Source organism: Parasphingorhabdus sp. SCSIO 66989 (assembly GCF_032852305.1).
Taxonomy (GTDB): domain Bacteria; phylum Pseudomonadota; class Alphaproteobacteria; order Sphingomonadales; family Sphingomonadaceae; genus Alterisphingorhabdus; species Alterisphingorhabdus coralli.
On sequence record NZ_CP136594.1, the window covers coordinates 171,641 to 227,644 of the forward strand.

The window sequence follows — 56,004 nt, forward strand, 5'->3', positions numbered from 1 at the left end:
TCTCGGCAGAAGATGATCTGTCCGCTTTTGACTGTGGCGACCTGGCACTTAACCAGTGGCTCAGGCAAAAGGCGCTAAAGAATGAAAGCCGTTTCTCGCGCACCTATATTGTGTGTTCGGAGAGGCGTGTTGTCGGCTATTATGCCGTAGCGGCAGGATCGGTGCAGCGCGAGGCAGCGCCCTCGCGGTTGAAGCGCAATGCGCCCGACCCGATACCCGTTGCCATCCTGGGGCGACTGGCGGTTGACCAGTCATTTCAGGGGCAGGGATTGGGCAAAGATATGCTGGCCGATGGGCTGCGCCGCATGGCTCTGGCCTCGCGCAGCATTGGCATCGCCGCCATATTGGTGCAGGCCAAAGACGATGCAGCGCGCGACTTCTATCTCTCCTGCGCAGAATTTCTTTCGATGCCGGGCCAAGAACGCACTTTATTTCTGCCGATGGAAACCATAGTCGCAAGCCTATGACTCCTTTCACCCTCGCCTTCACGGCCCAATCGCAACACATTGACGAGCTTGGCCATGTCAACAACGCCGTGTGGGTACAGTGGATTCAGGATATCGCCACCGCGCATTGGGGCAGCATTGCGCCAGAAGAGATGCACCAGCGCTATATCTGGATGGTGACGCGGCACGAGATTGATTATCGCGGCAATATCGCGCTCGGCGAAAGCGTCACCGGGCGGACATGGATATCCGAACCACCACGCGGCGCGCGGTTCAACCGCAATGTCGCCTTTGACAATGCGCAAGGCAAGACCATCGTCCAAGCGGTCACCAGCTGGGCCTTGCTTGATCGGCAGACACAAAAACTGCTGCGTGTGCGTGAGGATATTACCGGGCTGTTCGGGGTGAACGCCTGATGAAAATATGTGCAAACAGCACTTGCCTATCGCTTTATTAACCATGTTTTGCGATTGGCCGTCATATGACCGCCATTGCCTATAGACCGGAGATAGATGGCCTGCGCGCGCTGGCTGTCTTACCGGTCATGCTGTTTCATGCCGGTTTTGCAGCCTTTTCCGGCGGCTATGTCGGGGTCGACATCTTCTTCGTCATCTCCGGCTATCTGATCACCTCGATCATCATCAACGAGGCGGAGCAGGGCCAGTTCTCGCTGCTGCGCTTCTATGAGCGGCGCGCGCGGCGGATTTTGCCGGCCTTGCTGCTGGTCATCGTCGCGACTTTGCCGCCATCCTATTTCTGGATGCTCGGCAGCCAATGGGATAATTATTCGGAAAGCCTGGTCGCGGTCGCATTATTTGCCAGCAATATATTGTTCTGGCTGCAGGATGGCTATTTTGCCGGACTATCCGAAGAAAAGCCGCTGCTGCACACATGGTCTTTGGCGGTGGAAGAGCAATATTATATTCTCTTCCCGCTTTTGTTGTTGCTGGTGCTGCGCTTTCGCCGTGACTGGCTGTTACCACTGATAATCGTGATTGCCGGTGCCAGCCTGGGTTGGGCCGAATATGCTGCGCGGGTCTGGCCCACTGCCAATTTCTATTTACTGCCCAGCCGTATCTGGGAACTCGCAGCGGGAGTCATATGCGCGCTGTGGCTGCGACAGGGTGGCAGAGAAAAGATAGCCCAAAAGAGCAGGACAGTGATCAACGCCGCCGCGATAGCCGGACTCGGCCTGATCGCGGCTTCCATTTTCCTGTTTACCGCCGCAACGCCCATTCCTTCGCTTCTGGCGCTAATGCCGGTGGGCGGCACCGCACTGATCATTGTGTTTGCCACGCGGCAAAGCTGGGTTGGCAAGGGGCTCAGTTTTCGCCCATTAGTGGCCATAGGGCTGATCAGCTATGGGGCCTATCTCTGGCACCAGCCGATCCTGGCCTATTACCGCATCAAAAGCTTTCACCACGACACAGTCACACTCTGCCTGTTGCTGCTGCTGTCCCTGGTCCTCGCGTGGATCAGCTATTATCTGGTTGAAAGGCCAATGCGTCACACGCTGCTCAAGGGCCGCTCACCCTTGCCTTTTCTCGGCCTTTCGTTGGCTGCTCTGGCCCTGCTTATCGCGATAGGCCTATGGGGCCGCTATATGCCACCTCAGCTGCCGCATGAAAGCCGCTATGGTGTCGCCACCAGTGCAGGCAATGGCAATGATTGGCGCATGCATTATGCAGCATCTGAAAATGAAGATCGCGAGGCGGGCATCATTCTCTATGGTGACAGCCAGGCGCAACAATATGCAGCGGCACTATTGACCAGGGCCAGAGACAGGCAGGCAAGTTTTGATTATCTCGGAGCGCCAAGCTGTATTGGCTTTGGCGACCTCTTCAGCCTCGTGCGCGGGACTATAGCCCGGCAATGCCGGGATAATCATCGTGCGATGAGGACCGCTTTGGAGAAGCATCCAGACCGCGTCTTGGTCATCGCGCAGGACTGGACCGCACCGCTGGCCGACAGCAAAGGCACACGACTAGGAAGCTCTGGGGCGGGTAAGGATGCCATGGCTGCTTCAGAACTGCGTAAACGGTTCACGGATTTCATAGAGGATCTGCCGGAAAGCCGAAAAGTCATTATCATCGGGCAGGTTCCGACAGCACGCGCGGCGCTTGAGACAATGGAACATGGCCCAGCGCGCTGCCAACAATATGTCGATGCCGAGTGCCCGGACCACTATCCTCGCCGCCATGGGCTTATGCGGGATTTCAATAGCGCTATGGCCAAGCTGGCAGCCAAGCACAGCAATATCATATTTATCGATCCCTATGCTGTTCTATGCGACTCAACCCACTGCTTCATCCGGCGCGACGGGGCTTTTATCTATTATGATGACCAGCATCTGACACCTTATGCCGCCCGGAATATCGCAGAACTGATCGATATGGCCATCGATACAGTGCGATAGAATCGGGTCAGGGGTTGACAGTACGCAGCAACAATGACAGATATTTCTGTCATGACAGAAATTACAGAGATCGCACCACAGAATGATTCGCCGCAGCAAGACAGCCTGCCGCCTGCGGTGCGGCAGTTTGTGCTGCATTGGGGCGAGATGGGTGGCCAATGGGGCGTCAACCGTACCGTGGCACAGATCCATGCTCTGCTCTATCTCGCCGAGCGGCCAATGCACGCCGAAGAGATTAGCGATCAGCTTGCTATCGCCCGCAGCAATGCTTCCAATTCGCTCAAGGAACTGATGGGCTGGAAGCTGATCCGCCGGGTGCCGATAATGGGTGACAGGCGCGACCATTTCACCGCCGAGCTGGATCTGTGGCAGATGATGACTCGCATTGCCGAGGGCCGCAAGCAGCGCGAGATTGACCCCGCTGTCGCCGCGCTCAGCATCTGTCGTGAAGAAGCCGCCAATGATCCGCGTATTTCGGCTGCCGCGCGTGAGCGGATTGAATCGATGCATGATTTTGTGACCACCATGGATGGCTGGTATTCGGAAATGATCACCATCCCCACCGGCACACTGGCACGGCTTATTAAAATGGGTCGCAAGGTGCTGAAATTCATCCCGAAAGGCAAAAAGGCGGACTGAGAAGGGCGCTTATCGGCGCAAAAAAATTTGACTAGTTATTTCTCTCTATACGGAAATATCAGGATTAACGATTATGGCTGGAAATATCGCAATAAAAGACAAGCATAGTGTTTCGGCACCGCAAAGCAAAGAGGCCGAAGCGCGATTCAACACCCCGACGCCCTGCCCCGATTTCGCCCAGCTCTTGCCGCGCGGCAAATGGCTCGGTCTGCCCGCCGCCATCCGTCGCCGCTTCTCGCGCAGTGCAGCGGGCAACAGCGTGATCAGCTATCACGGCATGGTGGTGGAGCAGAAGGCCAATGCCGCGGGCTGGCTGATCACCCAAGCGGCGCGGCTGATCGGCGCGCCTCTGCCCTTTTCAGTCTGCGGTCCGGCAGCGGTGACCATCACCAGCCTGCCTGCCCATGGCAGTGCCCCTGCCGGTCAGATCTGGTCGCGCCAATATGGCCGCCAAGCCGGTTTCCCCCAGGTCATCCATTCGGTGAAGCGCTTTGCCGGACCGACGGGCCTAGAGGAATATCTCGGCATGGGCATCGGCATTGCCCTGCGGCTGGAGGCGGATGCGCAGAGCCTCGACTTTATCAGCGACCATTATTTCCTGATGCTGTTCGGCACGCGATTGCGCCTGCCGCGCTGGCTCAGCCCCGGCGATTTGCGCATCGGTCATATCGCAAAAGGCGAGCATCGCTTCGCCTTCACCCTGAAGCTCTCGCACCGCTTGTTCGGCGTGATGATCGAGCAAGTCTGCCTGTTTGAAGATGAGGAGAAAGCACCATGCTGAATGATCCGATCTTGATCGCCCTGTTGCTTTTGCAGATATTCATGGGCGCGTTTGATACGCTGTTTCATCATGAGATGACGCAGCGACTGGGCTGGTCCAAAGGCCAGCAATTCGAATTGCGACTGCATGGCGTACGCAACCTGATCTATGCCGCTGTCTTTCTGATGCTCGGCCTGACCGCCCCTGCTGGTGCCTGGGCGATCGCCCTGATGGCATTACTGGTGATTGAGCTGGGCATCACCTTGGTGGACTTTGTCGAAGAAGACCGGGTGCGGCTGCTGCCCGCCAGCGAGCGGGTTACCCATACGCTGCTGACGCTCAACTATGGCGTGGTGCTGGCGCTGTTGCTGCCCAAGCTGTTTGCCGCCGCGCAGCTGCCGAGCGCTCTGCCTTTCGTCTGGCAGGGATGGCTGGCAACCTTTCTCGCGCTCTCGGCGCTGTCGGTGATCATCTTCGGCCTGCGCGATCTGTTCGCCGCGCGGCGTCTTGATGCCATGGCCGAACTGGGCGACGACCCGGCGGCACTGGCCAGCGCATTGCCGCCACAGCAGCGCGTTCTGGTGGCGGGCGGCACCGGCTTTGTCGGCAGCCGTCTGGTCGAAGCGCTGGTCGATGCCGGGCATGAGGTCAGTGTATTGACCCGCAGCATCTCCAGCGCCCGCCATCTGCGCCATCCGGTCAAGCTGATGAACAGTCTCGACTGGATCGCCGATGAGCATCCCGATGGCCGCCCCTATTTTGATGCCATCATCAATCTTGCCGGCGCTTCGGTCGCAGGCGGGCTGTGGACCGCCAAGCGCAAGCAACTCATCTTAGACAGCCGCGCCGAGGTGGCGCAGCAACTGCACGACTTTTGCCGTCGTCAGATCAGCCGCCCGCCTGTCTATATCGCTGCCAGCGCGGTCGGCTATTATGGCGATAGCGGCGAGGCAGTGATCGATGAGGGCAGCACTTCCGGTCAGGGGTTTGCGGCGGAGAGCTGCCGCGAGGTCGAGGCATTGGCGGACCGCTTCGCGCTGTTCGGCATGCGTATCGTCAAGCTGCGCATTGGCATGGTGCTGGCGCATCAAGGTGGGCTTGTGGCGCAATTACTGCTGCCCTTCGAATTTGGCGCAGGCGGCCCGATTGGTAATGGGCGGCAGTGGATGAGCTGGATCCATCGCGATGATCTGGTGCGCGCCATCGTCTTCTGCATGGCGCGCAAAGAGGTCAGCGGCGCGGTCAATGCGGTTGCGCCCAATCCGGTGCGGCAACGCGACTTTGCTCGCGCCTTTGGCCGCATATTGCAGCGTCCGGCCTTTATGCCGCTGCCAACATGGCTGCTGAAACCGCTGCTTGGCGAGATGGCGGACGACCTGTTCCTCGCCAGCCAGAAGGCGCTGCCGGTCAAGCTGCTGTTTAACGGCTTCCGCTTCCGCCATGGCGATATCGACAGCGCTTTGCCTGCGGCTTTGGGGATTGCACCGCCAAAGGCAAAGCGATCCGTTGCCGCGCAGTCGCGTCAGTGGAAGGAAGCGAGGTTGCTGAGTTAGCACAAGGCCAAACTTGAATTGTTCGTCATTGCGAGGAGCGAAGCGACGCGGCAATCCAGAGCAACGCGAGACGCCCTGGATTGCTTCGCTACGCTCGCAATGACGTTTGAAGGTAAAACGACATAGACCCTTCGAAGGACTCAGGGCTAACGGTGAGAATAAGCAAAGAAAAAGGCGGGCCGCCCAGTGGATGCCCGCCTTTTTGCGTATCGATAAAGCCTGCGAAATTAACGCTTGGAGAACTGGAAGCTCCGGCGTGCTTTGGCGCGGCCATATTTCTTACGCTCGACCACACGGCTATCGCGGGTCAGGAAGCCTGCGGCCTTCACCGTGGAGCGCAAAGCCGGCTCATATTTGGTGATCGCCTGGCTGATGCCGTGCTTCACCGCACCGGCTTGCCCCGAGAGACCACCACCTTTGACGGTAGCGACAATGTCATACTGACCGGCACGATCGGTGATCGCGAACGGCTGGTTGATCACCAGACGCAATGTCGGGCGGGCGAAATAGGTTGTCTGATCACGGCCATTGACGGTGATCTTGCCGGTACCGGGCTTCAGCCAGACACGGGCAACCGCATCCTTACGGCGGCCAGTGGCATAGGCGCGGCCATATTGATCCAGCTCCTGCTCACGCAGCGGCATGGTCGGGGCTTCAGGTTCGGCTGTTACAGTTTCACCAGCTTCGGCAGCAGCGGCATTTTCAGCCACCGCATCACCGGCGATTTCCTTGATGTCGGAAAGGGACTGACGGGTATCGGACATTATGCACCCACCTTATTCTTGCGGTTCATGGAAGCAACATCGATCACCTCGGGCTTCTGGCCCTCATGCGGGTGGTCGGTGCCATTATAGAGATGCAGCGCGCGCATCTGGTCGCGGCCCAGCGGACCACGCGGGATCATGCGCTCAACCGCCTTTTCAAGAACGCGCTCGGGGAAACGGCCTTCCAAGATACGCTCAGGAGAGGTTTCCTTGATACCACCGGGATAACCGGTGTGCTTGTAATAGCGCTTGTCCTTGGTCTTGTTGCCGGTGAACTTCACCTTGTCGGCATTGATGACGATGACATGGTCACCGCAATCGACATGCGGGGTATAGCTCGGCTTGTGCTTGCCGCGCAGGATATTAGCGATGATCACCGCAACGCGGCCAACCACCAGATTTTCGGCATCAATGATATGCCATTTCTTTTCAACCTCTGCCGGAAGCGCCGGCTTGGTCATTTTGGTAAGCGCCTTCATGGCCCATAAACCTCCAATGATGGCCAGACCCAAGCGGCCTGACCCGTGCGAAAAACTGTCGCTTATGCTAAAGCGGCACGCGATTCAGGGCCTGCCTGCATCGCGGGAAGCGCGCTAATGCATCGCAGAGCGGTGTGAGTCAAGCATTTCCATGGCTTTTGGGACGGGTAAAATAATACCGTGCGACAATATCCCCCTCCTCCTTTAGGGGAGGTGCAGCGAGACTTGGCGCCGTAGCTTTAGCGAAGGCAGTTAGTCGCAGCGGGGTGGAGGTTCACCACTTGCACCACGCTTATGTACCGCCACGTACGCGACCGCGCAGAACCTAGTCGCACGCGGAGACACGGAGGCGCGGAGATATTCCAACCAAAAGTGACACAAGGTGACAGGGTGTCACCCTGTGATTTTGAGGCATTTTTGGGCGTAGTACGGCTATTTTCCTGTTGCAAGGCAATGGCTTAGGCCAAAAGCTTGCGTCCAGCCAGACAGGGTGACACATTGGCCCGTAAACGGCGAAAATGGTCGTGGGAGATCAACGGATAGAAAGAGCCTACGCCAGAATAGCAGCGATGGCGCTTGTAGGACATTTGTTTAGCCATAAGTCTGCCGCAAATGTCGTGCACCGAGCCTAAAGGCTCTCCATGTCGAAACGGGATAGCGCAACAGGCCAAGGATCATCAAAAAGCCGCACAGCATTCTCGCCCTGATATCCGGATAGCAACCGCTCCCTATCTCCCAGGCTGCAACCAGCAATTCACCCTTGGCACTGGTATCATAGCCTGAGATCAGATGATTCCGATCATGCTGCTCCAATATATCACGGCGCCAGCGGAAATTCGGCAGCGGCAGGGCATAGGGGCCAAGCGTTGCCATCCAGACCGATGACTTTTCATCATCAGGCTCAAACCCATTTTGCTGGCGAAATTGCGCGACATCCTTTGCGGGCATGGTTGTCACTCTGCCGGGTTAGGGCCAAGGGTTTTGCATAGTTCCGCCTGTCCCGGCGCGGCAATAGATAAAGCGCGGTCGGTTACCGGGGAGATGCCCGGGCGGGGCGGCAGGTTTTCCGGCAGCTTGATGTCCCAGGCCAGACCGAGTTTTTCCAGCAGGCGGATAAACTGAAAGCCCAGATCAATCTGCCCCGGATAAAGACCATGTGCCGCAGACCTCGGGAAAGCATGATGGTTACAGTGCCAGCTCTCCCCCATTGTCGGGATAGCAAGAATGGGGACATTGTGAGCCTGCAAAGCCGCATCATCGAGATGCCAGTCCTGCGGTCCACGGCTATGCGCGAAATAGGATATGCACCAGTGCATCATGATGCAGGCCGAAACCCGCACGACCACGCCCCAGACAACAAAGGGCAGTCCGCCGATAAGATATAATATGGCCGCTATAGGCAGCTGATGCAGCATCCATGTCTTTTGCAGAAAGCGATAAAACGGGTCTTCGGCAATCTCCTTGCCCGGATCGAAGCCCGGAGGATTGGTCAGTTTGAGCTTGAAATTGAGATAGTAAAAACCCTCCTGCACAATCGGCTTGCCATGGCGCAGGAACCAGTGACAGTCTTCCTCCCTTTGCGCCCAATCGCGCATATCATGCAGGCCGATGGTCCATATCGGCCCACCCATGCCGACCAGAGTGCCGAAATACACCATGGTGCGCTCCAGCCATTTGGGGCATTCAAAGCTGCGGTGAATCAGTCGGCGATGGAAACCCACCGAATGGCCAACGCAAAGAGTCGCGCCAGACAGAATGAGGAAAACCAGAAAAGCAGGCCAGGTGAAATAAAGCGGCCCCAATATCAGCGATCCGATCAGGAAGCCCATATTCCAGATCGATCGCGGCGCATCCCAGTGCACGGTGCCCTTGCCCGGGTCAGCCTGATCCAGCCCGGTAAGCGAGTTGACCTTGAAGGCGGGACTCCCGGTCTGCAGATCACGTCCCATCTTTCACCTCCTTCACCGCATGCCGAAAGATTATATCCTGTAAGAACTGTTTCGCGCTTTGCTTCGCGGCAAATTGCTGCATCGGCCCGAAATACCATACAGGGTCCAGTGACCGGGTATAGCGAACCGTAAGGGCTACTCTCGTGCCACCATCAGGCTTTGGAGAGAAGCGAATGTCGGTGCCGTCAATCTCCATATAATTGGCGAGATAGCTGTCATTGCGAATAACCTTGGTCCGCACATGATCCGGTGCCACTCTAGCGATTTTGAGATGGATTTCACCCTGATGGATATTGGTGAAAAACCAGCGTCTATAGGTGAAGTGGACCTTGTGAATATCACCTTCGCCCAGACTTCCTGCATCCACCCGGTCAGGCATCGGGAAAAGCTGCATAAACCAGTGCCGCTCGCTATCGAAGGCTATGGGCTGCGCCATATTGTTCTGCAGCGCGGCCACCGACAAGGGACTATCAGCGACAAAGGTTGCGGTGTTGTCGCGTTCAAAGGTTGTCTCGGGAAACAGTCCTTCACTGACCAGGACCAGCACTAATAATGGGATAACAGCTACACGAAGCTTGCTGCGCTCTTGCTCCTCGTCATTTTCATCCTTCTTGTCCTCCATCAATGCGGCGAAGATGAAGCCTATTGTTACGAACACATAATATATCGGCATGAACATCAATACGCATATAAAGCCTTCCATCAAGAAAGCGGATGTTGCCAGAAACACGATTGTCGAAATTCTCAGATTGTTGACATAACGCGCGGCAACTGAGGTTCGTTCAGTATTTCTGGTGAAAAATGCAATCAGCAACGAAAGCACAAACGGCACCAGAATATAGAGCAGAGTGCTTTGCCCAAAATCGCTATCCAACAGCAATCGTATGACGATTGCCGCCGCCCCGGCCAGCAATAAGACAATTTTCCAGGAAATCGACGCCATATCCCATCATCTTTTCAGGGAAGTTGAACAGAAATTGTACAGCCTTTGTGCACTATTTCCAGCCTGCCAATACGGAATTTACACAGAACCAAGTCCTATAAACGCAATGGACTATGCGGTGGCTTAATCGCTCTTCGCGGCTTTTGTGATCTTCGCGGGCGTAGTTTTTCCTGAGCATCAGTCTTGCAGGCAGCCGAAGGGCTTGAAACAAGTACGCTCAGTCCAATGCACAAAGCCGCTGCACCTCAGCCGGATCCTCCACCCGCTCCCAGCTATCATAATTGACCCGCTCGGTACCCAGAACATCAACCCGAATGGTACGCTGCACGCTGTGCAACAGGCCGTCTGGGCCGATAATCAGCGTGCCTTCGCTCTGGCTGGAGATCGAAGACTCCGGCGTCGATGGCGGCACCGAGCTTAGCGCAAAGCGTGCCTTATCGCCTTCCCCAGCGATCAGCCTCGCTGTCTCGCCGGTTGCGGGGTAGGTCCATTTGCCGTCGACCATAGCGGCATCGGCAAAGCCCAATATCGGCCGCACCGCGCTGGCAAAATAGGCTTGGCGCTGATTTTCCGGCATGGTGATGATAGTATCGAGCAATTGGGTCGCGGCAACACGGGCTATCGGGCTGGTCGCCCGCTGGTCCAGCGAAGCGCGCAGGATCTTGGCAGCGTCGGCGAGGCGCTGCCATGACGCATTCATGTCCTGCACGGCGATAATCGCGCCGGTCGGGCCGAGATCAAGGATCAGCGACTCTTCGCGCTTGATCGCGCCGCCTATAGCCAGCAGTTCGAGCAGCTTATCCGGGCCGCTGTCGCGCACATCGGCCACCCGTGCATCGAGGCGATAGCCACGGCCAAACCTGCGAAAAACGGCGCAGCGGGTCACCACCGAGCGCATCATCTGATCCCCCGCCGGGCGCTCGATTATGTGTTTATAGGCCAGCATCTGCTCCAGCGGCGGCGAAAAGCGCGGCGGTGCCGGAGCGGTTGCGGATTGTGCCAAGACGGGCGCAGACAACAAGGCGCAAAGAGCAGCGCACAACATCACCCTTATGGCCTTGAAGCGGCGCGCGCTGCTGTGCTTGCTTGGCATTTATGCCTAGGGCTGACCGCCGGTCTGGTCGATAATCCAGTCGGCAAAGGCCTCTTCGCTATCCTCGGCGCGCCAGACGGTGATGCCGGGCAGATCATAGCTGTGCATCGCAATGATCCGCGTCTTGAGTGCGGGCAGCGCGGCGACGCGGGTTTTGAACAGCACCGCGACCTCGCCATCCTCTTTCAATTCGCCATGCCAGCGATAAATCGCGCGGGTTTCGCCTAGCACATTGGCGCAGGCGGCGAGCTCTTCCTGCACGATCTTGCGTGCGGTGCTGCGCGCTTCTTCCATATCGCCAAAGCTGCAATAGACGGTGACGATGCGGTTACCGTCAAAATCGGTGGGACTCATTTATATCTTCTCCACTTGGCTTTCCCTTGCCCGTGAATCCCCTGCCATTAAACTCTGATCTGCTGGCCAGCCGATGCGGTGCACTGCCCAGACGGTTGCCAGCACCAGCAAGGCGCCCACCGCCTGATGCAGCACCGCCATGGTGATATTTACCTGTGTCAGCACCGTCGCAATCCCGAGCAGCACCTGAATGCCAAAAGTGCTGAACAGCGCAATCGAGACGCGCCGGTCCAGCGGGCGGACCTTTCGCCCGAGCAAGGTCAGCGCCGCCACCGCGATCCAGGCCCACCAGCGATGGATGAAATGGATCATCGTCGGATCATTCACCAGCAACTGGCCAAGGCCGATATCCCAGTTGAGCGCGGGGACCAAAGACCCCTCCATAAGCGGCCATGTATCAGAGACCAGCCCTGCATTGAGCCCGGCGACCCATGCACCGAAGAGGAGCTGGACGAAGAGAATGGCGATCACGCCAAGGCCAAGACCGGTCATCCGCGCCGGGCGGGTGAGGCCTTTGGCATGGCGGTGCAGATCGAGCGCGGTCCAGGCGAGGCCGCCCAAGATAAACAGCGCATTGAGCAGATGCACGGCGAGGCGGAAATGGCTGACATCGGTGCGCTCGCTCAGGCCGGATTCGACCATCCACCAGCCGATCGTGCCCTGCAGCGCGCCCAGAGCCAGCAGCGCCAGCAAGCGGCCCTTATAGCCCTGTGGAATGGCATTCTTCACCCAGAACCAGAGCAGCGGCAGGACAAAGGCAACGCCGACCAGTCGCCCCAGCAGACGATGCACCCATTCCCAGAAATAGATGAATTTGAAATCCGCCAGCGTCATCCCCGCCGGGCCATTAATCTCGATATATTCGGGGATTTGCTGATATTTGCTAAACTCCTCCGCCCAAGCGGCATCGCTCAGCGGCGGCAGCGCGCCGGTGACCGGCTTCCATTCAGTGATGGAGAGGCCGGACTCTGTAAGCCGGGTAATGCCGCCGACCACCACCATGGCAAACACCAGCAACGCCACCGCCCATAACCAATTGGCTATCGCCGCGGGGCGAGCGGCGTTCTTGGCAATGTCGGGCACGCTGGCTATGGATGTCGATGCACTCGTCATGCGCCCCATTTGCGCTCTCTATTGACGCGATACAAGGGCTTATCGGGCAGCATCAGGCGCATTTGTCGGATCGGCGGCGGTTCTGGCAGAATATTGCTCTTGGTGCATCCAAGACAGCGGCACGGGGTTGCGTAATGAGATACCGTCACCTAGATGCCTGGCATGGCATCCGCTCCGCGCCCCCAATCCGCAACCGTCACCGCTCCGCTTTCTGAGGGCACAAAGGCTATGCAGCTAATGGCAAGCGGCGGGGGGCTGGACAAGCTCGCCATCGCCCTGTCGGGCCTTTGCGCAGTGCATTGCCTGGTCAGCGCCATCCTCCTTGCGCTTCTGGCGTCGGCAGGGGGCGTGTTTTTCGACCATATCGTGCATGAAATTGGTCTTGGCGTGGCGTCCATTCTTGCCGCCATTGCCTTTGTCAGCGGCTTTATGCGCCACCGGCTGATTGCCCCGCTCACGCTTGGCGGTATCGGTATTGCCGTAATGGCCGGTGCCTTGCAGTTGCATGATCATGGCGGCGAGATTATCGGCACCCTGATCGGTGTGACTATCCTCTCGCTGGGCCATTATTTGAACCGCCGTGCGGTTGCATAGGCTGGGCGAACATCGCTACAACGGCTTTATGAGCGGCACGACCATCAGCATCACTATCAATGGCGAGGCGCGGCAGCTTGCCGCTGGCACCAGCCTCACGGATCTGTGCGCCAGCCTGGAGATTGACCCGGCAAAGATTGCGATTGAGCATAATCGCGAGATCGCGCCGCGCGGGCAATATGGAGCGATCATATTGTCCGATGGCGATGAACTGGAAATAGTGCATTTTGTCGGCGGCGGGTGATGGTGTTTCGCAGCGGAGCATCCTATAGCATCAGCCATGAACGACATGACTCCCCAAAGCACCACCGCTGAAGATAGCTGGACCGTCGCCGGGCGGACCTTCACCTCGCGCCTGATTATCGGCACCGGTAAATATAAGGACTTTGCCGAAAATGCCGCCGCGCTGGAGGCGTCGGGGGCGGAGATCGTCACCGTGGCGGTGCGGCGGGTGAATGTTTCTGACCCCAAGGCACCGATGCTGACCGACTTTATCGATCCCAAGAAAACCACCTATCTGCCCAACACCGCCGGCTGCTTTACCGCCGATGACGCTATCCGCACCTTGCGGCTGGCGCGCGAGGCGGGCGGCTGGGATCTGGTCAAGCTGGAAGTCTTGGGCGAGGCCAAGACGCTTTACCCTGATATGCGCGAGACGTTGCGCGCCACCGAAGTGCTGGCGAAAGAGGGCTTTCTGCCTATGGTCTATTGCGTCGATGATCCGATTGCCACGAAGCAATTGGAAGAGGCCGGCGCTGTCGCCATCATGCCGCTGGGCGCACCGATTGGGTCGGGCCTTGGCATCCAGAATCAGGTCACGATCCGGCTGATCGTCGAAGGCGCCAATGTGCCGGTGCTGGTCGATGCCGGTGTCGGCACCGCATCCGATGCCGCCGTCGCCATGGAGCTGGGCTGTGACGGCGTGCTGATGAACACCGCTATTGCCGAGGCCAAAGACCCGGTGATGATGGCGCGAGCTATGAAACATTCGGTCGAGGCTGGCCGTCTCGCCTATCGCGCCGGGCGGATGGGCCGACGCAAATATGCCGACCCCTCCAGTCCGCTTGCCGGGTTGATCTAGTATCGAGGCTGTGTGCCCAACCCTCTGAAGCAGTGAAAGCTGAACCTCAGATAAACAGTTTACACAAATCTCATCCTGTATACGCTGCTGATTCGCAGGGTTTTTTGTCGTTCGTCGGTCATAAAACTGTCTCACGTTTACATTTGTCGACGATAATGCGTCATTCGTCTTCGACCAACGCCTAGTAACGCGCATTCATGGCATTCTATCGAAGGCGTAACGATCCCGGGGCACAACAGCCGTATAACCAGAATTGCGAGAGGGACATAACGCTCCCCAAGCCAGTCTCTTCTCGTAAATTGGAAAACGGGGACGGTGTTTTGCTACCCTTTTGACGCCGTCCCCTATTTCCCGAGTTTCATGGTCACTCCCCGATGGCCTGAACCTTGTGAATGTGAGAAAGGAACTGAAAATGCGTGTATCTGCCCCTGCCAAACTGGCCCGTCGCTTCGCTGCTTCGGCCATTGTCGCCAGCCTTGCTATTGCCCCGATGGCGGCTCAAGCGGGCCAACATTATGACAACAACCGGGTATACCGTTCTACGACGGTGTCCTATGGTGACCTGAACCTCAACAGCGAAGCTGGACAACAAACGCTTGAGCGCCGCGTCAAATCAGCAGCGCGCAAGGTATGCGGGCCACGTCCTCGCCTGAACCTCAGCGAGCGTATGGACTATGGTCGCTGCATGGATGAAGCTTTGGACAGCGGTGAACAGGCAATGATCCAGATCATTGCCGCAGCGGATAAAGGCGAAAAGCTGGCTGCGAACGGTTTGCTTACAATCGGCAACTAACCAATCATATGGCTGTTATCAGCCGAACCCAGCAACAATCGAAATGGCCCCGTTTTTCGGGGCCATTTTCTTGCTGTGCAAGACCTCTTGAATATCACTTAGACCGCCCCATCTTCCCCATCACAATGCGATCATTTCGCAAAGTATGGCGAAATTAAATTTCGTTTCAATGTAACCAACATCGTCACTCATGCGAAATGATCATCGAGCCGCACATTGCGGTAACAGATGAAAGGAAAGAGCTATGGCTATAGCAAATAAAGCGCTTTTCGCGCTGATCGCCGCCACCGTTTCGCTGGCGTCGATCCAGACACTGATCTTCTGATCTTTGCCAGCTTAAGGTCTGGGCCTCGCTGGCCTGTCGTCGCAAAAAATGGGCGGCAGGTCAGCGTCCGGCCAGCTTCTTGACCTGGGTCAGATAAGTCCTGCCGATGCGCAATTCCGTGCCATCATCCAACAGTGTCAACCAGACGCCCCCGCCCTCATGGCGCAGGCCCTTGATATAATCCTTGCGAATGATGTGCGATCTGTGGGTGCGGACAAATTGCGTCGGATTAAGCCGGGATTCCAATACCTTGATCGTCTCGTGTAGCAAGTAGCTCCGCGTGCCGACATGCAGACGCATATAGTCGCGCTCCGCCTCAATGCGGTCAATCCGTCCCACATCAATGCGCTTGAGTTCGGAGCGATGCGGCACCCAGAATTCGCGGGCCCAGTCGCCCGAACCAGAGTCCGGATCAGACATGGCGCCAGCGCCATTAGGCGCAGTTATCGCCGCCTCATCCAAAGCGGGTAGCCGTTCGCGTAGCCGCGTTATCGCCCGCTGCAACCGATCCAGCGCCACGGGTTTGAGCAGATAGTCAACAGCGGCCAGATCAAAGGCCTCAACCGCAAAGCGGTCATAGGCGGTGACAAAGATGATCGCGGGCGGTTTGCCCTGTGCCGCCAATGCCTTGGCAAGGCCAATGCCATCCATGCGCGGCATATTGATATCTACCAATAGCAATTGCGGATGCAGGCCCTCGGCCATGCGCAGCGCAGAAACGCCATCATGCGCGGTGCCGACCAGCTCCAGCCCTTCCACCTGATCGCAAAGCAGTTGTAATCGTTCGACAGCCAATGGCTCGTCGTCGACGATCATGGTTCGTATCATATCCACCCTTTGTCCCTCGCCCCCGGTTGTTGTTTTATATCAGATCATCGCTGTCACTTTTGCGCGAAATGGGCAAGGTCAGGCGGGCACAATAGCCGCCGCCAGCATGGGCCTCGGTCTGCAATGCACCGGATTCACCGAAGCGGGTCTCCAGCCGGTCTCGCACATTGGCAAGGCCGATGCCATTGCTCTCGCTGCTGTCGATATCGACCATGACCGGGTCACCGTCGTCACAAACGGTTAGCGTCAGCAGATCGCCGCGACTTTCAGCACTTATCGAAACCGTTACCGGACGCGATGTGCGTGACACACCATATTTGATCGCATTCTCGACCAGCGGTTGCAGGATCAGTCCGGGCACACACACATCCATAAGGTCATCAGGAATGGAGATATCGACCTTCAGCCGCTCCGGGAAACGTACCTGCTCGATATCCAGATAGAGCCGCTGCAGTTCGACTTCCTCTTCCAGCGGCACATCATCGAGTGGATCGCCAGAGAGGCTGTTGCGGTAGAAGGTCGACAGATTCATGATCATCGCATCCGCCTCTGCAGGCCGGTTGCGCAGCACCAAAGAAGATAGCGAATTGAGCGTATTAAACAGGAAATGCGGATTGACCTGATAGCGCAGCGAGCGCAGCTCGGCCTGTTGCGCAGCCTGAGCAAAGCGTGAAGCACGACGCTCGGCAAAGCGCACTTCCCCCGCATAGCTGATCGCCAAATAGAGCCCGGCCCAGGCGACAAGGAAGAAAATGCGCGACATGGCCACTTCCATAATCACACCGATCGGCGGCAGCTCCTTGAATTCTTCCAATGCCTTTTGATCGCGAAACAGGCTGGCGGGGTCGTAGACGTTGAACACCAGATAATTAAAACAGCCAATCAGCAAAGCGCAGGGTACGGCGCCCAGAAAGGCAATAGCGATACGCAAACCCAACGGCTTATGGTCGAAGGCGCGCATCACCATATAGAGACCTATGGTGACCACGATACCAAACAAAGTCACATAGACGCGGCGAACGGCTACTTCAGCCTGATCGACCGGATAATCAATGATCAGCGACCTTATGGTCGTGATGATGATGTAGAACAGCCAGAAGCCGAGAATCGAAAGCAGGGCGACCTGAAAATCAACGGTCGGCTTGCCGGGGAAGAGCGCACGGGTCTTTATCATGGCCGCACCCTATAGCAGAACCGGGCCGCAAGAGTCGCTAATCATGGCCAAGGCTTGTCGAACCAGTCGCAACCTTGGTCGAAAGCCGTAACGACGAAAGCCTTTGGTCGAAAGACGAACCAATGACACGTTAACCCGATCCTAACCATATTCCGTAACACTCACGTCATCAGCAGCAGGAGTGATGCCTGATGAGTGAGCGCGGACAACAGCACGAAAACGCCCCGAGCGGCAGCCATATCGTCGCCGAGATGCGCGAATTTGCCAGCTTCTCGGCGGCAAGCCAGCGCTATATCAAACGCGCGCTCGATATTGGCCTGGGCCGCGCCGATGCGTTTGCGCTGTGGGCGCGCAATGCCGAAGAGACCCGCTCTATCCGCTCCCACTATCTGCACTATCAGGCGCTGCCCGCGCTGCGCGAAGAGATGCCATCGGCGCATACAGACACTTGCCCGGATTATGTACTGGCCAAGATCATTACCCTGAGCGGCTTTGATCTGTCGCAAGGCGGGCTGGACGGATTTTCGGCCTATCGTTTTCTCTATGAGCGGTTGCTTTCAGCATCTCTACGCCCATGGTTGCCCAGCAGCTTCTGCGCCGCCGCTGCATCGCCGCAAATCGCACCGGCACGGCGTAAGGCGCTGCTGCAATCGATCAGCGAAGCCGCCGCGACCGCACCTGGCTGGTCAATGCGCGAACCGGTCTTCTTGCCAGAATGGGTGGAGAAGGTTCCAGTCCCTAAAGCGGCATAGGCGCTAGACTGCTTTTCGCTTAGCTTGAAACACGTCATTCGTCATTGCGAGCGTAGCGAAGCAATCCAGGGCAACACGCACCTGCTCTGGATTGCCACGTCGCTTCGCTCCTCGCAATGACGATTCAATGCAAATGAAATGCGATCCCAACGACATGGCCTAACAACCGTTAGGGCTGAGCTTGTCGAAGCCCGCCTCACAAGTTGAGAAACGCCCTTCGACAAGCTCAGGGCTGGCGGTTAAACTAATGGCGACAGTCGTCAGCTCTTATACATGCCGTCAATCCGCTCCTGATAGCGCTGGCGGATGACATGGCGGCGGATTTTCATCGATGGCGTCATTTCCTCATTCTCGATGGCAAAGGGCTCATCGGCGAAGACAAAGCGCCGCACCTTCTCAATCACCGAGAGGTCTTTATTGACCCGATCCACCGCAGCGCGCACCGCGGTCTTGAAGGCGGGGCAGTCCTGCAGCTCGGTAAAATCATATTTCTTGCCTTCATTGCGCGCCCATTCCAGCGCCCATTCCGGGTCTGGCACCACCAGCCCGACGACATAGGGTCGCTTGTCGCCTGACACCATCGCCTGCAGGATTTCCGGCTGCAACGTCAGCATGCCTTCGACCTTTTGCGGGGATACATTGTCGCCCTTGTCATTGACGATCAGGTCTTTCTTGCGGTCGGTGATGACAATGCGCCCGGCCTCATCAATATGGCCGATATCGCCTGTGTGCAGCCAGCCATCCTTGAGGACGCGTGCGGTCTCTTCCTCATTGCGCCAATAGCCATGCATCACCAGTTCGCCACGCACCAATATCTCGCCATCATCAGCAATGGTGACTTCGGTATCCATCAGCGGCGGGCCAACGGTATCCATTTTGAGGCCGGTTTTCGGCCGGTTACAGGCGATAATCGGCGCTGCTTCGGTCTGGCCATAGCCCTGCAACATGGTAAGGCCCAATGCCTGGAAGAAAATGCCGATTTCCGGATTGAGCGGCGCGCCGCCAGAGACCATGGCCTTGATCCGCCCGCCAAAACGCTCGCTGACTTTGGGACGCAATGTCCGATTGAGGACAAAATGCATCGGCTTGTCGATCAGGCGCTTCTTGCCCGCCGCTTCCTTCTCGCCCAGTTTCAAAGCCTTATCGAGCAGATAATTGGCAGCCTTGCCCTGTTGCTTCAGAGTCTTGAGCATCCGGGTACGCAGCACTTCAAACAGACGCGGCACCACCACCATCAGCGTCGGGCGCACCTCCTCAATATTACTCGCCAGCTTCTCCAACCCTTCCGAATAATAAATCTGCGCGCCCAAGCCGATGGGGAAGAACTGGCCGGCGCTATGCTCATAGGCATGGCTGAGCGGCAGGAAAGACAGGAACACCTCATCGTCCCAGCTGAAATCATGTTTGATGACCTCTGCCGGGCCTTTTACATTGTGCAGGATCGCGCCGTGATGCTGCATCACGCCGCGCGGCGCGCCGCCGGTGCCGCTGGTATAGATGAGGCAGGCCAGATCGTCGCGCTTGACCGATTCCATTTCGGCACGCACCGTATCCAGCGCCCTGCTGATGGCCGCGTCATCACCCTCGGTCAGTTTCTCCCAAAGGCTGTAGTCATAGCTGCTCGCCTGCGAGATATTGAGGTCTTCCATGCCGATAACATGCTGACAATCGGTGGATTGCAGCACTGCCGGGAGCAAGGTTTGCGCCAGCTTGGCCCCGGAAACGATCACCGCGCTGGCGCGGCTATTGTTCAAAATATGCAGATGGTCACGCTCGGTATTGGTGGTGTAGGTCGGCACAGTGACACAGCCCGCCGCCATGATCGCCAGATCGGCGATGCACCATTCAGGCCGGTTTTCCGCCACCAGCATCACCCGGTCGCCTTTTTTGAGGCCAAGCTTTTTCAGGCCCTGAGCCATCAGCGCCATTTGCGCCGCCGCCTCATTCCAGCTGGTGGGCTGCCATGCCCCATCGTGCTTGGCCCAGAGAAAGGGTGCATCGCCCTGCTCTGCAACACGGGCGAGGAACATTTCGACCAGATTATTATAGCGATCAAACTGCTCGAGAGATTTATCAATCATGGTTTAGCGACACCCTTCCCCAAAGGTCTTTCTGCACGCCATTTTTATGGTCATGCTCTTGTCCAAAATGCGTCAATAGGCTGGAATGTCGCAGGCTGCAATTCCACAGACGCCGCCATCCCCGGAGCTTTTGCTGGTTTACTGCCTGAGAGCCACACCCTCGCTGCGCGGGTCAGCCGCACCAACCCAGCCATCGGGCGTCCAGGCGACTGCATTGAGCTTCGACGGCAGATACACCGGCTTAACCGGCTGGCCAAAGCGCTCAATTTGCGCCGCCATAGCCGCCAATGGTGTATCCTGCTCCACCAGCAAATCACCGCGGCGGAAATAGATATTGGGCAGCGCAATCGCTTCGTCGACTGGCAGATCAAAATCAATATAGCCGATCAGCGATTTGGCGACATGCATGATGATACGCTTGCCGCCAGCCGAACCAATCGCCAGCACCGGCTTGTCATCCTTATAGACGATGGTCGGCGACATGGAGGACAGCGGGCGCTTGCCCGGCTGCACCCGATTGGCCACCGGCGCACCGTCCCTCATCGGCGCGAAAGTGAAATCGGTCAGCTCATTGTTGAGGAACATGCCGCCTGCGACAAGCTGGCTGCCAAAAGGGCCCTCAATAGTCGAGGTCATGCTGACCAGATTGCCTGCACTGTCGCGCGCAACGAAATGCGTGGTGCCGGAGACTTCGCTGGAAATTGCGGCGGTGCGCGGCTCGAACCCCGGCGGGGTACCGGCTTCATAGCTCGGCAAAGAGCGCGTGGGCGAGATCAGCTTTGCTCTGCTGGCCAGATATTTCGGATCAATCATGCCGGCAACCGGGACGCTGACAAAATCCGGGTCGCCGAGATAGCTCTCTCGGTCGGCATAAGCGAGCTGCATTGCCTCGCCGATCAAATGCCACGCTTTGGGATTATCCTTGCCCAGCTTCTTCATATCGAAGGATTTGAGCGTACCCAATATCTGCATCACCGTGGTGGCGCCTGATGAGGGCGGCCCCATGCCACATATCTTATATTCGCGATAAGGCATGCATACGGGCGGTCGCGGCTTAGCCTGGTAAGCGGCCATATCGGCCATAGTCATGCGCACCGGATTGACGCTGCTGTTGCTGACCGTGTCGACAATCTCCTGGGCAATCGGGCCAGTATAAAAGGCGTCAGGCCCCTGCTCGGCTATCGCGCGTAAGGTCTTGGCAATCGCCGGATTGGTGACGCGATCACCCATTTTCTTGGGCCCGCCATCCTGCCAATAGATTGCCCGGGCATCTGGAAAACGCTCCCAGATATCTTTCAGCCGATCGAGCCGCCCTTCGAGCGTTTTGTTGACGGTATAGCCCTCTTCCGCCAGCCGGATGGCCGGGCCGAACAGCTCTGCCCATTCCAGCTTGCCCCAGCGCTGATGCACCATCGCCATCAGCCGGATATTGCCGGGCACGCCAACACTATGGCCGCCCTGAAACGCATCCATAAAGCCAAGTGGATTGCCATTATCGTCAAGAAACAGGCTCTCATCGGCAGAAGACGGCGCGGTTTCGCGGCCATCAATCGTCTCGATCAGACGCGTATCGGCATCATGGTGTAGCAAGAAGCCGCCGCCGCCAAAGCCGCTGGATTGCGGCTCGACCACGGTCAATGCCAGCATCATCGCCATTGCGGCGTCGCTGGCGCTGCCGCCCTTACGCAGCATTTCGCGCCCGGCTTCTGCGGCACGCGGATCAGCAGCGGAAACGATACCGCTGCCTTCCTCAGTCGCGGTGTCAGTGTCTTCCTGCTGCAAGTCGCTGGCGTCGCGGCAATAGGCAGCTGTGGTCAATGGCAGGGTTACAATCAGGGCGAACGATAATAGTGTCTTTTTCATCGGCCTTGCGTATCGCCGACTAGCAACAGGGGCAAGCCCAATCCTGACCGCTCCGGGTATGATTCAGGATGCATCTATACCGATGGCGTCTGAGAGCCTTTCAAGACCATCGCGTGCGAGCAAGCGCAACAGCCCGCGATTAATCTCAGCCGCCAGTCTGGGCCCGTGATACACCAGCGCACTGTAGAGCTGCACCAGCGAGGCCCCGGCGCGGATGCGTTCATAGGCGCTGGTCGCGCTGTCTATGCCACCCACGGCGATAAGCGGTATTACCCCGCCGCTGGCTGCACGAAAATCCTTGAGCCGCTGCAATGCCAGATCGGCAAGCGGCGCACCGGACAGGCCCCCTGTCTCCCCGCTATGGCGTGATTTAAGCGCCGGACGGGTAATCGTCGTATTACCGATAATCAGCGCATCAAGCTTTTTGTCGATGGCGATGCGGGTAATCGCATCAATATCCGCATGCTCCAGATCGGGCGCGAGCTTGAGAAACAATGGCACCTGCTGCTCGCCACGTGCTTCTATCACTGCATCCAACAGGCCCGTCAGCGCCGCCTCATCCTGCAAGGCTCTCAGGCCCGGTGTATTGGGCGAGCTGATATTGATGGTGAGATAATCCGCCAGCGGTGCCATGGTTTTGGCCATGATGGCATAATCGGCAATGCGGTCCTGGCTGTCTTTGTTTGCACCGATATTGGCCCCGATAATCCCCGGACGGCCACGCCATGCCTTGAGCCGACGCACCACCGCATCAGCACCGTCATTGTTGAAGCCCATACGGTTGATCACCGCCTTGTCTTCAACCAGCCGGAACAGGCGCGGTGTCGGATTGCCCGCTTGGGGCCGCGGCGTCACCGTGCCAATCTCGGCATAGCCAAAGCCGAAGCTCAGCATCTTGCTTGCCACTTCGGCATTTTTGTCAAAGCCCGGGGCTAGCCCGACAGGCGAGGGGAAATCGATCCCGGCCAATGAAATGCCGAGACGCGGGTCCATTGTGCCTTCGCCCAGATCAGGCAGCATGCGCAGCCCTTTAATGGTCAGCCTATGCGCCTTCTCCGCATCCATGGCAAAGACAAAGGGGCGCGCAAGCGAATAGAGCATGGTCATGGTGCTGTTCCCATTTGGCCGAAGTAAAACCGCATGTTCCTTGGCAGCGCGCAGCAGCAGTGACAAGCGCGGGACGCCTTTTGTCGACGATTGACATGCTTCTACACCTGCACCGCTTGTATTCGATCCGCTAAGCTGCGAGACTTTGCGGAAATACACTACGCATATTTGGAGAGTTCATCATGCCCTATCGCCGCAACGCCTTTGCCGCCATTTCCGGCCTGCCTCTACTCGGCCTTATGGCCTGTGCCGCCAGTGATGCAGACGCGATTGCCGGCGCCGCGCCTCAGCAGGCCGGCGAAACGTCCACCGCTACAAGTGATGACCAGAATGCCGCCATGCTCAGCTTTTTTGATGATGTGCACCAGGCCGATCTGGCCAATTCGCCCGGCTTCAAGGCCTATCTCGGTATCAGAGATGAAGATTATGGCAAATGGGATGACCCGAGCGATGCCCAGGCTATTGCCGATTATGAGCGCGGCCAGAAAGCGCTGGCCGCTATGCACGAGCAGTTCGCGTCGGCCAGCCTCAATGATGACAATAAACTGAGCTATCGTCTGTTTGAATATCAGGCAGAACGCTCGCAGCGCGCCTTCCCGTTTCGCAATAACGACTATATTTTTGATCAGATGAACGGCGCGCAATCCCAATTGCCCGCATTCCTTATCAATATTCATCGCGTTTCCAGCAAATCCGATGCCGAAGCCTATGTCAGCCGGTTGCAGGGCATTGGCCCGCAACTGGAGAAGCTGATCGCGATATCCGCTGAGCGCGCAGACAATGGCGTCATCGTGCCGGATTGGGTTTTCCCCTATGTGATTTCCGATGCGCGCAATGTCACCAGCGGCGCACCTTTTGATGATGGCGATGACTCTCCGCTGTTTGCTGATCTGAAGAGCAAGGTTGACAGGCTGGATATCCCGCAGGTCGAGAAAGACGCTCTGATCGCTACCGGGCGCGAGGCGATGATTACCTCCATGGCCCCGGCCTATAATAAGCTAATTGCGGAAATGGGGCGACAGCAGGCCATGGCGCCCGAAGGCGACGGGGTGTGGAGATTCAAGGATGGCGCAGACTATTATGCCGAGCGGCTACAATACTACACCACCACCGACTTGAGCGCTGATGAGATTCACCAGATCGGCCTCGACAATGTCGCGCGCATCCATGGCGAGATGCGCAAGATCATGGAGCAGGTCGGCTTTGAAGGTTCGTTGCAGGACTTCTTCAAACATGTGCGTACATCGGATGAATTCTATTTCGATACACGCGAGGCCTATCTCGCCGAGGCCGACGCCAAAATCAGCACGATGGAAGCCAAGCTGCCGGAATATTTCAATACCCTGCCCAAGGCGCCATTGGTGGTGAAGCCGGTCGAAGCATTTCGCGAGAAATCTGCAGGCAAGGCGTTTTACCAGAGCCCGACCCCCGATGGTTCCCGCCCTGGCACCTATTATGTCAATCTCTACAACCTCAAGGACATGTCCAGAAACGAGCTGGAGGCGCTCGCCTATCATGAGGCTTTACCCGGCCATCATCTGCAGCGGGCAATCCAGACCGAGCTCGGCGAACTGCCGCCCTTTCGCCGCTTTGGCGGGGTGACGGCCTATACCGAAGGCTGGGGGCTTTATTCAGAGGAACTGGGCAAGGATATGGGTTTTTATACCGATCCCTATTCCGATTTTGGCCGTTTCGGCATGGAGCTGTGGCGCGCCTGCCGCCTGGTGGTCGATACCGGCATCCACCATAAGCGCTGGAGCCGCGAAGAGGCGATCCAGTATCTCACCGACAATACCCCCAATCCTGACGGCGATATCCGCAAGGCGATTGAGCGCTATATCGTCTATCCGGGACAGGCCACCGCCTATATGATCGGCAAGCTGAAGATCATGGAACTGCGCAGCCGGGCGCAGAAACGGCTTGGACCGCGTTTCAGCTATGGCGATTTTCATGATGTCGTGTTGCGCGCCGGGCCGGTGCCGCTCACCATATTGGAAGAGCGCGTTGATCGCTGGATTCGCAAGAAACTGATGATGGCGGCAAAATAGCGCGGGAAATCCGCACTTCCCTGATCCGGCAAACCGTTCGGAATTCGAAATAATTTTGCGGCGATTGGTGCGGTGTCGAATCTATCCAATCGCTTATGGATGAATACACCTATACGGGTTTCGCGACCCGAAGGGCTCCTGGCAAATATGCAGGAGTTCTTTCACTTAGCGGCCTGACTTTCCGTAGGGTTATGTCAGGTCGCTTTTTTTTGTTACAAATCTTCGCTATACATGCTTTTAGGGTAGTATCTTAAAGTAAAGCAAGGTCGCATGCCGTCACTGGAATATTATGCGCCCGCACCAGAGTTGCGGGATTACGTATCGGTTTATTATCACTTCGACTGTCCAGAGGCAGAATTTACCGATATTGAGCGTGCAGCATTGGCGCAGGTGCGTTTTTTGCTTGTGGGCGAGGCAGATCTGGAATTTGCCGATGGCCATAAGGTCCACACCAAGGGTCCGGTGCTTCTCGGCCCGACGACCGGATTTTACCGCTTCAGCATCAAAGGCCCGTTCCGCATGTTCGGCATGGGGCTGCTACCTGCTGGCTGGGGCGCGGCGACATCGCGCTCGGCGGCCGATGTGGCGGACCGGGCCGTTTGTGCCGAAGAATTCTGGCCCGAAGCGGGGGACTATCTGGAGCAGCTGCGCAATGCCAAAACGGTGCAGGCCATGGTGACCGGCGCGAATGCAATCCTGCAAGGCCTGGTTGATCTGTCCTCACCCGACATATTGACCTTTACCAAAATGGTTGACGGCTGGCTCGCCGCAGACCCGTCGCCCAGCGTCCCCGAATTGCGCACCATGACCGGGCTTTCAGACCGGCAATTGGCGCGCAAGGTGAAGCAGTATTATGGCGTGCCGCCCAAATATCTGTCGCGCAAATATCGCGCATTACGTGCGGCGCGGGCTATGGTCGATGCCAATGATGATGACGCCGATTATCTGCGCGATGCCTTTTATGACCAATCGCATATGATCCGTGAGCTCAAGATTTTCGCTGGCATGACGCCTAATGAGCTTCGCTATCGCGAAGGTGTAGTCGCCAAGCTGATCGACCAGCGTAGCCAGTTTGATGGTGAGATCAGCGATCTCACCACCCTCACCTGACCCGACCGGTCAACGCAAAACGCGACAAAATCTCCTTGCAAAAGCCCATAAAACAAGCCATTTAGTAAATCATACTGATTTGGTCTTATTTAGATTCGGGCCGTAACTTATTGAGGATTTTGTGCGCCTTTCCAGCCTAGCCGATTATGCCGTTGTTCTGATGAGCGCTGCTGCGCGCCAGTGCGGTGCCAGTGCGGTGGCAAACGGCGGAACGGGCCGTCAGAGCGCGCGCAAGCTGTCTCAGGAAACCGGCATTCCGCTGCCAACGGCGCAGAAGCTGGTAAGCCATTTGGCCGCGGCTGATCTGCTTGATTCGACTCGCGGTGCGGGAGGCGGCATCCGTTTGGCCCGCCCGCCGGCGACGATCACCCTGACCCAGATTGTCGAGGCCGTCGATGGCCCGATTGCCGTCACCTCGTGCCTCGAGGCAGGCCATTCCGACTGCATGCTCGCATCGACCTGCACCGTCAAACCGCATTGGGCGGTGGTTAATGGCGCGATCCGCAATGCGCTCGACGCGGTAACGCTCGCCGATCTGGTGCGCGCGCCGCAAATTTCCGCCCCGAAATCCGATAACCCCCAAGCCGCGATGGAACCGCATCTATGACCGACAGCAACGAAACCCTTGCACGTGAAAATGCCAGCCGTGAACGCGATCCCGATGCCTGGGATGCAGCGGAAAAGGCCAGCACTTACGAATGGGGCTTCTCCTCGGACGTCGAGCAGGAGCTGGCACCCAAGGGTCTGAATGAAGATACGGTTCGCTATATTTCGGCGAAGAAAGAAGAGCCGGAATGGATGCTCGAATGGCGCCTCAAGGCATTCCGCATCTGGCAGGACATGGTGAGCCCCGATTGGGCTAAGCTCAACGTGCCGCCGATCGACTATCAGGACGCGTATTATTACGCAGAACCTAAGAAAAAGCCCGAGCTCGACAGTCTCGATGATCTCGATCCGGCGATCCGCGATACCTATGAGAAGCTCGGCATTCCATTGGAAGAGCAGAAGGTGCTCGCCAATGTGAAGGGTTCGCGCAAGATTGCGGTGGACGCCGTGTTCGACTCGGTTTCGGTCGCCACCACCTTCCGTGAGGAGCTTGAAAAGGCCGGCGTCATCTTCATGTCAATCTCCGAGGCGATCCGCGAGCATCCGGAAAAGGTGAAGCAGTGGCTCGGCAAAGTCGTGCCGGTGAAGGACAATTACTTCGCCGCCCTCAACTGCGCCGTGTTCTCCGATGGCACCTTTGTCTATATCCCCGAAGGCGTGCGCTGCCCGATGGAGCTGAGCACCTATTTCCGCATCAATGCCGAGAATACCGGCCAGTTTGAGCGCACACTCATCGTCGCCGACAAGGGCAGCTATGTCAGCTATCTCGAAGGCTGCACCGCGCCGCAGCGCGATGAAAATCAGCTCCACGCCGCTGTGGTGGAGCTGGTCGCGCTTGACGATGCCGAGATCAAATATTCCACCGTGCAGAACTGGTATCCCGGCGATGAAGACGGCAAGGGCGGCATCTACAACTTCGTTACCAAGCGCGGCCTGTGTCAGGGCAAGCGCTCGAAGATCAGCTGGACCCAGGTCGAGACCGGCAGTGCGATTACTTGGAAATATCCCAGCTGCGTTCTCAACGGTGAGGACAGTGTCGGCGAATTCTATTCCGTCGCGCTGACCAACAATTTCCAGCAGGCCGATACCGGCACCAAGATGATCCACAATGCGCCGGGCACCCGCTCGACCATCATCTCCAAGGGCATCAGCGCCGGCAAATCGGACAACACCTATCGCGGCCTGGTCCGCGTCGCGCCGGGAGCGGAGAATGTCCGCAACTTCACCCAGTGCGACTCGCTCCTGCTCGGCGACACCTGCGGCGCGCACACCGTGCCCTATATCGAGGTGAAAAACCCCACCGCGACGATCGAGCATGAGGCCACCACCAGCAAGATCAGCGATGATCAGATGTTCTACGCCATGCAACGCGGCCTCGACGAGGAAAACGCCGTCGGCCTGATCGTCAACGGCTTTGCCAAGGAAGTGCTGAAAGAGCTGCCGATGGAATTTGCGGTGGAAGCGCAGAAGCTGCTGGCAATCTCGCTTGAGGGAAGTGTCGGCTGATGGACTCTCTTTCCCCTCGTCGCCCCCGCGCAGGCGGGGGCAAGGCTGTTTCCTTCAACAAGCCCTATCCCCGCCTTCGCGGGGATGACGGTAGTGGCAATGTCCTTCTCCGCGCCTCCGCGTCTCCGCGTGAGGCTGTTTTGATCACGCGGAGACGCGGGGACGCGGAGTGGGTCCGTCTTCCTATCGATCTGTATCCCAGGCCAAATGAACATAGGACAATTCTGCCGGGAGGTCTGAATTTGTGATATTTGGTGTCACGGCAGAGAAGGTAATAGGCCGGATAAATAAGCTCATCGATGAGCTTGGCCAGTATGATTTGCGGATCCAGAAGTATGAACAAGAAGCTGATCTTGCGCTTCGGGCTGGCTTTGCGGGAATTGGAGAAGACCTAGAAATTCAAGAGTGGAGAGCTGCGCACGATGAATTTTACCTCATCTTGGTAGACGCAAGGACAGGTATTAAAGAAGGCACACTCAATTATATCGAGATCAATAAGCAGCTTTCTTCCATGAAAAAGGCAATAAGAAACTTCAAGCGCGTGTTAGATCAAACCGATCATTCAAGAGGAAAAGCACTTGCAGCTGCGCGAAAAAGAAACGGATTATACAATGCTAAAAATCAATAATCTCCACGCCGCCATTGGCGACAAGACAATCCTCAAAGGCCTTTCGCTCGAGCTTAATCCCGGCGAGGTTCATGCGATTATGGGACCCAATGGTGCGGGTAAATCAACCCTGTCCTATGTGCTGGGCGGGCGTGATGGCTATGAGGTGACCGAGGGTAGCGCCACTTTTGAAGGCGAGGATATCCTCGACATGGACCCGCATGAGCGCGCGGCGGCGGGGCTGTTTCTGGGTTTCCAATATCCGGTCGAAATTCCCGGTGTCTCCAATCTGCAATTTCTGCGTGAGAGCCTCAACGCCCAGCGTCGTGCACGCGGCGAGGAAGAGCTGTCCGGCGGTGCCTTTATCAAGCTGGCCAAGGAAAAGGCGGCGCTGCTCAAAATGGACATGGACATGCTCAAACGCGCAGTCAATGTCGGCTTTTCCGGCGGTGAGAAGAAGCGCAACGAAATGGTGCAGATGGGCATTCTTGATCCCAAGCTCGCCATTCTCGACGAGACCGATAGCGGCCTTGATATCGATGCGCTGCGCATTGTCGGCGAGGGCATCAACTCGATCATGCGCCAGCCCGACAAGGCGGTGCTGCTGATCACCCATTATCAGCGCCTGCTCGACATTGTGAAACCCGATCATGTCCATGTGCTCGCCGATGGCCGCATCGTCAAATCGGGCGGCCCCGAACTGGCGCTTGAGCTCGAAGAACAGGGCTATGAGGCGATTGCGGCGTGATGGTTGGTTCCCACACACATACTTCTCCCGTCATTCCCGCGAAGGCGGGAATCCATGGCCACTATCCACAGCGCTTGCCGCTCTGGACCCCCGCCGTCGCGGGGGTGACAAAGGTTTGAGATTATGACCAACGTCCTCCCCCTCCCCACCCGCCGTGATGAAAGCTGGCGTTATGGTGATCTGAAGGCGCTGGAAGCCGTTTGGGGTGAATTGCCACAGGGGCCGGAGCAGATCATCGTGCCCGCCGGTGAGAAGCAGACCAGGCAGATTATCCAGCCTGTGCCTATTGGCGGCGTTTCTGTAACCCATTTGGATGTTCGGCTTGAAGAAAACGCCGAAATGGCACTGCATCTGCTTGCCGCAGACAATGATTATGGCCGCATCCATATCGAAGTGACGCTGGGCAAAGGCGCGCATTTTGAGCTGGGCGGCGCGATTATCGGCACCGGCGATCAGACGCTGGAGATTGTCACCGAAGTCACCCATGCCGAACCCGAAGCCACCAGCAATCAGGTAGTCCGCTCGGTACTGGGCGGCAAGGCCACCGGTTCCTTCCTCGGCAAGGTCAATGTCGCGCGCAATGCGCAGCGCACCGATGCCGAACAGTCGGTCAAGGCCATGCTGCTCGACCGCACCGCCACCGCCAATGCCAAGCCAGAGCTCGAAATCTTCGCCGATGACGTGCAATGCGCCCATGGTGCGACGGTGGGCGAACTCGACAAACAGGCGCTGTTCTATATGGCCTCGCGCGGCATTGAACCGGTCACGGCGCAGCGGCTGATGCTGCAGGCGTTTATTGCTGATGCTTATGTTTCAGTCGAAGACGACGCCGCGCGCGAAGCGATTGAAGGCCGTGCGCTGGAAGCTCTGGAGGCGATTCTTTGAGTGAGGCCGCAACCCAGACGCCGTTCGCCTCGAGCGAAGTCGAGAGGCAGGACAGTCCCGCCAATCAGGATGTCTCGACTGCGCTCGACACGAACGGGATAGAGAAGCGCGATTTGCGCACCGACTTCCCGGGCCTCACCACCGCAGACGGCCAGCGCTGGCATTATCTCGACACCGCCGCTTCAGCGCAAAAGCCGCAACAGGTCATCGACGCGATGAGCCGCGCCATGGGCGAGGATTATGCCACCGTCCATCGCGGTGTCTATGCCCGTTCGGCCAATATGACCATGGCGTTTGAAGCCGCGCGCGAGCGGGTTGCCAGGTTTATCGGTGCCGCATCTCCCAATGAATGCGTGTTTGTCCGCGGCGCGACCGAAGGTATCAATCTGGTGGCGCAAAGCTGGGGCAGCGTAAATATCCAGGCGGGCGATCGCATCATGCTGAGCCAGTTGGAGCATCACAGCAATATCGTGCCGTGGCAGCTGCTCGCCGAGAAACAGGGCGCGCATATTGATGTCTGCCCGCTCACCGATGATGGCCGGATTGATCTCGACTGGCTTGAAGCCAATCTCACCGAACAGCACAGAATAGTCGCACTGGCGCATGTTTCCAATGTGCTGGGCTCGATCCTCGGTGTGAAACGTGCCGCCAAGGCCGCCCATGCCGTCGGCGCAAAGCTGTTGCTCGATGGCTGTCAGGCCGCGCCGCGTATGCGGCTTAACATGGCCGAACTGGGCTGTGACTTTTACGTCTTCTCCGCGCACAAGCTTTATGGCCCCACCGGTGTCGGCGTACTCTGGGCACCAGAAGACACGCTCAACGCCATGCCGCCTTATCAGGGCGGCGGCGCGATGATCGACCGGGTGACCTTTGCAAAAACCACCTATGCCCCGGCACCGGGACGGTTTGAGGCCGGCACGCCGATGATCGCCGAGGTGATCGCGCTGCATGCCGCGATTGACTATGTCGATGCGCTTGACCCGGAGAAGCTGTTCCAGCATGAGGCCGAATTGGTGCGCCAGGCGCGTAGCGAACTCAGCCAGATCAATTCCATCCGGCTATTGGGGCCGGAGCAATCGGCGGGCATTCTCTCCTTCACCATGGAGGGGGTGCATCCGCATGATATCGGCACTATATTGGATGAGGAACAGGTGGCGATCCGCGCCGGTCATCACTGCGCCCAGCCGCTGATGGACCATCTCGGCGTGCCCGCCACCGCGCGGGCAAGTTTCGGGCTTTATTCAGACGCGGAAGATGTCGCGGCGCTGGTGCGCGGCCTGAAACGCGTCGCAACGATATTCGGCTAAGGATGAAAACAGGCGGGACAGAACAGATGACCGACACACGCAATATCACGGTTGAGGAAGTGGACAGCGTAGACGCGCCGAAAAAGGTGCGCGTCAACGATACCGTTGATGCTGCGCTGGCGGCCGAGAAAGAAGCCGAAGCGGGTGCCCATAACGAAGAGCGCCAGAAGGATTATCTGGAAGGCTTTCTGGCACAGACCCCGAGCGGCAACGCGGCGGGCCAGCCAGGGGGTGAAATCTATGACGGGATTATCGAAACCCTGCGTGAAATTTATGACCCGGAAATTCCGGTCAATATCTATGATCTCGGCTTGATTTATGGCGTTGAGGTCACAGATGATGGTCATGCGATTGTCTCGATGACGCTGACCACGCCCAACTGCCCGGTGGCCGAAACCATGCCCGGCGAGGTGGAAATGCAGGTCGGTGCGGTCCCCGGCGTCGGTCATGCCGAGGTCAATCTGGTCTGGGATCCGCCATGGGACCCGGGCAAGATGAGCGATGATGCAAAATTAGAGTTGGGTATGTTATAAGGACCGCAAATTAGGATATGGCCTGCAACAAAACCGTTAGTCCTGAGCCTGTCGAAGGACGTCTATCAGGTTGGTGCCAGGCCGAGAAACGCACTTCGACAAGCTCAGTGCTAACGGTATTGGAATGAAGCTATGAGTGAAACAGAAACCAAAACCAGAGAACGCCCCGCCGCGATCATCCTGACTCCGGATGCAGAGGCACGCATTGCCAAGCTGATGGCACAAGCGCCTGCAGACGCGATCGGCGTCAAGCTCTCCACCCCGCGCCGCGGCTGTTCAGGGCTGGCCTATTCGGTCGATTATGTCACCGAAGAAGCCAAATTTGACGAGAAGATCGAAACCCCCGGCGGCGTTTTTTATGTCGACAGCGCTTCGGTGATGTATCTTATCGGCTCTACCATGGACTGGCAGGAAGACGACTTCACCGCCGGGTTCGTGTTCAACAATCCCAATGCCACCGGTGAATGTGGCTGCGGCGAGAGCTTTACCGTCTGATACCGAACGGGTGATGCAACGCACCGTTACCCTGACCACCCATCTTGCAGCGCCGCCCGAAACGGTGCGCCAGCATGTCGGCACCTCGCGGCTGCTAAACTATATCACCCGACCGCTGATCCGCTTTACCCCCAAAGCCGGGCAGGCCTTTCCCGAAGATTGGACGCCCGGCGAATACAAAGCATGGATGTGGCTGTTCGGTCTTTTGCCCGTCGGTTGGCAGGCAATCCGCATCAGCTTCCCGGAACCGGAAAATGCCACGCAATTTATCCGTGACAATGGCTATGGCCCGTTGATAAAACGCTGGGACCATATGATCGAAATCCGCAGTGATGGCGACGGCACGCATTATACGGATCGCGTGATTATCGAGGCCGGGCTGCTGACGCCGCTCATCGCCGCGTTCGCGCAGGTTTTTTACGGCCACCGCCAGAAACGCTGGCGTAAGCTGGTGAACAGCAGGTTTGATTATACCGCCTGACCGAAACAGAAGCTCCCCGCGCAAGCGGGGTTTATTTTGGTCTCACACAAAGACACGAAGACACGAAGCGCGTCTACCAAGAGACACCTCTTCTTTGTGCCTTTGTGGCTTTGTGTGAAAAATGATGGGCGAAGGCTCCGCTAGCGCGGATTCGGAGCGGTAAGGCTTATTTCCGCAAAGCCCTGACACACCCCGCTCGGTCCACCGCTGCGCCTTGCAGGTTGCGGGCATCGGCATAGGTGCTTTTGCGCTCGCCGCCATTTTCAGGCGGATAGAGATAGATATCGAGAACGCAGCTCTCGCCGGTAAATTGCAGCTTGCGCGCCGCGCCCTCAATCACATCGAGACGCGGCGGGCCGAACATCGCCACCAGCTGATCATCGCTGCGGTTCAGGATCGCGGAGAGGCCGCGCGGATTCATCGGGCGGGTTGTCGGCGCGGTGCTGACCGGCGCAGCGACAGGTGCCGCGGCACATCCGGCCAATGTCAGCGCCAACAGGCCGATACTGGCCCAATGCGGCAATGTCTGCATATCTCTAACCGATCACACCTGTGTCTTGGCGATGGCCAGATCGGTGTGCGTGTCAGGCGGCCTGGGCCTTGACATGCTCTTTCACCGTCCGGCTCTGCGCCATATGCGCCGCCATCGCGGTACCGATAATCATGCCGAGAAAATTGACAAGCGGAATTGTGAGAATGCCTGCGGTTACAAGGCCAAGCAGAAAGCGGGTCAGGCTGGGAAACATCTTGTCGTCCGGCTGGTGCAGGCCATAGGCCTCGCCATGGCGGGCGCGCATCATATCGTCAAAATCGCGGCCCAGCAGCATGGCATTGACCAGCAGCAACAGCGCCGCCAGCCCGACGCCGGTAAAGGCCAGCACGATATAGGCAGGCAGGAACAACAGATTATACCCCAAGGTACGCCCGAGACTTTTCAGGCCGAGCCCCAAACCTTCGGCGAAACCGATGGTGCGCGCGCGAACCAGTGCATGGGGATAGTGTTTACGCTCGACAGCCACCACGACATCATCGCCGAAAATCGGGATCAAAGCCGCAGCGATAGCACGAAACCAGAGCCAACTTGCGAGCAATACCATACCCGCTGCAAAGATAGTCGCTGCAGTCTCCTGATAAGCAAGAATATATGCCCAATCCCCCAAACTACCACGCATCCAGCCCACCAACAACTCAGTCAGCCAGTCCACAGCCCACCAGAACACAAAGCCCAGCCCGACAAAGAACAGCAGTGTCACCAGCGCTGATTTGGCGAGGATTTTCAATATCGCACGATCTGTAAGCTGGCGCACTGAGGCAAAGAAGGCTTCGACTAACATGAGTGATATAGTAGATTAATACAGTAGTTCGCGTCAAGTGGCTTTGCTGCAAGACGTTTTATTGACACTCATCCTCCCCGTTTGCGGGGAGGTGGCTCGCTGGAGCTTTAGCGAAAGCAAGGCGGAGGGGGTTCTCCGCTTGCGCTGCACCTTGCGGCTGACCCCCTCCACCAGCTTCGCTGGTCCCCCTCCCCATGAATGGGGAGGATTGAGGAAATAAAATCTTGGCAACAGCCACCCCCTCCGATAGGGGCGCTGCAACGCTTTTCAGGCCGAAGGAATATCTCTGCAATGACCGAAACCCGCTATGATGTGCTCGCCATCGGAAATGCCATTGTTGATGTGATGGCGTCTGCCGAGGATGACTTCCTCGCTCGCCATGCGATGACCAAGGGTGGCATGATGCTGATTGATGCTGATCAGGCGACCAATATCTATGCCGATATGGGCAAGGCACAGGAAATCAGTGGGGGCTCAGCAGCCAATACGCTGGCCGGTCTGGCAGAGCTTGGCGCGCGCTGCGCTTTTATCGGTCAGGTCGCCAATGACCAGCTGGGTGAGATTTTCGCGCATGATATCCGCGCTGCCGGCGTTGATTTCACCACTCCGGCGCGTGAAGGCGAACCGCCAACCGCGCGCTGCCTTATCCTCGTCACGCCGGATGGGCAGCGCACAATGAACACCTTTTTGGGCGCATCACAATTTCTGCCCTCAAATACGCTTGATGAAGATCTGATCACCAGCGCCGATATTCTCTATCTTGAGGGCTATCTCTGGGACCCGGAAGAGCCCCGTAATGCGATGTTGAAAGCGATTGATATCGCCCGCGCCGCCGATCGCAAGGTGGCCTTCACCATGTCCGATGCCTTTGTCATTGACCGCTATCGTGATGACTTCCAGGCGCTGCTCGATGCCGGAAAGATCGATATTCTCTTCGCCAATGAGGTCGAGATCAAGTCGCTGACCCAGATTGACGATTTTGACGAAGCTGTCGCCAAGGTCGCACCGCAGGTGCCAACACTGGCGGTCACCCGCGGCCCCGATGGCGCAGTGGCGATGCATCAGGGCGAATATGCCTCGGTCCGCGCGCAGCCGATTGAGAAGGTGGTGGATACCACTGGTGCAGGTGATCTGTTCGCTGCCGGGTTCCTCAAAGGCATGGTCGATGGCCGCCCGGTGAGCCAGTGCCTGACCATGGGTGCAATTGCCGCCGCCGAGATTATCAGCCATTTCGGTGCCCGATCAGAGGCGCGTCTGTCTGAACTGGTGGCGGAGCAACTTCCAAAGAATTGAGATTAACCCTCTCCCCTTCAGGGGAGAGGGAAGAGCCGCGAAGCGGCGAAGGGAGAGGGGGCGTACCACAAGCGCAGCGCCAATTGGATAACCCCCTCCCTTAGTCCCTCCCCTGAAGGGGAGGGAGACCTTAGGCAGCACTCTTCCGGAACAACACCCGGTCGGCCTCGCCAAAGCCCTTATACCAGATCATCCAGCCATAAAGGCCGAGGATCGCCGGGACTCCAAATGCAAGCTCAGCCCATTCAGGCAGGAATTGGGTCGCGCCCCAGCCGATCACCGCAGCGAGTGCAGTCGCCCAGACCAGCGCCCAGCGCCAGCCATTCACCGGTGCACCCAATATGCCAGCGAGCAATATCGCCTTCACCACCGAGGCAAAGGCCAGCGCCAGCGCCAAGGCCAGAGCGACACCCGCTGCCTGATAAAGCGGCGGCCAGCCCCAGCTGCGCATCAGCAATATGATGCCCAGGCTCAGCAAGGCCTGCAGTCCCAGCATCGCCAGCGAGATAAAGAGATTGCGATGGCGCGCGACATAGACCAGCACCGACTCACTGACGACGGCGGTCGCGGCGACCACCTCGGCAACCAGCAACAGCACCATAGCACCATTGCCGCCGACAAATTCGGGGCCGACCAGCCCCATCACCGCCTCGCCGGGTATACCCAGCGCCAGCGCAACGCCCGCTTGCGCCGCGATAATCCAGAAACCGACCTGGCTCACCTGCGCGGCGATTTCCTTCAGCTTTCCTGCCTCTAAATTGCGGGTGATAACCGGGCCCAATATCGGGTCAAAACTGGTCTTCAGCTTTTGCGGCAGGCTGGCCACTTGTTGCGCGACATAATAAATGCCGACCACGGCCGGCGAGACGAACAGGCCAAGGATCGCCAGATCAAGGCGGCGGCTACCCCATTCAACCGCATCGGCAGCGGCCAGCGGCACATTTTGCCGCGCCAGCAGGATAAGCTGCACCGGCTTGGGCCGCCAGCCAAAGGGTAAGCCATAGCTGCGGATCAGCGGGATGATCGAAGCCAGCAACGCCGCCAGCATCGAAACGACATAGGCGAGAATCAGCCCGTCGCGGGTGGAATAGAAATAGAAGCCCAAAGCTGCGATGCTGATCGTCCAGGGTTCGATTATCGCCCGTGCGCGCACGGTGGAGGCAATGTCAAAGCGATAGGCCAAAGCCGCAAGTGCGACATCCGAGCCGACAATGAAGAAGATCACCAGCGGCAGGAAGCGGTCAAGATCATTGATCTGGCTATTGGGGAACATCGCCTGCGGAAAAACTATCAGCAGCGCGGCAGCCAACGTTGAAGCGAGCATGCTGACCAGCAAGCCATCAAACACGACATGCACATGCGGCCGTTCGGTGCGGCTAAGCTGTTCGGCAAGGCCACGGCGCAGGCCCAATGTCGCCAGTTGCGCCGCCAGCTCGACAATCAATATCGCATAGGCAAAGCGGCCCAGCACTTCGGGGCCATACATCCGCCCGGCGATAAACAAAAAGGGCAGCCGTGCCGCCAGCCGCAGCAAAAAGCCGAAGAAATTGGTGCGCCCGCCTTTGGCGAGACGTGAAATATCCTCATCGCCTTCCTCAGGCTTGGGTGGAGTTGCCGCCTCGCTCATTCGCTGCCCAACGGTCTGGCCAGCAAATCGGTAACAATGCTCGCGGCTTCTGTCTCGCCGCTGAGCAGGGCACAGACGGAATCGACGATTGGCATTTCCACGCCATGGTCACGCGCAACCTGTTGCAGCACCGGCGCGGTATGCGCCCCTTCAGCCACGGTTGTCCGCCCGGTCATCAGCGATTCTGCTGATTGCCCCTGCCCCAAAGCGCGACCGAAAGAGAAATTGCGCGAGCTTTCCGACGAGCAGGTGAGCACCAGATCGCCGAGTCCGGAAAGGCCACTCAGCGTCTCCGCTTCCGCACCACAGGCCACACCGAAACGTACCATCTCCGCAAAGCCTCGGCTGATCAAAGCGGCGCGGGCATTCTGACCCAAGCCCAATCCATCGACTACGCCACAAGCAATCGCGAGCACATTTTTAACCGCGCCGCCAATCTCGGCACCGACCGGATCGGGCGAGTGATAGGGGCGGAAATGTGGCCGCGCGATCATCGGCGCCAGCTTCTCCCACAATGCATCCTCGCGACAGGCGAGCGTTGCAGCCGCGGGCTGAGCGGTCGCCACCTCATGCGCAAAATTGGGCCCAGCCAGAACCGCTATGGCTGCATCGGGGAACAATGTGGCGGCGATATCGAGCATGAAGGAACCGGAGCTGACCTCAATCCCCTTGCTGCACAGGATCAGCGCGCCGGGATTGTCCAGCTGTTCCAGCACGGAGCGCATATGCTGTGCCGGGGTGACCACCAGCAGCGCTTCCATGCCGTTCATGCTGTTCAGATCATCGGTCGCCACAATTGATGGCGATAGCGGATGGTTGGGCAGGAATATCGGATTCTCATGCTTGGCATTGATCGCTTCCACCACTTCGGGTTCACGCGCCCAGATGCGTACTGCGCGGCCATCCGAAGCCAGCATCTGCGCCAGCGCGGTACCCCAGGCACCTGCGCCCAATACGCCGATTTGTGCCGCTTCGCTCATGCCTTCACTCCAGCACCACGCACGGGAGCGGCAGCGTCATCCAAGGGCCAGCGCGGTCGGGCCTTGAAATCGAGCGGGTCGCCCGTGTCGCCAGCGAGAAACCGTTCCATCCCGGCCCAGCCAATCATCGCGGCATTATCTGTGCACAACCAAATCGGCGGCGCGGAAAAGGCGATATCGTGCTTCGCAGCCAAGGCTTCCAGAGCAGCGCGCACGCTTTGATTGGCGGCGACGCCACCCGCGACTACGAGCCGCGTTATAGGCGCATCAAAATTGGCCTCTGTGAGCGCTTTACCAAGACGATCAACCACGCAATCAATCGCCGCCTGCTGGAACGAGGCAGCAATATCCGCTGCGGCATGTTCGCCACTCTCGACCGCCCGTAGCACCGCGCTTTTTAGGCCGGCAAAGGAGAAATGCGGCTCATCCGAACCGAGCAAAGGACGCGGCAAGGGCACCGCCTTGGGATCGCCCTCGCGCGCCAGCTTCTCCACTGCCGGGCCGCCGGGATAGCCGAGCCCCAAAAGCTTGGCGGTCTTGTCAAAGGCCTCGCCTAGTGCATCATCAATTGTCGTCGCCAGCCGTGCGTAGGCACCGGGGCCATCAACACGTAAAATCTGGCAATGCCCGCCCGACACAAGCAGCAGCAGATAGGGAAATTGCAGCGAAGCATCATCGAGTCGCGGTGACAGCGCGTGGCCTTCCAGATGGTTGATCGCCAGAAACGGCTTACCAGCCGCCATGGCCAGCGCCTTGCCCATCACCATGCCGACCATCACCCCGCCGATCAGCCCCGGACCCGAGGTCGCGGCGACCGCATCGCAATCCTCCAGCTCCAGCCCTGCTTCTTCAAACACAGCAGAAATCAGCGGCGGCAGGCTCTCGACATGGGCGCGCGCAGCAATCTCCGGCACCACGCCGCCATAGGGCTGGTGCGCCGCTTCCTGCGAAGCGAGCCGGTGCGCCACTATAGTGCGATCATCGCGGACCAGCGCGGCCGCGCTTTCGTCACAGCTGGATTCAATGCCAAGGATCAAGGCCATGGCGCTTTCCCTTAACGATGTTCCGCGCTAGGACCAAATATGAAATGACCAACAGCGCCACGACTTCTTCCGAATCCATCCGTCAACTGCTTGAAAACCGGCCCTTAAGGCTGGGCACGCGCAGCTCGCCTCTGGCGATGGCACAGGCACATGAAGTGGCCGGCCGGCTGCGTACCGCGCATGATCTGCCCGAGGGCGCAATCGAGATTTCCGCCGCCGAGGCCAGTGGCGACAAGATCACCGACCGGGCGCTGCGCGAAGTCGGCGGCAAGGCTTTATGGACGCGCGAGCTCGACTTTCAGCTCGAGGACGGCACGGTCGATTTCTCGGTGCATTCGATGAAGGATGTCGAGACCATCCGGCCTGAACAATTCACCATTTCCGCGATCCTGCCCCGCGCCGATGCCCGCGATGTGCTGATCGGCGCGGCATCGATTGCGGATATCCCTCAAGGCGCGAAATTCGGCACCAGTTCACCGCGTCGCGCGGCGCAGATGCGCAGCCTGCGCCCCGATATTGAGGTGGTGCTGTTTCGCGGCAATGTCGCCACGCGTCTCGCCAAGCTGGAGAAAGGCGTGGCCGATGTGACGCTGCTGGCCAAGGCCGGACTCGACCGACTGGATCAGGGTGATCTGGGCACTCCGCTGGACAAGGCGGTCTGGACACCCGCCGCCGCACAGGGCGCGATTGGCGTCGAAACGCGTACCGATAACCCGGCATTGCGCGCATTTCTGGGCGCAATCGATGATGCCGCCACTCATGATGCGGTGATGCTGGAACGGCATTTTCTCGCCGCGCTGGGCGGTTCCTGCCACAGCTCGGTCGCGGCGCATGTCAGCTCGCAGGACGGGCAAAAGACGATGCGCGCGATTCTCTATTCCGAAGATGGCCGCGATCATGTCGACGAGACGTTGGTTTTTGATGGCGCTGATCATCAGGCTGATGCCGATGCGGTGAGCCAGTTGGCAGGCGCGATGCTTGCCAAAGCGCCGGAGAGCATTACCCGGCTTTTCGATCCGCCAGCCAAGTGAAACCGTTGCTGATCACCCGGCCCGAACCGGGGCTGACGGCGAGTTGCAATGCTGCACGCGAGCTCGGTTTGAATCCGGTGGCTGGACCGCTGTTCACGGTTGAGCCTGTCGATTGGGAAATAGAGCAAGCCTTTGATTCAGTGCTGATCGGCAGCGCCAATGTGCTGCGCCATGGCGGTGACAAGCTCGCGCGTCTCAAAGAAGCACCAGTATATGCGGTTGGCGATACGACGGCTGCAGCCGTGCACGCTAGTGGACTGAGCGTGGCCTTTAGCGGATCAGATGGTCTGGAAAGCTGTGTTGATGCCCTGCTGCGCGATGGCCATAGCAGGCCGCTGCGGCTGACGGGACGCAGGCATACCAAGTTGCAGCCAAGGCCGAACCTCAGCGTCGAGACGGTTATCTGCTATGAGACCCAAAACCAGCCGCTTGGCGCTGAAGCGGCAAAAGCGCTGGAAAACCCTTGTGTCATCATGGCCTATTCCGCTGCTGCGGTGGAGGCGGTCGAGGTTGAAATGGCGCGGCTCGGGCTGGCTACCTCTCAGCATATGCTGCTTGTTATCAGCCAACGCGCCGCGAATTCTGCAACGGCGCAATGGCAGAGCGTGCATGTCGCAGAGCGGCCCGATGATGCGGCAATGCTGGCACAGGCGCGAATATTGTGCCAGAGGGGCTGAACTGTATTAAGTGGGCATCACGGCCCGTTCAGATGAGACCAGATATCTAGATGGCTATGAACAAGGATTATGAACCCATTTCTGCGCGCTCGGGCAAAGGTCTCGGCATCAGGCCGCTGATCTTTCTCGCGCTGATCGCCTTTATCGGCGGCGGGATCGCTACCGGTTGGGCAATGTCGCGCTTCAATCTGCTGGGCAGTGAGACCGAGGCCACAACCACCAGTACCAGCGAAGCCGAGGCACAGGTCAGCGAGCCAGTGCGTCAGCTTGATCAACGTATTCAAGCCGATGGCACGGTCCAGCCCACCCCGCCGCCCGCAGCGGCCAATGACAATGCTCTCGCCAATGACCCGTCACTGGTGGGCACCGGCCTGTCGCGGCGTGTTGCCGAGCTGGAAGATCGTCTGTCACGCATCAATGTGCAGGCGCAGGCGGCATCAGGCAATGCGGCGCGCGCTGAAGGCCTGTTGATCGCATTTGCAGCGCGCCGCGCGCTCGATACCGGGTCACCGCTTGGCTATATTGAGGAACAGCTCAAATTGCGCTTCGGCGCGGCCCAGCCCAATGCGGTGGCAACGATTATCGAGGCGGCGCGCAAGCCAGTCACCATGGATGCGCTGCGCACCGGGCTGGCGGAGATTTCACCCTCTTCTACCGGGGCCCGCCCGGATGAAAGCTGGTGGGCCGCTTTTCGCCGCGAAACCAGCGAGCTGTTCGTGCTGCGTAGGCAGGGATCACCCTCGCCTGCGCCGGAACAAAGGCTGGAGCGGGCGGCAACCTATCTGGAATCAGAGCGCGTTGCCGAAGCCCTGGCCGAGGTGCAGAAATTGCCCAATCAGGAGCCGGTAGAGGATTGGGTAGACTTGGCCAAACGCTATACGACAGCCCGGCAGGCACTCGATTTCATCGAGACGGCGGCGATTCTTGAGCCACGCGAATTACGCACCGGTGAAGGTGAACGGGTGGAACAGCCTTCACCGCTGGCAGCTGAGGGCGAGACGGGGCAACAGTCTAGCCGATAACCATCCGCAGGCCCTCACAGCGCGCGTTGGACATAGGCTTAAATCGCGCTGCTCAACACCTTGGGAGCGAGGTTGCGATAGCTGTCAAATTGGGCCGCTATGGCGCGGGCATAGGGCAGCCCTTCCGGGGCCAGCCGCAGCACATAATCATGATATGTGACCAGCCCGCGCTCCATAAAGGGCGCGAGCTGGCCACAATTGCCTCCGCCATCATGCAGTGCGGAGAGATCGGCACTGCCATGGCAGAGTATATCGGCGATTATCGCGGCGCGACGCTGATCATCCAGCGTGCGCCTGATGCCACGCGAACTGGAAAGCCCCCCAGCTTCCAGTCGCCTGCGATAATCGCCGATATTCTTGGCGTTCTGCACAATAAGGTCGGGGAACTCGCTGATCGCGGATGCCCCTAACCCCAGCAGAACGTCGCTTTGGTCATCGGTGAAACCCTGAAAATTGCGCCGCAAAATGCCGCTCTTCGCCACCTTGGCGAGTCGGTCATGCGGCAGCGCGAAATGGTCAAAACCTACTGGATAATAACCTGCATCAACCAGCCGCTCATAGCCGAGCTTCGCCATGGCAAAGCGTTCGGTCGCGCCGGGCAGTTCACTATCATCAATCTGGCGCTGGCGCGGGATCAGGGTGGGCACATGGGCATAGCCAAACAGCGCAATCCGATCCGGTTGCAGCGCAATTGCCTGTGTCAGGCAGCTATCCAGTTCGGCGCGACTCTGGCCAGGCAGACCATACATCATGTCTAGATTGAGCGAAGATATCCCGGCGCGGCGCAAGGCATCTACGGTGGCAATAATGTCCTTTTTGGGCTGCACCCGGCCAATTGCCTGCTGCAATTCGGGGTCAAAGGTCTGCACCCCAAGGCTGGCATGGCTTATCTGCGCGCCCTGAATCACGCGCGCCCAGTCGTCAGTGAAACTGCGCGGGTCAAGCTCGATCGAGAAAAGCGGGTTTTCCAACCGAAAGCTAAGCATCAGCATATCGAGCAACCGGGTAAAGCGCAGCGGCCCTAGAGCATTGGGACTGCCACCGCCAAAAGCGATACGCTTGACGCGGCCATTCCCGCTTAACCGTTGCGCGACCAGATCAATCTCTGCGTTCAGCGCATTGAGATAGCTGTCGAGCCGGGCGACATGGTTGGATTTGGCGGTGTTGCAGCCGCAATACCAGCAAATCTGTTCGCAAAACGGAATATGGACATAGAGCGACATACATTGCCCCGGGGCGATGCCGTCCAACGCCGCTTCATGCTCGGCAACCCCCACCGAGTCGACGAAATCCGCCGCAGTGGGATAGCTGGTATAGCGCGGTACCGGCCGCTCAAGCAGATCGGGATGATAGGTCCACATGGCATCATGTTCTGAACCTCTTGCTCTCCCAAGTCTTTGCGCCAGATCAAAAAATCGCTTGTTCCAGATCAATGCAACAGCGCAACGACACGCCTAGCGTCCGGCTCACAGAAGCAGAGTAAGGACAAGCTCATGAAAAAAATGATGAAAATTCTCGCAACCGCCGCCAGCTTGGGCGCTATGATGAGCGCCACGCCGGCATTTGCCGAACAAGGTGACTGGCTGCTCCGGGTCCGCGCCATCAATGTCGCGCCGAGCGAAACCAGCAGCAGCATTTTGCCCGCCTTTCCCGGAGAGCGGGTCAGCGTCGACAATTCGATCATGCCCGAGGTCGACATTACCTATATGGCCACCGACAATATCGGCTTTGAGCTGATCGCGGCGACCACGCAGCACACCGTATCAGGCCGCAGCGGTACCACTGGCGCCATCGGCGAACTGGCCGACACCTGGGTATTGCCACCGACGCTGACGGCGCAATATCACTTTGTTCCCGATGGCAAGATACGGCCTTATGTCGGTGCCGGTATCAACTACACGCTCTTCTATGAAGAAGATGCCAGCAATGGGCTGGTCGACGCGGTCGGCGCGACCAATGTTGATCTCGATGACAGCTTCGGCTTTGCGCTGCAGGCCGGGGTGGATATCGAACTGAATGAGCGGTTTTTCCTCAACTTCGATATCAAATATCTCGATATCGACACCACTGCGACACTGAACACCACCGCCGCAGGCACGCAGCGGGTCAACGTCTCCCTTGATCCGGTTGTTGTCGGCGTTGGACTCGGCATCAAGCTATAGGGCCGCACCCCTTCAGCAAGCTTATGCCACAGGGCGGGGGTGATCCTCCGCCCTTTTTTTGACCAAAGTGCGCGGCAACAAGGTTTTATCGTCCCCTCGCAGGCGGGGATAGGGCTTCTTAGGATCGAATAAGAGTTTCACGCGGAGACGCGAAGGCGCGGAGATTTTTCGCTCTGTGTCTCCGCAGCTCCGCGTGAATCACAATAGCCGTGCCCCCGCCTGCGCGGGGCGACAACAAGTGCGTTAGTGCTTAGGGTATCCCATGATCAAACCTTCGGCTTATAGCCGGGCTTCACTTGATCCTTACGCGAGCACATGGCGTGGCAGGCGGTCTGGCATTGGTCCATCGGCCCCGGTTCATCATCGCCCAGCGGCACCGCTATGGTCTGTTCGACCCCATCGGACGAGCATAGGCTGATCAGCATGACGCTGCCTTCCGGCACCAACATCTGCATCAGCACCGGGGTCATCGCCATGGTGGCGAGCGAGGACAAGGCCGGGGCGATGGCAAAGCCATGGCTGCGGAACCAGTGCATTATTCGCCCTCCCCATCATCACCCGAAGCCGGCGCTTCGTCATCGATCAAAACGCGATGCGCCGCGCCGTCCAGATCCTCAAACTGGCCATTGCGCATGGCCCAGAAGAAGAAGCCCAGACCGCACAGACCCATAAACAGCGCGATGGGAATCAGGATCGCCAAGCCACTCATGCCGGGGCCGCCTGCATATTGGGCATGGTTGCCAAAGAAGGTTCGTTGGTATCTTCGTTATGGTCAGAGGGCAGCGCCCGGCTCAAGCGCAGCGCATTACCGACGACGATCAGCGAGGATAGCGACATGGCGACTGCGGCAACCAATGGCGTAACCATGCCCGAAATTGCCAGCGGTACGGCGAGCACATTATAGCCAATGGCGAGCGCGAAATTCTGTTGTACAATGGCCATGGTCCGCCGCGCCATATGCACCGCCAGGGCCGGACCCATCAGCGAGTCCCCGGTGAACACCGCATCCGCCGCCTGCTGACCGACATCGCTCGCCGAACCGGGCGCCATGGAAACATGTGCCGCGGCCAGCGCCGGGCCATCATTTAGGCCATCACCCACCATCAGGATATTGCGTCCGGTTGAACTCAGCCGGTCGATGGTTTCCAGCTTATCCTGCGGGCTAGCCCCGGCCTGCGCCGTCAGACCCAGCTGCCGTGCCACCGGGGCGACGGCATCGAGCGTATCGCCGGAGAGGATTGAGGCAGTCATGCCCTTGTCAGCCAGCGCGGCCAATGCGGTGTCGGCATCGGGGCGCAATGGATCGGTGAAACGGATCAGCTTGGCTTCCGCGCCGATGCTGAGCGTGACCGCCAATCCCTCGCTCTGCGCATCGCCTTTGCCGAGCCGAACTTCCTGCCCTTGCCACAACGCACGCATGCCTTCGCCCGCAATCTCGTTGGGCTCGTTGATCTCCGCAGGCGTCAGCTTCTCCGCCAGCAATGCCTCCCGCAATCCCTTGCTCAACGGATGGCGGCTCGCCTGGGCCAGCGCCAGCGCCACGCTTTTCTCTTCGGGCGACAGATGATCAATGCTGCCCGGGCGCGGGCGGCCCAGTGTCAGCGTACCAGTCTTGTCGAAAATCACATGATTGGCCGTCGCCAGCCGCTCCAGCGCGCTGCCATCCTTGACCAGCACACCGCGCTTCATCAAAGCGCCCGCGGCCACAACCTGCGCTGCCGGAACCGCAAGGCCTAGCGCGCAGGGGCAGGTGATAATCAACACCGCCACCGCGATCAGTAGCGACTGGTGCACACCCGCGCCCGCAATCATCCAGCCGGTGAAGGACAGCAGCGCCAGGGAGTGCACCGCTGGCGCATAATAGCGCGCGGCCTTGTCGGCGATACGGACATGGAAGGAGCGATGCTGCCCCGCCTCATCCATCAGCCGCGCAATATCTGCAATGCTGGTATCATTGCCGCTGGCGGTGACGCGCACCCGCACTGGCGCGGTCAGGTTCACCGTCCCGGCATAGACCGCATCGCCCTTGCCCTTGTTCTGCGGGTCGCTCTCACCGGTGAGCATTGCCATATCAAAGCCGCTCGCGCCTTGGTCGATCACACCATCGGCAGCCAGCCGCTCGCCCGCCGCCAATTGCATCGTCATTCCCGGCTGAATATCGCGTGCCTTGGTCCATGCCGTCGTACCATCGGGCTGCACCACCATGGCCCCCGGCGCGCTCTTGCCGAGCAGGGCAGCAATGCCGCTGCGCGCTTTGTCACGCATCATCCCGTCAAGCGCGCGCCCGGCGAGCAGGAAGAAGAGCAGCATCACCACACCATCAAAATAGGCATGCGGCCCATCGGTGGCGGTCTCATACAGGCTGAGGCCGGTGGCGAGCAAAATGCCGATGCTGATCGGGACATCCATATTGGTGCGCGCATGTTTGAGCGCCATCAGCGCCGAGGCAAAGAAAGGACGGCCCGAATAGGCAATCACCGGAATGGCGATCAGTGCCGAGAGCCAGTGAAACAGCGCGCGCGTATCACCATCGGCACCCGACCAGATGCTGACCGAGAGCAGCATGATATTCATCATGCCAAAACCGGCGACCGCCAGCGCGCGCAGCAGCGCTTTGCTCGATCCCTTTTCCTCGGCCAGCGGATTATCCGCCAATATCTGCGCCTCGAAGCCGATATCCTCAATCGCGCGCAACAGATCGGCTTCGCTCAGCGCCGGATCATGCGAAATCGCGACCTGTTTCGAGGAGAAATTGACCCGCGCCGCCGCGACGCCGGGGACAGCATTCAGCCCGCGCTCAATCTTGGAGATACACCCGGCGCAGCGAATGGCAGGCACGGCAAAGCGGCTATCCTCACAGGCAGCGGCATCATCAACCGAAACAGGCGCATAGGCCGCGTTCACAATATCTCGCTCCGCATGCGATAGCTTTGGCCCGCACGGTCAATTGCGATCTGCAGCTTCCACCGGCCTTCGGGCACCGGATCGACGCTGCGATACACGCCCGGCGCGCTCTCGCTGAGTTGGAAGGTAAAGGAATCCGCACGACCAACCGGATGCATCGCCTCGGCGGTGATATTCGCGCCGGTCATCGGTGCCTTTTCATCGCCCAGAGTAATACGCATCACCACATAGCCATCCTCACGCAGCGGCTCGGAGATGGTCCAACCATAAAGCTCCTGCGCCCGCGCCGCTTCCAGCCATTCATTATATTTCTGGCTGGCGACATAGCTGTTATCCACCACCGTGCCGCCAAAGCTGGAAATCGCATAGCGCGCCATCACCAGATTGACCGCGATGATCACCCCGAAAAAGGCGATAAACATTGCCAGCGCATGATAGCCGGTGAACTTCTTGGGGGGCTTGCGGCCATTATTCATGGTCATGCTCACTGTCCTGGCCTTTCAAAGGTGAAGCTCTCGCTGTCGCTGGCCTTGCTGTCATCGGCAGCAGCATCGGCACCGCGCGCGGTGATGGTCAGCTCTTCACCTGGCGCGCCATCACGCGGTGCGACGACGAAGAGCTGCAGCTTGCCGACACTGTCCGCAGGCACGGAGGCGGTGAAGCTGGTTTGGCCATCGCGGCGCGGCACGGTGTCGCTCCACGCGGTTGCCCCTTCCAGACCGCTGACCGAGATAATCACATCGCGCGGACGGTTCTCCATATTGCGCAGCTTGACGGTGAAGCTGTTGCGCACATCGCCATTGGAGAGCTGAACAAAAGGCGGGCTGCGATCCTGTTGCGCCGCCAGATCAAGCCGCGAACGATTGCCGAGAACAAACAGCATCGCCATGCCGATACTGGCCCAGAGCGTGAAATAGGCGAGCGTGCGCGGACGCAGCAGCATCTTCCAATTGGCGCGTGCCGGTTCACCGGCCTTTTCGCGCTCAGTGTCTTCCTCGGTAATATAGTCGATCAGGCCGCGTGGCCGTCCAACCTGTTCCATCACGGTGTCACAGGCATCGATGCACAGCGCACAGGTGATGCAGCCAATTTGCGGACCTTCGCGAATATCAATGCCGGTGGGGCAGACGGCGACGCACTGGTTGCAATCGACACAATCGCCAAAGGCGCCAGGCTGTTTCTGCGCTTTTTTGACGCTGCCACGCGGTTCACCGCGCCAGTCCTTATAGGTGACCATCAGCGATTTTTCATCCATCATCGCCGTCTGGATGCGCGGCCATGGGCACATATAGATGCACACCTGTTCACGCATAAAGCCGCCAAAGATGAAGGTGATCGCCGTCAATATGCCAACCGTGGCATAGGCGACAAACGGCGCCTCGCCCTGCCAGAAATCCACCACCAGAGTCGGCGCATCGGCAAAATACATGATCCATGCACCGCCGGTCCAAAAGGCGATAAACAGCCAGATGCCCCATTTAGTCAGCCGCTTGCGGACCTTAGTAAAATTCCAGGGCGAATCTTTCAGCCGGAATTGCGCATTGCGGTCGCCATCGACCCAGCGCTCGACATGCTGGAACAGATCGGTCCACACCGTCTGCGGACAGGCATAGCCGCACCAGGCGCGACCAACAGCGGAGGTGATCAGAAACAGGCCAATCCCCGCCATCACCAGCATCCCGGCGACATAATAAAATTCATGCGGCCAGATTTCGATGCTGAAAAAGTAAAAACGCCGATTGGCGAGATCGACCAGCACCGCCTGATCCGGGGCATAGGGTCCGCGGTCCCAGCGTATCCATGGCGTGATATAATAGACCGCCAGCGTCACCGCCATGATCTGCCATTTCAGACGCCGGAAAAAGCCGTTTACCGCCTTGGGGAAGACGTCCTTGCGAGCGGCATAAAGATCAATATGCCGCTCCGGCTCGGCGGTGATATCAGGGTTAGCCATCGCTGCTTTCGCTATCTGCCGAGGCGGTTTCGGCTTGCGCCGCGCCTTCGGCATTTTCGGTTTCTTGCCCTGCTTCCTCGGGCACCGGCGCGGCCTCACCACCGCCGAGCGAGTGGATATAGACCGCCAACATGCGGATCGTGGCCGCATCAAGCCGCTGGCCCCAGCGTGGCATCACGCCATTGCGGCTATAATAGATGGTGTTGGTGAGTGATTCCCGATCCGTGCCGTAAAGCGCAATCGCATCGGTGAGGTTGGGCGCGCCGAGCGAGCGATCGCCCTTGCCCTCGGCACCGTGACACACTGCGCAATTATTGGCGAACAGCTCTGCACCGCGCTGCGATGCGGCGCTTGCCTGCTCCTCGCCCGACAATGTGCGGACATAGGCAACAGTATCGGCAATCTGCGCGCTATCGAGCAGGCCATCGGCACCAAAGGCTGGCATTTGCGAGAAACGAGTCTCATCATGGTCCGGGTTCCGGATGCCATGCACCAGCGTATATTCAATCGCTTCCAGATCACCGCCCCAGAGCCAGTCATCATCGTTGAGATTGGGGTAGCCACCAAGGCCCGCAGCATCGGCGCCATGGCATTGCACGCAATGGACCTTATAGGCCGAGGCACCGCCCTGTATCGCGGTGGTGCGCAATTCGTCATTGCCGGGGATGGAGTTGATATCGGCAGCGATCAGCGCCTCATGCACCGGTGCCAATTGTTCCTGACGCGCAGCAAGCTGCTGCTCGACATCGCCGCGGCTTGACCAGCCGAGAACGCCCGCTGTGGCGCTGTTCACCAGTGGCCAGGCGGGATAGAGGATGACATAGACCAGCGCCCAGAAGACGGTGGCATAAAAGGTCCACAACCACCAGCGCGGCAGCGGCGTGTTCAGCTCCTCAATGCCATCCCATTCATGGCCCACCGTATCGGTGCCGGTGGCTTCATCGGTGCGAATATTCTCAGCCATTGTCTTTTTCCCTGTTTTGGGGTTCTTCTTCGGCGAAAATCATATTGGCGGCTTCCTCGCTGCGCTGGGCTCCCCCGGGGCGGAACAGCCACAGGGCAAAGCCGATCCACAGCAGGGTCATGAACAACAGACCCCAGCTATCGGCAAATTGACGCAAGGCTTCGTAGCTCATCGCGGTTCCTCCAGAGCCTCGGCCGAGTCAAAATCGACCAGCGTGCCGAGCATTTGCAGATAGGCGATCAGCGCATCCATCTCGGTCAGCTTGTTTGGGTTGCCGTCAAAATCGCGCACCTGCGCCTTGGGGTAGCGCTCGAGCAGATCGCCAGTGCTGGCATTGGGATCAGCCTGGGCCAGCAGGTCATCATTAGCGGCTTCGATAGCCGCTTCATCATAAGGCACGCCGACCAGCGACAGCGCCTTCAGGTCACCGCGCATATCGCCCGCTTTCAGCTCACGATCAGCGAGGAATGCATAAGGCGGCATGATCGATGTTGGCACCACATCGCGCGGATTGATCAGATGCGCGCGGTGCCATTCATCCGAATAGCGATTGCCAACACGCGCCAGATCAGGCCCGGTGCGTTTTGACCCCCATTGGAACGGATGGTCATACATGCTCTCGGCCGCCAGCGAATAATGGCCATAGCGCTCCACCTCATCGCGGAACGGGCGCACCATCTGGCTGTGACAGGTATAGCAACCTTCACGGATATAGATGTTGCGCCCGGCCAGTTCGAGCGGCGAATAGGGGCGCACACCTTCTACTTCCTCGATGGTGTTGTCGATCCAGAATAGCGGCGCGATCTCGACAATGCCGCCGATAATCACCGCGACAAAGGCAAATACCGCCAACAGGCTGACATTGCGCTCAAGCTTTTTGTGGTTTTTTGCAAGTGCATCCATTGTTCAGCCCTCCCTTATTCCGCCGGTACCGCTTGGGGCACGACCGGACGGTCGGCCTCAATGTCATGCGGCGTTTCGGTCATGGATTTTTCTTCGCGTTGATGGCCGAGAATGGTGCGCCAGACATTATAGACCAGCACCCCGGCACCGGCGAGATACATCAGCCCGCCCGCAGCGCGAATGAGATACATGGGCAGCATCGCGTCAATGACTTCGCTGAAGGAATAGACGAGATAGCCATCCGAGCCATATTCGCGCCACAACAGGCCCTGCATAATGCCGGCGACCCACATGGAAGCGGCGTAGAGCACGATGCCGATAGTCGCGAGCCAGAAGTGCCAGTTGACCATGCGCAGCGAATAAAGCCGTGGCACACCCCAGAGACGCGGCACCAGATAGTAGATCGCGGCGAAGGTGATCATGCCGTTCCAGCCCAAAGCGCCGGAGTGCACGTGGCCGATGGTCCAGTCGGTATAGTGTGACAGCGAGTTCACCGCCTTGATTGACAGCATTGGCCCTTCAAAGGTGCTCATGCCGTAGAAAGCGAGCGCCAGCACCATCATGCGGATGATCGGATCGGTGCGGATCTTGTCCCATGCGCCGTTGAGCGTCATCAGGCCGTTGATCATCCCGCCCCAGCTGGGCATCCACAGCATGATCGAGAACACCATGCCCAGCGTCTGCGCCCAATCGGGCAGCGCGGTATAATGCAGGTGGTGTGGACCAGCCCATATATAGAGGAAGATCAGCGACCAGAAGTGAATGATCGACAGGCGATAGCTGTACACCGGTCGCTCGGCCTGTTTCGGCACGAAATAATACATCATCGCCAGGAAGCCGGCGGTGAGGAAGAAGCCGACCGCATTATGGCCATACCACCATTGGGTCAGCGCATCCTGCACCCCGGCAAAGGCGCTGTAGCTTTTGGAACCGAGCAGCGACACCGGAATGGTCAGTGCATTAACCACATGCAGCATGGCGACGGTCAGGATGAAGCTTAAGAAGAACCAGTTGGCGACATAGATATGCGGCTCGGAGCGCTTGGCGATGGTGCCGATAAATACAACGCCATAGCTGATCCAAACCACCGCCAGCCACAGGTCAACATACCATTCCGGCTCGGCATATTCTTTCGACTGGGTGATGCCGAGCAAATAGCCGGTCGCAGCCAGAACGATAAACAGCTGATAGCCCCAGAATACGAACTTCGCGAGGCCGGGGAAGGCAAGCCGCGCGCGGCAGGTGCGCTGGACAATATAGAAGCTGGTGGCAAGCAGGGCATTGCCGCCAAAGGCGAAGATAACCGCCGAGGTATGCAGCGGCCTTAGTCGCCCGAAAGTGGTATATTCGAGATTGAGATTGAGCACCGGAAAGGCGAGTTGCAATGCGATATAGAGGCCAACAATAAAGCCCGCCATGCCCCAGAATATGGTCGCGATAACGCCCCAGCGGATGACATCGTCATCATAGACGCCCTGATCCGCCGGCGCGCGCAATATGCCGCGCGATATCGCGGAATAATCGGCACCGCTCATGGTGAACCACAGCACCAGCAGACAGGCGATAGCCACGATCACCATATGCACCGCAAAACCGGTATCCACCGCAAATACCGCCGCCGCCAGAGCAAGCAGTGCCAGCAGGAACCAGCCGCCCGATTTCAATACCAGAGTTTCCATAATTGTCTTCCCGATTGGCCGGTAATGCGACCGCCCCTGTTTGCTTTTGCTGATTGCGGCGACAGAACTGCCGCCATCGCGCGCGTTGGTGCACCCAAAGCCTGTGCCGGTTCATTGATCTGGGTCAAAGTGGACGGCAAAAAGGCGAGAAAAATGCGGCATTTCAGGGTAGTCGCTATGGCGGTAGCGCGTGGCTATAGAACCCGGCTATTGCAGGTGCGAAGTGATGCGAATTATTGGATGGTGGGGTCGGGCGTATAAGGCCGTAGCTGCTGACGCCCAGGGCCATTAAGGGCCGTCTATTTCCGCCTGCTCGGCGAGCCGGTCACGATCAACGATCTGGATATGACGCCGGTCCGGCAGGGCAATAATGCCTTCTTTTTTCAATCGGCTGAGCTGGCGGCTGACGGTCTCGATAGTCATGCCGAGAATATCGGCGATCTGCTGCCGACCAAAAGGCAGCTCAAATAGTCCCGGCGTGGTTCCTGCGGCCGGAGTAGAAGCCGAGAGGCGATCCGCCATTTCCAACAGGAAGGTTGCGATCTTCTCCGGCGCTGTCTTGCGACCGAGCAGCAGCATCCAGTGCCGCGCCCGATCCAGTTCGGTCAGCGTGCGGTCGAGCAGTTTGTGTTCCAGATCGGGATGCTCGCGCGCAAAGCCATCAAAATCGCGACGCGAAAAGGCGCAGAGATGCGCATCGGTCAACGCGGTGACTGAATGCAGGCTGCGCCCGCCAAAAGGACGGCCGATAAAGTCGGAGGGATAGACGATACCGACAATCTGTTCGCGGCCATCGCCCATGGAAGTGGAGAGCTTCATCACGCCTTCGACGACATTGGCCACCAGAAGTGATTCATCGCCTTCCCACACCAAAGTCTGTCCGGCTGACAAACGATGCATACGCCCCTTGCTGTTGAGCACCGCCAGTTCATCGCTGGAGAGCGCGCTGCAAATCGCCGTGTTACGGACAACGCAATCGTCACAATTTGTGTGATGATAATTCATTTTACGGGTGTCACCAATTCCATGAACAGAAACAAGCCGGATTAGAACAATCTGTCAAGATAAATTGACATCGCACAAAGAAGCTACCGCAATTGCTTACTATTTTCTGACGGAGATCACGGTCATTGCGGTTTAACAGATCAGCAATAGCTCAGCAGAACAAATTGCAACGAGTCTATCGCGGCGGGAATTCGGCCAATATATCGCGCACGCCCTGCTGCACCGCCTGGGCATTGCCTTCGCTATCGCCGGTGGTAATGCGCTTGGTGCCAACGCCATGCCAGACAGGTGCGCGCCGACTTACATCAAAAATATCGATGGAAAGCGTACCTTCAGTATAGTTGTTGACCACGGTTTCGGTGGCCATGCTGGGATAATAGGCCGGGAAATAGCCACGGCCCCAGCGCCAGCTCGCCCGGGTGCCGTAATAGCGATAATAGGGATCGGCCACCGGCACTTCGCTCACCCGCGTCTTGTCGCGTGCGCCGACGGAATAGGATACGGCAAAGTCCGCCTTGGATGAGTCGGCGACAAAGCTATAGCCGCGCGCTTCCAATGTGCTTTTGATGCCATTGGCAATCTGCTGCTGCGCCAAGGGCGATACCGGATAATCACCCAGCGGCGAAAACGGGTTTTCCCCGGCCCAGCCAAAGGTGCGATAAGCGGAGAAATCCTGCGCCGGATCGCTGTCAGTGGTGATATTGGCGGTGGTGGCACAGCCTGAAAGGCTGAGAGATACGGCTGCAAATGCGGCGATCAGAGCGGGTTTCATTGTTGCATATCCTTCTTCGCGTGATCTGCGGAAACTATCGTATTTGGTTCGGCTGGTCGATAGAAATTGCTTCGCTTATGGCGCTTGTGTGGCTGGTTGCGGCTGACGCCAATCGCCGCCAAGTGCCAGGCTGATATCGAGATATTGGTTAAGCTGGGCGCGGCGGATGGAAATCAGGTTGCTCTGCGCAGCGAACACACGTTGTTGCACCGACAAGACGTCGATAAGATCAATCTCGCCTTCCTTGTAGCGCAGTACTGACAGGCGATAGGCATTGTCCGTTTCCTGATTGGCGCGTTCGAGCGCCGCGCGCTGTTTACGCAGCGCAACGCCGAGATCGAGCGCTTGCTCGACCTCGCTAAAGGCGTTGATCGCGGTATCGGCATAGAGCGCTACTGCGGCTTGCGTATCGGCATCAGCCAGATCGACAGCAGCGTCGCGCGCGCCGCCATCGAAAATCGGCGCCAGAATATTGCCCGCCAGCGTCCACAACATATTGGCCGGGTCGAGCACATCTTCGAGATCATTGGACGCACCATTAAGCGCCGTGGTCAGCGAGAAACGCGGCAGCTTGGCCGCCTGCGCCACCTTGCGGCTGTTGATCGCAGCGGCAATCTGGCGTTCGGCAGCGATAATATCGGGGCGACGTTCGAGAAGCTCGGACGGAACACCCGCGCCCGGAGGCGCTGGCAATGCCGGGAAACTACCCGAAGTCTGTATCGCTGCGGCAGGATAGCGCCCAAGCAGCGCCTCCAGCGAACGCACCGCGATCAACCGGCTGTTCTTCGCGCGCTCCAGCGACTCCTGCGCCGTCGCCAGATCGGATTCGGCCAGCGACACGTCAAAGGCCGAAGCCATGCCATAGCGATAGCGGGCATTCACCACCCGCGAAATCTCGGTCAGCGCATCGACAATGCCCTGCGCCACGACAATCTGCTGGTCGGCCTCCAGCGCCAGAAAATAGGCTTGGGCGACAGCCGAGGCGATGGAATATTGGGCAAAGACATAATCCGCCTCAACGCTGCGTGCGCTTTCGACGGCAGATTGCTGTCCGGCGCGGATACGGCCCCAGACATCGACTTCCCAACTGGCCTGCACCGCCACGTTATAGCGTTCAAATCCCGGGATACTGCCTATGTCGATAGGCAATCCGCCGAGGTTCTGACTTTCCAGCCGCTCGATATTTTGCACCGTGCCGCTGGCATCAACGCTAGGCAATAA

58 protein-coding genes (2 of these 58 only partly in view) are annotated in these 56,004 nt (G+C 58.5%); 27 read left to right on the forward strand and 31 right to left on the reverse strand.

Going from position 1 to position 56,004, the window contains the following annotated elements:
- From RB602_RS00815 to RB602_RS00840, 6 genes are all read left to right on the forward strand, one after another.
- A protein-coding gene (locus RB602_RS00815) for a GNAT family N-acetyltransferase (protein ID WP_317082068.1) crosses the window boundary here: on the forward strand, positions 1–467 show its 3' portion. It extends 22 nt beyond the left edge of the window; only the last 467 of its 489 coding nucleotides appear in the window; its start codon lies off the left edge, out of view; its stop codon occupies positions 465–467.
- Positions 464–862 (forward strand): acyl-CoA thioesterase, encoded by a 399-nt coding sequence (locus tag RB602_RS00820; RefSeq protein WP_317082070.1) that lies wholly within the window; start codon positions 464–466, stop codon positions 860–862. Before RB602_RS00815 ends, RB602_RS00820 begins: the two co-directional genes overlap by 4 nt.
- A 65-nt stretch (positions 863–927) precedes the next feature.
- Positions 928–2,862 carry an acyltransferase family protein gene (locus RB602_RS00825; RefSeq protein ID WP_317082072.1) on the forward strand — a complete coding sequence of 645 codons (1,935 nt, stop codon included), beginning with the start codon at positions 928–930 and terminating at the stop codon, positions 2,860–2,862.
- 51 nt (positions 2,863–2,913) lie between these two features.
- Positions 2,914–3,501, forward strand: coding sequence for a GbsR/MarR family transcriptional regulator (locus RB602_RS00830; protein WP_317082074.1), 588 nt, complete (start codon positions 2,914–2,916; stop codon positions 3,499–3,501).
- 73 nt (positions 3,502–3,574) lie between these two features.
- Entirely contained in the window at positions 3,575–4,282 is a 708-nt protein-coding gene (locus RB602_RS00835) for a DUF4166 domain-containing protein (RefSeq protein WP_317082076.1), read from the forward strand.
- Entirely contained in the window at positions 4,276–5,814 is a 1,539-nt protein-coding gene (locus RB602_RS00840; RefSeq protein WP_317082077.1) for a TIGR01777 family oxidoreductase, read from the forward strand. The genes RB602_RS00835 and RB602_RS00840 overlap by 7 nt, the downstream gene beginning before the upstream one ends.
- Before the next feature lie 227 nt (positions 5,815–6,041).
- On the opposite strand, the gene rpsI is transcribed toward RB602_RS00840, so the two are convergent.
- From rpsI to RB602_RS00880, 8 genes are all read right to left on the reverse strand, one after another.
- Positions 6,042–6,578 (reverse strand): 30S ribosomal protein S9, encoded by a 537-nt coding sequence (gene rpsI / locus RB602_RS00845; protein WP_317082079.1) that lies wholly within the window; start codon positions 6,576–6,578, stop codon positions 6,042–6,044.
- Complete coding sequence (gene rplM / locus RB602_RS00850; RefSeq protein ID WP_317082081.1) at positions 6,578–7,057, reverse strand: 50S ribosomal protein L13; 480 nt, start codon at positions 7,055–7,057, stop codon at positions 6,578–6,580. The genes rpsI and rplM overlap by 1 nt, the downstream gene beginning before the upstream one ends.
- A gap of 591 nt (positions 7,058–7,648) precedes the next feature.
- Complete coding sequence (locus RB602_RS00855; protein ID WP_317082083.1) at positions 7,649–8,005, reverse strand: hypothetical protein; 357 nt, start codon at positions 8,003–8,005, stop codon at positions 7,649–7,651.
- A 5-nt stretch (positions 8,006–8,010) separates the two neighbouring features.
- Complete coding sequence (locus RB602_RS00860; protein ID WP_317082085.1) at positions 8,011–9,006, reverse strand: acyl-CoA desaturase; 996 nt, start codon at positions 9,004–9,006, stop codon at positions 8,011–8,013.
- On the reverse strand, positions 8,996–9,949 hold the full coding sequence (locus RB602_RS00865) for a hypothetical protein (RefSeq protein ID WP_317082087.1): 954 nt from the start codon (positions 9,947–9,949) through the stop codon (positions 8,996–8,998). The genes RB602_RS00860 and RB602_RS00865 overlap by 11 nt, the downstream gene beginning before the upstream one ends.
- Before the next feature lie 217 nt (positions 9,950–10,166).
- Positions 10,167–10,952 (reverse strand): hypothetical protein, encoded by a 786-nt coding sequence (locus tag RB602_RS00870; protein WP_317082089.1) that lies wholly within the window; start codon positions 10,950–10,952, stop codon positions 10,167–10,169.
- A 96-nt stretch (positions 10,953–11,048) separates the two neighbouring features.
- The gene (cutA, locus tag RB602_RS00875) at positions 11,049–11,396 is read right to left on the reverse strand and encodes a divalent-cation tolerance protein CutA (protein WP_317082091.1); all 348 of its coding nucleotides are present in this window, start codon (positions 11,394–11,396) and stop codon (positions 11,049–11,051) included.
- Positions 11,397–12,509: a COX15/CtaA family protein gene (locus tag RB602_RS00880; RefSeq protein ID WP_317084607.1), complete on the reverse strand. Its 1,113-nt coding sequence runs from the start codon at positions 12,507–12,509 to the stop codon at positions 11,397–11,399.
- A 162-nt stretch (positions 12,510–12,671) separates the two neighbouring features.
- On the opposite strand from RB602_RS00880, the gene RB602_RS00885 reads away from it, so the two are divergent.
- The 4 genes from RB602_RS00885 (at position 12,672) to RB602_RS00895 (ending at position 14,977) form a co-directional block, all read left to right on the forward strand.
- A complete protein-coding gene (locus RB602_RS00885; protein WP_317082093.1) occupies positions 12,672–13,103 on the forward strand; it encodes a MerC domain-containing protein in 432 nt (143 codons plus the stop codon).
- 28 nt (positions 13,104–13,131) lie between these two features.
- Positions 13,132–13,347 (forward strand): sulfur carrier protein ThiS, encoded by a 216-nt coding sequence (thiS, locus tag RB602_RS15370; protein ID WP_406568380.1) that lies wholly within the window; start codon positions 13,132–13,134, stop codon positions 13,345–13,347.
- A gap of 36 nt (positions 13,348–13,383) precedes the next feature.
- On the forward strand, positions 13,384–14,184 hold the full coding sequence (locus RB602_RS00890) for a bifunctional sulfur carrier protein/thiazole synthase protein (RefSeq protein ID WP_406568381.1): 801 nt from the start codon (positions 13,384–13,386) through the stop codon (positions 14,182–14,184).
- 412 nt (positions 14,185–14,596) lie between these two features.
- Complete coding sequence (locus tag RB602_RS00895) at positions 14,597–14,977, forward strand: UrcA family protein (RefSeq protein WP_317082094.1); 381 nt, start codon at positions 14,597–14,599, stop codon at positions 14,975–14,977.
- Positions 14,978–15,362: 385 nt separating this feature from the next.
- On the opposite strand, the gene RB602_RS00900 is transcribed toward RB602_RS00895, so the two are convergent.
- Both RB602_RS00900 and RB602_RS00905 read right to left on the reverse strand, forming a co-directional pair.
- The gene (locus tag RB602_RS00900) at positions 15,363–16,118 is read right to left on the reverse strand and encodes a LytR/AlgR family response regulator transcription factor (protein WP_317082096.1); all 756 of its coding nucleotides are present in this window, start codon (positions 16,116–16,118) and stop codon (positions 15,363–15,365) included.
- A gap of 46 nt (positions 16,119–16,164) precedes the next feature.
- The gene (locus RB602_RS00905; RefSeq protein ID WP_317082097.1) at positions 16,165–17,304 is read right to left on the reverse strand and encodes a sensor histidine kinase; all 1,140 of its coding nucleotides are present in this window, start codon (positions 17,302–17,304) and stop codon (positions 16,165–16,167) included.
- A gap of 191 nt (positions 17,305–17,495) precedes the next feature.
- On the opposite strand from RB602_RS00905, the gene RB602_RS00910 reads away from it, so the two are divergent.
- Complete coding sequence (locus tag RB602_RS00910; protein ID WP_317082099.1) at positions 17,496–18,056, forward strand: hypothetical protein; 561 nt, start codon at positions 17,496–17,498, stop codon at positions 18,054–18,056.
- A gap of 260 nt (positions 18,057–18,316) precedes the next feature.
- Here the strand turns inward: RB602_RS00910 and RB602_RS00915 are convergent, their stop codons facing one another.
- From RB602_RS00915 to RB602_RS00925, 3 genes are all read right to left on the reverse strand, one after another.
- On the reverse strand, positions 18,317–20,137 hold the full coding sequence (locus RB602_RS00915; protein ID WP_317082100.1) for an AMP-dependent synthetase/ligase: 1,821 nt from the start codon (positions 20,135–20,137) through the stop codon (positions 18,317–18,319).
- Between the two features lie 138 nt (positions 20,138–20,275).
- Positions 20,276–22,000 (reverse strand): gamma-glutamyltransferase, encoded by a 1,725-nt coding sequence (ggt, locus tag RB602_RS00920; RefSeq protein WP_317082101.1) that lies wholly within the window; start codon positions 21,998–22,000, stop codon positions 20,276–20,278.
- Positions 22,001–22,063: 63 nt separating this feature from the next.
- The gene (locus RB602_RS00925; RefSeq protein WP_317084608.1) at positions 22,064–23,101 is read right to left on the reverse strand and encodes a quinone-dependent dihydroorotate dehydrogenase; all 1,038 of its coding nucleotides are present in this window, start codon (positions 23,099–23,101) and stop codon (positions 22,064–22,066) included.
- A 188-nt stretch (positions 23,102–23,289) separates the two neighbouring features.
- Here RB602_RS00925 and RB602_RS00930 point away from each other — a divergent pair, with 188 nt between their 5' ends.
- The 11 genes from RB602_RS00930 (at position 23,290) to RB602_RS00980 (ending at position 33,433) form a co-directional block, all read left to right on the forward strand.
- Entirely contained in the window at positions 23,290–25,155 is a 1,866-nt protein-coding gene (locus RB602_RS00930) for a DUF885 domain-containing protein (RefSeq protein WP_317082103.1), read from the forward strand.
- A gap of 270 nt (positions 25,156–25,425) precedes the next feature.
- Positions 25,426–26,265: a helix-turn-helix domain-containing protein gene (locus tag RB602_RS00935; protein ID WP_317082105.1), complete on the forward strand. Its 840-nt coding sequence runs from the start codon at positions 25,426–25,428 to the stop codon at positions 26,263–26,265.
- A 121-nt stretch (positions 26,266–26,386) separates the two neighbouring features.
- Positions 26,387–26,872, forward strand: coding sequence for an RrF2 family transcriptional regulator (locus RB602_RS00940; protein WP_317082107.1), 486 nt, complete (start codon positions 26,387–26,389; stop codon positions 26,870–26,872).
- On the forward strand, positions 26,869–28,377 hold the full coding sequence (gene sufB / locus RB602_RS00945) for a Fe-S cluster assembly protein SufB (RefSeq protein WP_317082108.1): 1,509 nt from the start codon (positions 26,869–26,871) through the stop codon (positions 28,375–28,377). The genes RB602_RS00940 and sufB overlap by 4 nt, the downstream gene beginning before the upstream one ends.
- Before the next feature lie 244 nt (positions 28,378–28,621).
- Positions 28,622–29,005, forward strand: a complete 384-nt coding sequence (locus RB602_RS00950; protein ID WP_317082110.1) for a hypothetical protein — start codon at positions 28,622–28,624, stop codon at positions 29,003–29,005.
- Positions 28,989–29,732, forward strand: a complete 744-nt coding sequence (sufC, locus tag RB602_RS00955) for a Fe-S cluster assembly ATPase SufC (protein WP_317082111.1) — start codon at positions 28,989–28,991, stop codon at positions 29,730–29,732. The genes RB602_RS00950 and sufC overlap by 17 nt, the downstream gene beginning before the upstream one ends.
- Before the next feature lie 123 nt (positions 29,733–29,855).
- Positions 29,856–30,617, forward strand: a complete 762-nt coding sequence (locus RB602_RS00960) for a SufD family Fe-S cluster assembly protein (RefSeq protein ID WP_317082112.1) — start codon at positions 29,856–29,858, stop codon at positions 30,615–30,617.
- Between the two features lie 98 nt (positions 30,618–30,715).
- Positions 30,716–31,924 carry a cysteine desulfurase gene (locus tag RB602_RS00965; RefSeq protein ID WP_317084610.1) on the forward strand — a complete coding sequence of 403 codons (1,209 nt, stop codon included), beginning with the start codon at positions 30,716–30,718 and terminating at the stop codon, positions 31,922–31,924.
- Between the two features lie 26 nt (positions 31,925–31,950).
- Positions 31,951–32,457, forward strand: a complete 507-nt coding sequence (locus tag RB602_RS00970) for an SUF system Fe-S cluster assembly protein (RefSeq protein ID WP_317082114.1) — start codon at positions 31,951–31,953, stop codon at positions 32,455–32,457.
- Positions 32,458–32,589: 132 nt separating this feature from the next.
- Entirely contained in the window at positions 32,590–32,952 is a 363-nt protein-coding gene (locus tag RB602_RS00975; protein ID WP_317082116.1) for a HesB/IscA family protein, read from the forward strand.
- Positions 32,909–33,433: a hypothetical protein gene (locus RB602_RS00980; protein ID WP_317082118.1), complete on the forward strand. Its 525-nt coding sequence runs from the start codon at positions 32,909–32,911 to the stop codon at positions 33,431–33,433. Before RB602_RS00975 ends, RB602_RS00980 begins: the two co-directional genes overlap by 44 nt.
- 166 nt (positions 33,434–33,599) lie before the next feature.
- Here the strand turns inward: RB602_RS00980 and RB602_RS00985 are convergent, their stop codons facing one another.
- The gene (locus RB602_RS00985) at positions 33,600–33,965 is read right to left on the reverse strand and encodes a hypothetical protein (protein ID WP_317082120.1); all 366 of its coding nucleotides are present in this window, start codon (positions 33,963–33,965) and stop codon (positions 33,600–33,602) included.
- A gap of 52 nt (positions 33,966–34,017) precedes the next feature.
- Positions 34,018–34,767 (reverse strand): EI24 domain-containing protein, encoded by a 750-nt coding sequence (locus RB602_RS00990; protein ID WP_317082122.1) that lies wholly within the window; start codon positions 34,765–34,767, stop codon positions 34,018–34,020.
- A 291-nt stretch (positions 34,768–35,058) separates the two neighbouring features.
- On the opposite strand from RB602_RS00990, the gene RB602_RS00995 reads away from it, so the two are divergent.
- Positions 35,059–36,060, forward strand: coding sequence for an adenosine kinase (locus tag RB602_RS00995; protein ID WP_317082124.1), 1,002 nt, complete (start codon positions 35,059–35,061; stop codon positions 36,058–36,060).
- Between the two features lie 130 nt (positions 36,061–36,190).
- On the opposite strand, the gene RB602_RS01000 is transcribed toward RB602_RS00995, so the two are convergent.
- Genes RB602_RS01000 through tsaD form a run of 3 tightly spaced genes read right to left on the reverse strand, consistent with a single transcriptional unit; the run spans position 36,191 to position 39,710 of the window.
- A complete protein-coding gene (locus RB602_RS01000) occupies positions 36,191–37,687 on the reverse strand; it encodes a lipopolysaccharide biosynthesis protein (RefSeq protein WP_317082125.1) in 1,497 nt (498 codons plus the stop codon).
- On the reverse strand, positions 37,684–38,667 hold the full coding sequence (locus RB602_RS01005; RefSeq protein WP_317082127.1) for an NAD(P)H-dependent glycerol-3-phosphate dehydrogenase: 984 nt from the start codon (positions 38,665–38,667) through the stop codon (positions 37,684–37,686). Before RB602_RS01005 ends, RB602_RS01000 begins: the two co-directional genes overlap by 4 nt.
- Complete coding sequence (gene tsaD, locus RB602_RS01010; protein ID WP_317082129.1) at positions 38,664–39,710, reverse strand: tRNA (adenosine(37)-N6)-threonylcarbamoyltransferase complex transferase subunit TsaD; 1,047 nt, start codon at positions 39,708–39,710, stop codon at positions 38,664–38,666. The genes RB602_RS01005 and tsaD overlap by 4 nt, the downstream gene beginning before the upstream one ends.
- Positions 39,711–39,754: 44 nt before the next feature.
- On the opposite strand from tsaD, the gene hemC reads away from it, so the two are divergent.
- The 3 genes from hemC to RB602_RS01025 are packed head-to-tail and all read left to right on the forward strand — an operon-like array spanning position 39,755 to position 42,440.
- Positions 39,755–40,741, forward strand: coding sequence for a hydroxymethylbilane synthase (gene hemC, locus RB602_RS01015; protein ID WP_317082131.1), 987 nt, complete (start codon positions 39,755–39,757; stop codon positions 40,739–40,741).
- A 5-nt stretch (positions 40,742–40,746) separates the two neighbouring features.
- A complete protein-coding gene (locus tag RB602_RS01020) occupies positions 40,747–41,418 on the forward strand; it encodes a uroporphyrinogen-III synthase (RefSeq protein WP_317082133.1) in 672 nt (223 codons plus the stop codon).
- Between the two features lie 50 nt (positions 41,419–41,468).
- Positions 41,469–42,440: a hypothetical protein gene (locus RB602_RS01025; protein ID WP_317082135.1), complete on the forward strand. Its 972-nt coding sequence runs from the start codon at positions 41,469–41,471 to the stop codon at positions 42,438–42,440.
- Between the two features lie 38 nt (positions 42,441–42,478).
- On the opposite strand, the gene hemN is transcribed toward RB602_RS01025, so the two are convergent.
- Positions 42,479–43,801, reverse strand: a complete 1,323-nt coding sequence (gene hemN, locus RB602_RS01030) for an oxygen-independent coproporphyrinogen III oxidase (RefSeq protein WP_317082137.1) — start codon at positions 43,799–43,801, stop codon at positions 42,479–42,481.
- Between the two features lie 132 nt (positions 43,802–43,933).
- Here hemN and RB602_RS01035 point away from each other — a divergent pair, with 132 nt between their 5' ends.
- Positions 43,934–44,602 (forward strand): OmpW/AlkL family protein, encoded by a 669-nt coding sequence (locus RB602_RS01035; protein ID WP_406568382.1) that lies wholly within the window; start codon positions 43,934–43,936, stop codon positions 44,600–44,602.
- Positions 44,603–44,868: 266 nt separating this feature from the next.
- Here RB602_RS01035 and RB602_RS01040 read toward each other — a convergent pair whose 3' ends face one another.
- The 12 genes from RB602_RS01040 to RB602_RS01095 form a co-directional block, all read right to left on the reverse strand.
- A complete protein-coding gene (locus RB602_RS01040) occupies positions 44,869–45,138 on the reverse strand; it encodes a hypothetical protein (protein WP_317082139.1) in 270 nt (89 codons plus the stop codon).
- Complete coding sequence (gene ccoS, locus RB602_RS01045) at positions 45,138–45,311, reverse strand: cbb3-type cytochrome oxidase assembly protein CcoS (protein WP_317082141.1); 174 nt, start codon at positions 45,309–45,311, stop codon at positions 45,138–45,140. Before ccoS ends, RB602_RS01040 begins: the two co-directional genes overlap by 1 nt.
- Positions 45,308–47,506 (reverse strand): heavy metal translocating P-type ATPase, encoded by a 2,199-nt coding sequence (locus RB602_RS01050; protein ID WP_317082143.1) that lies wholly within the window; start codon positions 47,504–47,506, stop codon positions 45,308–45,310. Before RB602_RS01050 ends, ccoS begins: the two co-directional genes overlap by 4 nt.
- Complete coding sequence (locus tag RB602_RS01055; protein WP_317082145.1) at positions 47,503–47,988, reverse strand: FixH family protein; 486 nt, start codon at positions 47,986–47,988, stop codon at positions 47,503–47,505. Before RB602_RS01055 ends, RB602_RS01050 begins: the two co-directional genes overlap by 4 nt.
- 2 nt (positions 47,989–47,990) lie before the next feature.
- Entirely contained in the window at positions 47,991–49,460 is a 1,470-nt protein-coding gene (gene ccoG, locus RB602_RS01060) for a cytochrome c oxidase accessory protein CcoG (RefSeq protein ID WP_317082146.1), read from the reverse strand.
- A complete protein-coding gene (gene ccoP / locus RB602_RS01065; RefSeq protein ID WP_317082148.1) occupies positions 49,453–50,424 on the reverse strand; it encodes a cytochrome-c oxidase, cbb3-type subunit III in 972 nt (323 codons plus the stop codon). The genes ccoG and ccoP overlap by 8 nt, the downstream gene beginning before the upstream one ends.
- Positions 50,417–50,596 (reverse strand): cbb3-type cytochrome c oxidase subunit 3, encoded by a 180-nt coding sequence (locus tag RB602_RS01070; protein ID WP_317082150.1) that lies wholly within the window; start codon positions 50,594–50,596, stop codon positions 50,417–50,419. Before RB602_RS01070 ends, ccoP begins: the two co-directional genes overlap by 8 nt.
- Positions 50,593–51,327, reverse strand: a complete 735-nt coding sequence (ccoO, locus tag RB602_RS01075; protein WP_317082152.1) for a cytochrome-c oxidase, cbb3-type subunit II — start codon at positions 51,325–51,327, stop codon at positions 50,593–50,595. The genes RB602_RS01070 and ccoO overlap by 4 nt, the downstream gene beginning before the upstream one ends.
- Before the next feature lie 14 nt (positions 51,328–51,341).
- The gene (ccoN, locus tag RB602_RS01080) at positions 51,342–53,006 is read right to left on the reverse strand and encodes a cytochrome-c oxidase, cbb3-type subunit I (RefSeq protein WP_317082154.1); all 1,665 of its coding nucleotides are present in this window, start codon (positions 53,004–53,006) and stop codon (positions 51,342–51,344) included.
- 288 nt (positions 53,007–53,294) lie between these two features.
- Positions 53,295–54,011, reverse strand: coding sequence for a Crp/Fnr family transcriptional regulator (locus RB602_RS01085; protein ID WP_317082156.1), 717 nt, complete (start codon positions 54,009–54,011; stop codon positions 53,295–53,297).
- 175 nt (positions 54,012–54,186) lie between these two features.
- A complete protein-coding gene (locus RB602_RS01090; protein ID WP_317082157.1) occupies positions 54,187–54,783 on the reverse strand; it encodes a DUF4136 domain-containing protein in 597 nt (198 codons plus the stop codon).
- Between the two features lie 75 nt (positions 54,784–54,858).
- A protein-coding gene (locus tag RB602_RS01095) for an efflux transporter outer membrane subunit (protein WP_317082159.1) crosses the window boundary here: on the reverse strand, positions 54,859–56,004 show its 3' portion. Its footprint extends 309 nt past the window's final position; the window shows 1,146 of its 1,455 coding nt (coding positions 310–1,455); its start codon lies beyond the right edge, outside the window — the gene reads right to left on this strand; it ends in the stop codon at positions 54,859–54,861.

Excerpts from the sequence above, each read along its gene's own strand:
- RB602_RS00820 (WP_317082070.1), top strand. The coding sequence starts at position 464 with ATGACTCCTTTCACCCTCGCCTTCACGGCCCAATCGCAACACATTGAC.
- RB602_RS00825 (WP_317082072.1), top strand. The coding sequence starts at position 928 with ATGACCGCCATTGCCTATAGACCGGAGATAGATGGCCTGCGCGCGCTG.
- RB602_RS00830 (WP_317082074.1), top strand. The coding sequence starts at position 2,914 with ATGACAGAAATTACAGAGATCGCACCACAGAATGATTCGCCGCAGCAA.
- RB602_RS00835 (WP_317082076.1), top strand. The coding sequence starts at position 3,575 with ATGGCTGGAAATATCGCAATAAAAGACAAGCATAGTGTTTCGGCACCG.
- RB602_RS00840 (WP_317082077.1), top strand. The coding sequence starts at position 4,276 with ATGCTGAATGATCCGATCTTGATCGCCCTGTTGCTTTTGCAGATATTC.
- rpsI (WP_317082079.1), bottom strand. The coding sequence starts at position 6,578 with ATGTCCGATACCCGTCAGTCCCTTTCCGACATCAAGGAAATCGCCGGT.
- rplM (WP_317082081.1), bottom strand. The coding sequence starts at position 7,057 with ATGAAGGCGCTTACCAAAATGACCAAGCCGGCGCTTCCGGCAGAGGTT.
- RB602_RS00855 (WP_317082083.1), bottom strand. The coding sequence starts at position 8,005 with ATGCCCGCAAAGGATGTCGCGCAATTTCGCCAGCAAAATGGGTTTGAG.
- RB602_RS00860 (WP_317082085.1), bottom strand. The coding sequence starts at position 9,006 with ATGGGACGTGATCTGCAGACCGGGAGTCCCGCCTTCAAGGTCAACTCG.
- RB602_RS00865 (WP_317082087.1), bottom strand. The coding sequence starts at position 9,949 with ATGGCGTCGATTTCCTGGAAAATTGTCTTATTGCTGGCCGGGGCGGCG.
- cutA (WP_317082091.1), bottom strand. The coding sequence starts at position 11,396 with ATGAGTCCCACCGATTTTGACGGTAACCGCATCGTCACCGTCTATTGC.
- RB602_RS00880 (WP_317084607.1), bottom strand. The coding sequence starts at position 12,509 with ATGACGAGTGCATCGACATCCATAGCCAGCGTGCCCGACATTGCCAAG.
- RB602_RS00885 (WP_317082093.1), top strand. The coding sequence starts at position 12,672 with ATGGCATCCGCTCCGCGCCCCCAATCCGCAACCGTCACCGCTCCGCTT.
- thiS (WP_406568380.1), top strand. The coding sequence starts at position 13,132 with ATGAGCGGCACGACCATCAGCATCACTATCAATGGCGAGGCGCGGCAG.
- RB602_RS00890 (WP_406568381.1), top strand. The coding sequence starts at position 13,384 with ATGAACGACATGACTCCCCAAAGCACCACCGCTGAAGATAGCTGGACC.
- RB602_RS00895 (WP_317082094.1), top strand. The coding sequence starts at position 14,597 with ATGCGTGTATCTGCCCCTGCCAAACTGGCCCGTCGCTTCGCTGCTTCG.
- RB602_RS00900 (WP_317082096.1), bottom strand. The coding sequence starts at position 16,118 with ATGATCGTCGACGACGAGCCATTGGCTGTCGAACGATTACAACTGCTT.
- RB602_RS00905 (WP_317082097.1), bottom strand. The coding sequence starts at position 17,304 with ATGATAAAGACCCGTGCGCTCTTCCCCGGCAAGCCGACCGTTGATTTT.
- RB602_RS00910 (WP_317082099.1), top strand. The coding sequence starts at position 17,496 with ATGAGTGAGCGCGGACAACAGCACGAAAACGCCCCGAGCGGCAGCCAT.
- RB602_RS00915 (WP_317082100.1), bottom strand. The coding sequence starts at position 20,137 with ATGATTGATAAATCTCTCGAGCAGTTTGATCGCTATAATAATCTGGTC.
- ggt (WP_317082101.1), bottom strand. The coding sequence starts at position 22,000 with ATGAAAAAGACACTATTATCGTTCGCCCTGATTGTAACCCTGCCATTG.
- RB602_RS00925 (WP_317084608.1), bottom strand. The coding sequence starts at position 23,101 with ATGCTCTATTCGCTTGCGCGCCCCTTTGTCTTTGCCATGGATGCGGAG.
- RB602_RS00930 (WP_317082103.1), top strand. The coding sequence starts at position 23,290 with ATGCCCTATCGCCGCAACGCCTTTGCCGCCATTTCCGGCCTGCCTCTA.
- RB602_RS00935 (WP_317082105.1), top strand. The coding sequence starts at position 25,426 with ATGCCGTCACTGGAATATTATGCGCCCGCACCAGAGTTGCGGGATTAC.
- sufB (WP_317082108.1), top strand. The coding sequence starts at position 26,869 with ATGACCGACAGCAACGAAACCCTTGCACGTGAAAATGCCAGCCGTGAA.
- sufC (WP_317082111.1), top strand. The coding sequence starts at position 28,989 with ATGCTAAAAATCAATAATCTCCACGCCGCCATTGGCGACAAGACAATC.
- RB602_RS00960 (WP_317082112.1), top strand. The coding sequence starts at position 29,856 with ATGACCAACGTCCTCCCCCTCCCCACCCGCCGTGATGAAAGCTGGCGT.
- RB602_RS00970 (WP_317082114.1), top strand. The coding sequence starts at position 31,951 with ATGACCGACACACGCAATATCACGGTTGAGGAAGTGGACAGCGTAGAC.
- RB602_RS00975 (WP_317082116.1), top strand. The coding sequence starts at position 32,590 with ATGAGTGAAACAGAAACCAAAACCAGAGAACGCCCCGCCGCGATCATC.
- RB602_RS00980 (WP_317082118.1), top strand. The coding sequence starts at position 32,909 with ATGCCACCGGTGAATGTGGCTGCGGCGAGAGCTTTACCGTCTGATACC.
- RB602_RS00985 (WP_317082120.1), bottom strand. The coding sequence starts at position 33,965 with ATGCAGACATTGCCGCATTGGGCCAGTATCGGCCTGTTGGCGCTGACA.
- RB602_RS00990 (WP_317082122.1), bottom strand. The coding sequence starts at position 34,767 with ATGTTAGTCGAAGCCTTCTTTGCCTCAGTGCGCCAGCTTACAGATCGT.
- RB602_RS00995 (WP_317082124.1), top strand. The coding sequence starts at position 35,059 with ATGACCGAAACCCGCTATGATGTGCTCGCCATCGGAAATGCCATTGTT.
- RB602_RS01000 (WP_317082125.1), bottom strand. The coding sequence starts at position 37,687 with ATGAGCGAGGCGGCAACTCCACCCAAGCCTGAGGAAGGCGATGAGGAT.
- RB602_RS01005 (WP_317082127.1), bottom strand. The coding sequence starts at position 38,667 with ATGAGCGAAGCGGCACAAATCGGCGTATTGGGCGCAGGTGCCTGGGGT.
- tsaD (WP_317082129.1), bottom strand. The coding sequence starts at position 39,710 with ATGGCCTTGATCCTTGGCATTGAATCCAGCTGTGACGAAAGCGCGGCC.
- hemC (WP_317082131.1), top strand. The coding sequence starts at position 39,755 with ATGACCAACAGCGCCACGACTTCTTCCGAATCCATCCGTCAACTGCTT.
- RB602_RS01025 (WP_317082135.1), top strand. The coding sequence starts at position 41,469 with ATGGCTATGAACAAGGATTATGAACCCATTTCTGCGCGCTCGGGCAAA.
- hemN (WP_317082137.1), bottom strand. The coding sequence starts at position 43,801 with ATGTGGACCTATCATCCCGATCTGCTTGAGCGGCCGGTACCGCGCTAT.
- RB602_RS01035 (WP_406568382.1), top strand. The coding sequence starts at position 43,934 with ATGAAAAAAATGATGAAAATTCTCGCAACCGCCGCCAGCTTGGGCGCT.
- RB602_RS01040 (WP_317082139.1), bottom strand. The coding sequence starts at position 45,138 with ATGCACTGGTTCCGCAGCCATGGCTTTGCCATCGCCCCGGCCTTGTCC.
- ccoS (WP_317082141.1), bottom strand. The coding sequence starts at position 45,311 with ATGAGTGGCTTGGCGATCCTGATTCCCATCGCGCTGTTTATGGGTCTG.
- RB602_RS01055 (WP_317082145.1), bottom strand. The coding sequence starts at position 47,988 with ATGACCATGAATAATGGCCGCAAGCCCCCCAAGAAGTTCACCGGCTAT.
- ccoG (WP_317082146.1), bottom strand. The coding sequence starts at position 49,460 with ATGGCTAACCCTGATATCACCGCCGAGCCGGAGCGGCATATTGATCTT.
- ccoP (WP_317082148.1), bottom strand. The coding sequence starts at position 50,424 with ATGGCTGAGAATATTCGCACCGATGAAGCCACCGGCACCGATACGGTG.
- RB602_RS01070 (WP_317082150.1), bottom strand. The coding sequence starts at position 50,596 with ATGAGCTACGAAGCCTTGCGTCAATTTGCCGATAGCTGGGGTCTGTTG.
- ccoO (WP_317082152.1), bottom strand. The coding sequence starts at position 51,327 with ATGGATGCACTTGCAAAAAACCACAAAAAGCTTGAGCGCAATGTCAGC.
- ccoN (WP_317082154.1), bottom strand. The coding sequence starts at position 53,006 with ATGGAAACTCTGGTATTGAAATCGGGCGGCTGGTTCCTGCTGGCACTG.
- RB602_RS01085 (WP_317082156.1), bottom strand. The coding sequence starts at position 54,011 with ATGAATTATCATCACACAAATTGTGACGATTGCGTTGTCCGTAACACG.
- RB602_RS01090 (WP_317082157.1), bottom strand. The coding sequence starts at position 54,783 with ATGAAACCCGCTCTGATCGCCGCATTTGCAGCCGTATCTCTCAGCCTT.